Consider the following 56064-nt stretch of genomic DNA (forward strand, 5'->3'; position numbering starts at 1 on the left):
ACCGACGAGGGTAGGCGATCTCGGGTGTCCGGTCTCCGGGTGCTTGATGAGGTCGGAGGGTGTTGTAGATGACGCGGAACCGGTGGACCTTCATGTCCAAGGTGTCGCCATCGGCGATCACGCCGCGATGCAAAGGCTCGTATTTCAACGTCCCGGAGAACCGCTCGATCACACCGTTGGTCTGCGGGAACGCACACGAGTGCGGACATGCCGCAGCAACGGATCGGAGCCGAGAGAGGCGGTCTCGAAGACCTCGCCGCGGCAACATGAGCCGTTGGGGCCAGGACCTTGAACCTGGCAACCCTGCCAAGAATCTTGGCGCAGTAGACCGATCCTGTCTCGAACATATGTTCGATATACTGGGGTGGTGGTTTCGGTCGAGAGCGAGGGGTTATGCGCGATGTGTCGTCCGGGCTGATGAAGCTGCTGGTCAACGAGGTGGGGGTGCGGCATGGGTTGGTGCTCGAGGAAGCTGCGGGGGAGTTCGTGCTGTCGGGGGGTGCGGGGTATCGGGTGGTGCTGCCGCACACGCGGCTGGACCGGCTGGTCGCCCGGGTGCCGCAGCAGCTGTGGGCGACGCTGATCGGGGATCGGCTGGACGTGCAACTCGCGGATCTGGCGGCGGGGCATCTGGATTTGTCGCGGTTGGCGGCGGTGCGCCCGCGGCTGCGCACCCGGTTGTGTTCGGCGCGCACGAGCGGATTGATCAACGATGTGCGCAGGCTGGTCGCGCCCGGCCTGTTGCAGCGGGTGCTCATCGACTACGGCGAGCTCATGGTGCCGGTCACCTATGCGGCCGCGCAGCGTTGGGGCGCAAAGGAATCCGACCTGTTCGCGATCGCCGAGCGCAATACCCGCGCGGAAGGTGGATTGGATCTGATGGCCGCCGAGATCGACGGCATGGACGACGTGGATCTCCAGATGATCTACGGCGCTTCGGATTTCGTCACCGCACACGTGCGCTGGCTGGACGACTATCCGGTGGTGGGCCCCTGGGGTGCGCTGCTGGTACTGCCCGGCCACACCCATGTGCTGGTCCATCCGATCACCGGCCCGACGGTGTTCGCCGGCACCAGCCTGCTCGCCCAGCTGCTCGTCGCGGGCGAGGCCGACGCGCGGCCGATCAGCCGCGCGATCTACTGGTGGCGCAATCGGATCACCGTCGATATCGCCGCCACCATCCGCGGCAGCGGTGACTGGCTGGAGGTGGTCCCCGCCGACCACCTGGAATCCCTGCTCGAGGTCATGCGCCGGGACTGACCGCCCGTACACCCCTCGACGACGCGAGAGGTGTACGGACGCAGCGGATTACGAGACGACCGGCAGATACACCGCGTTGCCGTGATCGATGAACTCGGCGGACTTCTCCGCCATGCCCGCTTCGATCGCCTCCACGTCGGTCAGCTGGTTGCGCGCGGCGTACTCGCGCACATCCGCCGAGATGCGCATCGAGCAGAACTTCGGCCCGCACATCGAGCAGAAGTGCGCGGTCTTGGCCGGCTCGGCGGGCAGGGTCTCGTCGTGGTACTCCCGGGCGGTGTCCGGATCCAGCGACAGCGCGAACTGGTCGCGCCAGCGGAATTCGAAACGCGCCTTGGACAATTCGTCGTCGCGCTGCTGCGCGTGCGGATGACCCTTGGCCAGGTCGGCGGCGTGCGCGGCGATCTTGTAGGTGATCACGCCGACCTTGACGTCGTCCCGGTTCGGCAGTCCGAGATGCTCCTTCGGCGTGACGTAGCAGAGCATCGCGGTGCCCGCCTGCGCGATGATCGCGGCGCCGATGGCCGAGGTGATGTGGTCGTAGGCGGGCGCGATATCGGTGGCGAGCGGGCCGAGGGTGTAGAACGGCGCCTCCTCGCAGAGTTCCTCCTCGAGCCGTACGTTCTCCACGATCTTGTGCATCGGCACATGGCCCGGGCCCTCGATCATCACCTGCACGCCATGGGATTTCGCGATCTTCGTCAGCTCACCGAGGGTGCGCAGCTCGGCGAACTGCGCCTCGTCGTTGGCGTCGGCGATGGACCCGGGCCGCAGGCCGTCGCCGAGGGAGAAGGTCACGTCGTATTTCGCGAGGATCTCGCACAGTTCCGCGAAGTTGGTGTACAGGAACGATTCCTGATGATGCGCCAGACACCAGGCGGCCATGATGGATCCGCCGCGGGAGACGATGCCGGTGACCCGCTTGGCGGTCAGCGGCACGTAGCGCAGCAGCACGCCCGCGTGCACGGTCATGTAGTCCACGCCCTGCTCGCACTGCTCGATCACGGTGTCGCGGTAGATCTCCCAGGTGAGCTTGGTCGGATCGCCGTTCACCTTCTCCAGCGCCTGATAGATCGGCACGGTGCCGACCGGCACCGGGGAATTGCGCAGGATCCACTCGCGGGTCTCGTGGATGTTCTTGCCGGTGGACAGGTCCATGATGGTGTCGGCGCCCCAGCGGGTGGCCCACACCATCTTCTCGACCTCCTCGGCGATGGACGACGAGACGGCCGAGTTGCCGATGTTCGCGTTGATCTTCACCAGGAACTTCTTGCCGATGATCGTCGGTTCGAGTTCCGGATGCCGGTGGTTGGCCGGAATGACGGCACGCCCGGCGGCGACCTCGTCGCGCACCAGCTCGGGGGACACCCCCTCGCGGGCCGCGATGAAACGCATCTCCGGGGTGACGATGCCCTGCCTGGCCCAGGCCAGCTGGGTCGGCGGCCCGTCGACCTCGGGCTTGTCCCAGGTGTCGCGCAGCTTGGGCAGACCTGCTTCCAGATCGATCACCGCGGCGTCGTCGGTGTACGGCCCCGAGGTGTCGTAGAGGTCGAAGTGCTCGCCGTTGGTCAGGTTCACCCGGCGCACCGGAATCCGCAGCCCGTCGACCTCGGTGTAGTGCTTGACACTGCCTTCGATCGGTCCGGTGGTGACCGATTCCACGGTCTCGGACCCATCCTTGGACGCAACAGTTGCCATGATTTTCCTCCCTACGCCGGCATTACCCGGTCAGGTTCATACGGTCGACGGCCCCTAGCCGTCCTCTCAGCCCGCTGGTGCGAGCCCCCGTTGGCGTGTGAAATTTTCCAGCACGACAGTACCCGGCGTACCGGGACCCGCGCCCGATGATCGGAGGATTGTCCGAGTCGGCGGCGGTGGCGACGATCCCGCGCCGGTGTGTTCCGCCGAGTGGCCGGCCCGTGGCACAGACCTGCCCTCGACCGTGGCTCCGGTCGAGGGCAGGTGGTGCGCGAGCGCCGGGTCAGCGTTCGCGCGGGCCGATCGGGAATCCCAGCGCGCCGAAGGTGGCGTTCAGGTTGATCTCGATCTGGGTCAGCAGGGCGTTGAAGTCGGCGAGCATGGACACGACGTTCTCGGTGCGGCAGCCGAACTGATCGGGTGCGTTCGGCGCGAGCCGGCCCTTCAGCCAGTTGAGCGTGTCGGCCATGCCGAGCGACGGCAGGGTCAGATGCTCGCTGAGATGGTCTCGCTTGTAGATCACCGAAGCGCCTCCGGCGCACCACTGTCCGCTCAACCGGTCGTTGGTCCACACCGGCACGGCCTCGTCGAACACGCCCTGGTACAGGAAGATCGGCGCGGTCGGGATGTTGCGGCCGAGCACGGTCGCCTCGAACACCTCCTTGATCTCGGGGACCGCGAGGAACTCCGGGATCGAGACGGTCAGCATGCGGCCGTAGTCGACGAACATCTGGGTGAGCGCGTTGCGCGGAAGGCATTGCCGCTCAGTGCGATCCATCAGCGCCCGGCCCTCCGGCGTCAAGTACCGGTCCGCGGCCTCCTTGAACTTGGGGTACGCCTTGCGCAGCGACGAGATGCCGATGCCGATCAAGCTGGAGAACATCGACCCGTTGACGTGCAACAGCGACACCACGTCCGAGGTGGGTGCGCCCAGCGCGATGCCCTTGACGTTCAGTTCGGGCGCGTAGGTCGGCTGCATTTCCGCCGCCCACCCCGAGCCCATCCCGCCGCCGGAGTAACCCCACAGTGCGACAGGCGTATTCGCGCCGTCCAGACCGAGCGGTTCGAAACGCTGAGCGGCCCGGACACCGTCCAGGGTCATATAGCCGGGTTCCTTGGCGACGGCGAGATGCCCGTCGAGGCCCTCGTAATCGGGGATCGAGATCGCCCAGCCCTGGCTGATCAGTGCGGCGATGGCGATCAACTCGCTCTGCGAGTGCACGCCTTCGATACCGGCCAAGCCCGAACCCTGTTGCAGCACAAAGGAAGGCGAGCAGTCGAGACTCGCGCTGTCGTAGTAGAACTGGAGCGAGACCAGCGGCCGGTGCCGATTCGGGTCCGCGCCCGCGGGCAGGATCACGGTGGTGACCGCGACGGTGGGTTGTTCGTCGAGATCCGTGGTGCGATAGAGCAACTGCCAGGAACGCACGTTCAGCGGCAGCACGGTGAGCGCGGCCAAGCGCACCTCGCGCGACCGCAGGATGGTGCCCGGCTCCTCGGCTTGGAAACCTTCGGGTGGTTGGTAGAACGAATCTTCGTGCGGGAGTGGCATCGCCGCGGCCGGTCCGGGTCTTACGCCGCCGGCCAGCAGCACGGTGGTCACGGCGATCGCCATGGTCACCAGCACCGCCACCGCCCGTCTTCCGGTACGTACTCGGCCGGTCGGATCCCCTTTGATCACTGACACGTGCGTGTCCTTCCTCATCAGCGTGACAGCGATTACAGCATGAGAGCGTGTTATCAACAAGATCTCTTTCTAAACAGCGCCGAGCTATGGTCGAGGGATGACCCGCAGCAAATCCGCCGCGCGGCCTGCCCCGAGTCCGGCGCGCCGCCGGATCCGTGGACTCGACGCCGAACAGCGCAGCGCCCAGCGGCGCAGCCAACTGCTCGACGCGGCCACCGAACTGTTTGCCGAGCACAGCTATTCGGGAACATCGATCGAGCAGATCTGCCAGCGCGCCTATGTCGGAACCAAGGGGTTCTACGACCACTTCGAGAGCAAGGAAGCGTGCTACCTCGCGTTGCTCGAACAGCTCACCGCGCAGATCCAGCAACGCGCGGCCGCGGGTGCGGCCGCGGCGGCGGGACTGGGCTGGCCGGAGCGCGCGGCCGCGGTGGTCGACGCGTTCGTGCACGCGATCGCGGACGACCCGCGGCTGGCGAAGGTGACTTTCGGTGAGGCGGGCGGGATCTCACCGACGGTGGAGAAGATGCGGCGCAGCAACCGGCGCTGGGCGGCGGCCTTCCTGGATCGGGAGTGGGCGGGCGAGCCCGCGGCCGACCCGGCGGTCCAGCGCGCCCGGCTCGCGTTGGCGCTGGCCGCGATCGGCGGCATGTTCGAACTCGTCGCGGACTGGCTGCACCACCACGACGACGGCGAGGCCCCGGACGGCGCCGAGACCCTCAGCGCGGATCTCACCGCGTTCCTCACCGTGCTGCACGCCGGCCGCGGAGCCGTTGCGGCCGAATAGGTTCGGACAGACCGCGAGCCGGGCCGATGGGTATCGGCCCGGCTCGCGTCGCTTCCGGCTGTGGACCTACTTGCCGCCGGACGAGCCGGTGGCCAGCAGGTCGAGCAGCGGCAGAATCCACGCCGTCCCGGCTCTGCCTCCTCCGCTGTCGGACGTTACCGATCAGTGTGATGGCCGAGCAGCCCTCGGTTCGCGGGGCACCATTACCGTGGGCGGGCGGGCGAGATGCGGCCGATTACCTCGCCGAGGCCGATGCGGCGGTCGGCCGGTCCCGGGGCGGTCGCGGTGATGCGCACCTCGTCGCCGTCCTCCAGGAAGGTGCGTTGCTGACCGTTCACCAGCACGGGTTCCTTACCGCCCCAGGACAGTTCGATGAACGAACCGCGCTGATCCGGTTCGGGCCCCGAGATGGTGCCGGAGGCGTACAGGTCGCCGGTCCGAATGGTCGCGCCGTTCGCGGTGAGGTGTGCCAGCATCTGCGCGGGTGACCAATACATCCGCGAGAACGGCGGATGCGTGACGGCCTGCCCGTTCCACGACACCGTCAGGTCGATGTCGAGACCCCACGGCTCCTTGTCCTGGAGATAGGGCAGCGGTTGCGGGGACTGCTCCGGCGTCGGCACCCGGGCGGCCTCCAGCGCCGCGAGCGGCGTGACCCACGGCGAGATCGAGGTCGCGAACGATTTGCCGAGGAAGGGGCCGAGCGGCTGGTACTCCCAGGCCTGGATATCGCGCGCGGACCAATCGTTGACCAGCGCGACACCGAACACCCGCTCGGCGAACTCGCCGGTCTCGACCGGCGCGCCGAGTTCGGAGCCGACGCCGACCAGGAAGCCGAGCTCGGCTTCGATGTCCAGCCGCCGGGACGGGCCGAAATCCGTTGTGCCGGAATCGGTCCGGCGCTGCCCGCAGGGCCGGATCACCTCGGTGCCGGACACCACGACGGTGCCCGCCCGGCCGTGGTAGCCGACCGGCAGGTGCCGCCAGTTCGGCAGCAGCGGTTCACTGTCGGGGCGGAACAGCCTGCCGAGGTTGGTCGCGTGGTCGATGCTGGCGTAGAAGTCGACATAGTCACCGATCGGGACCGGCAGGCCGAGGCGCACATCGGCCAGCGCATGCACCGCGGCACTGTCGAGCTCGGTGTCGACGAGTTCGCGGACCCGCTCGCGCACCTCGCGCCAGCGCTGCGGTCCCTGCGCCATGAGCGCGGCCAGGCTCGGCCCGGCGAACTCCGGATCACCCAGCGTCGCAGCGAGATCGACGACGACATCGCCGATGCGGGTGCCCACCCGATAGTTCTGGCCCGCCGGGGCGAACACGCCGTAGGGCAGGTTGTCCACGCCGAACAGCGAATCGGCGGGTACTTCGAGTCGAGTCCTCACTGCGGCCCCCGTCCCGACCAGGTCCACGCGTACGCCGGGTCTTCGCAGGCGAGGGCGCCCTCACCGAGTTCGAGCGGGCGGAAGGTGTCGACCATGACGGCGAGTTCGTCGAAGTAGTCGAGTCCGATGCTGCGCTCGTAGGCGCCGGGCTGCGGGCCGTGCGCGTACCCGCCGGGGTGCACCGACACCGAGCCCTGCCCGATCCCGGATCCCTTGCGCGCCTCGTAGTTTCCGCCGCAGTAGAACATGATCTCGTCGGAGTCCACGTTGGAGTGGTAGTACGGCACCGGGATCGAGAGCGGGTGATAGTCGACCTTGCGCGGCACGAAGTTGCACACCACGAAGTTGATCCCCTCGAAGGCCTGATGCGCGGGCGGCGGTTGGTGCACACGGCCGGTGATCGGCTCGAAGTCGCTGATGTTGAAGGTGATCGGATACAGGCAGCCGTCCCAGCCGACCACGTCGAACGGGTGATCGGCGTACACCATGCGGGTGCCGACGACCTGCCCGCCGGCCCGGTGCTTGACCAGCACCTCCACGTCCTTGCCGGTGGCGGTGAGGGTTTCGGCCGGGCCGTGCAGGTCGCGCTCGCAGTAGGGTGCGTGCTCGAGCAGCTGGCCGAACTTCGACAGATAGCGCTTCGGCGGGGTGATGTGGCTGGCCGCCTCGATCACGTAGGCGCGCAACGGCTCCGGACCGGAGGGTAGCCAGCGATGGGTGGTCGCGCGCGGAATGAGTACCTGATCGCCCTGGCGGGCGAACACGGCCCCGAACACCGTCTCCACCACCGCGGAGCCGGATTCCACGTAGACCAGTTCGTCACCGATCGCGTTGCGGTACAGCGGAGAACCGCCCTTGGCGACGACATAGGAGATGCGCACGTCGGCGTTGCCGAGGATCAGCCTGCGGCCGGTGACCACATCGGTGCGCGCGTGGCTGTCGTCCGGGAACAACTCGTGCAGCTTCAGATGCCGATGGCGCAGTGGATGATTCGGCGTCGTCGACTGATCGGGCAGTTCCCACACCGTCGAGTCGACGATCGCGGGCGGCAGCCCGCGGTGGTACAGCAGGGACGAGTCGCCGGAGAAGCCCTCCTCGCCCATCAGCTCCTCGTAGTAGAGCTGTCCCTGCTCGTCTCGATGTTGGGTATGCCGCTTCGGCGGCACTGCTCCTACCTGTCGATAGAACGCCATGACCGCACCTCCTGCCTGGCTTGTGGCCTGGTTTTAGTTTGGTCACCATCGTAGTGACGGCGGCTCGGCCGCCGTGGCGGAATTCAGCCCCGGCAGCGCGAATTCTGTCGGAACATTCGAGGATCAGCGGGCATTTCGTCTAGCTGTTGCGTGCGTAGCTGGCTATTTGTCAGGCAGCGCCCTAGGCATGCCGCAGGGCGCGGTACACCGCCGCGCCGACGAAGGCGCCGAGATCCTGTGGCGTCCATCCGTCCTGGTCGGCGAGTAGCGTGCGGACCGCGCCCTCGCCCGCCGAGACCCACTGCTCGACCAGGACCGGCAGCTTGCGCTCGGCGTCCTCGGTGCCCCAGGCCCGCAGCGTCGGGCGCAGCAACGTGGTGCAGCGCTCGATCGCGAGCGCACGGCCGCGCCCGAACGAATCCGCAACGGCGGGATCGGGATTGCCGTAGAGCAGCCGCCAGGCATCGGGCCGGACGGCGGCTTTCTCCAGTAGTGCGCGGAAGCCCTCGATGAACACCGTCTCGCCCGCGTCCACGGCGCGGGGCGGCAGGACTTCGAGGACGCCGTCGATCAGGTAGCTCTCTTCGCGCTGGATGAGCGCCTCGATCAACTCGACGCGATCGGCGAAGCAGGCGTAGACCACCGGACGGGTCACGCCCATCCGGTCGGCGACGGCGGCCATCGTGACGGCCGCGATTCCGTCCTCTACCGCGATCGCCAACGCGGTGTCCAGGACCTGGGGCCTGCGGCGTTCCGGACCGAGGTGCGGCGCCCGCTGGCGTGGCTGCCGCACCGCCGAATCGCTACCCATGCGGACCAAGATAGCAGCGGCCGAACGTGAATTCCTGCTGGTACCGCGCCTGAAGATCAATTTCCTACATTGACGAACAAAAATGCTACAGTCGCGAATGAAGTCGGTGGGATCGCACCCAGCCGCTACCGCCACGCCCGAGGAGTCTCCGATGACCGCGACCTTGTTCAACCCCAAGACCTGCGAGTTCGCCGAGTTCGACGCGACCACCAGGCGACTGCTGCGCGCGACCGTCGACTGGTTCGAAGGCCGGGGCAAGGCTGTGCTCAAGCAGGAGGACCGGGACCGGGTCTGGTACGCCGAGTTCCTCGATTTCGTGAAGCGCGAGGGCGTCTTCGCGACCTTCCTCACACCGGCGGCCGAGGCCGACGGTGACCCGGACAAGCGCTGGGACACCGGGCGCATCGCGATGATGAGCAAGATCCTGGGCTTCTACTCCATGCAGTACTGGTACGTCTGGCAGGTCAGCATCCTCGGCCTCGGCCCGATCTGGCAGAGCGGCAACGCGGCGGCCAAGCGGCGGGCCGCGGCCCTGCTGGACTCCGGCGAGATCTTCGCATTCGGTCTCTCCGAGAAGGAGCACGGCGCCGACGTCTACTCCACCGACATGGTCGTGACGCCGCAGGACGGCGGCGGCTTTCTGGCCACCGGCGGCAAGCACTACATCGGCAACGGCAATCAGGCCGCGCTCGTCTCGGTGTTCGGGCGGCGCTCGGACAAGCCGATCATCGACAGTTCGAAAGCGCTGGACAGCAAGCCGACCGACGCCGACTACGAGGGGTATCTGTTCTTCCTCGCCGACAGCGCGCACGAGAACTATCACCTGCGCGGCAACGTGGTGGACGGCCAGATGTACGTGGCCGCTTTCGATCTCGAGAACTACCCGGTGGCCGAGGAAGACATCCTGCACCGCGGCGAAGCGGCCTTCCACGCGGCGATGAACACCGTGAACGTCGGCAAGTTCAACCTCGGATTCGGCGCCGTCGGTGCGTGCGAACACGCCTACTACGAGGCCATTACGCACGCCGAGAACCGAATCCTGTTCGGGCACAGGGTGACCGAATTCCCGCAGGTGCAGGCGCTGATGACCGACTCGTACGCGCGCCTGATCGCGATGAAGCTCTACAGCGAGCGGGCCATCGACTACATGCGCTCGGCCTCGCCGCAGGACCGGCGTTACCTGCTGTTCAACGCGATCGAGAAGATGACCGTGACCCGGCAGGGGCAGCGGATCATCGAAGACCTCGCGGACGTGATCGCGGCGCGCGGCTTCGAGAAGGACATGTACTTCCCGATGGCGATGCTCGGCCTGTTCGGCCTGCCGCGTCTGGAGGGCACCGTGCACGTGAACATGGCGCTGTCGCTGAAGTTCATGGCCAACTACATGTTCCACCCGGCCGACGCCGGCCTGGCCGCGCTGCGCCTGCTGCCCGGGGCCGGTGCCGCGCCACAGGGGGCGGTGCGCGCGGTCTCCGGCGCGCTGAGCTGGTCGAGCCGCAAGCTGGCCCCGCGCGCGGGCGGCGCGGTGCCGCAGTTGCGCGCCGAATTCGCCGGTGCCGCATACGCTCCCGTGCCGACCCGGCGGGACGCGGCCGACGACGAGTTCCTGTTCCGGCAGGGGCCCAGCAGTGGCCTGGGCCGGATCCGGTTCGCGGACTGGCGGCGGGTCTTCGAGAAGTTCACCCACATCCCGAATGTCGCGGTGTTCCTGGAGCAGGCGCGCGCCTTCCAGACCCTGCTCGCGGCCGCGGCGCCGACGGCGGCGCAGCAGCGCGACGTGGACTTCCTGTTCGCGATCGGTGAGCTGTTCACCGCGCTGCCCTACGCGCAGCTGATTCTCGAGCAGGCCGAGATCGAAGGCACCGATGCGGATGTGCTCGACCAGATCTTCGACAACTTCGTGCGCGAATTCGCCAAGCACGCGCTGACGCTGCACACCAAGCCCGCGGCTACCAAGGCGCAACAGACCCGCGCGCTGGATCTGATCCGGCGGCCGGTTGCCGATCGGGCTCGCTTCGAGCGGGTGTTCGCGCAGGCCAGGGCGTTGTCCGGGACCTATGAAATGAACCCATAAACTGTGCCGTACCTGCGGTAACAGTAAATGCTACACTGGTGAATGAAATGCTTCGGCTTTGCCCGAACCGTCGTGCAAAGGAGCAAGACGATGACGACGCACGCCACCCGCCCGCAATTCGACGCACCGGCGCGGACCATCCGTGAGGTCGACTACGGCTTCTTCGGGCCGGACTCGCCGACCTGGAAAGTGTGGACCAACGCCACCGCCGTGATCGGCTTCCAGCGCTCGGTCGTGCTCGAACATTTCGATCCCGCGCTCACCGCCGCGGTCGCCGACGTCAAGGGCATCTACACCGATCCGCGTGGCCGGCTCGACCACACCTTCGCCTACTTCCTCATCGCGGCCGTCGCCGACAGTCGCATGGCGATCGAAGCCTCCGAACATCTGATGAAGGTGCATGCGCAGGCCACCGGCATCGAGCCGATCACCGGAAAGCGGTATAGCGCGAACAACCCCGACTCCCAGCTGTGGATTCACGTGACGGGCTGGCATTCGGTGCTCAAGTGCTACGAGGTGTACGGTCCCGGTCCGCTGAGTCCTGCTGAGGAGCAGCGCTATTGGGCCGAATGCGTGATCGCGGCGGAATTGCAGACCTGCAAGCTGTCCGATGTGCCGCGCTCGCGGGCGCAGGTGCGCGAATACTTCGCGGCGATGCGGCCCAAACTCTGCACCTCCGAACGCGCCCACGAGGGCATGCACTATCTGCTGCACACCCCGCGTGATCGTGGTGTCAAACTCTGGGCGGGCAGCCGCCTCGTCGCCCCGGCCGCCATCGCCACCCTCCCGAAATGGATGCGCACCACCGGCGGTTTCGACCACCCCGCCGTCGTCGACCGCGGCTACCGCCTCCCCATGCGCGCCGCCATCAAAGCCCTCGGCAACGAGAAGGCCAAACAGGCCGTCCTCGGAAACTTCCTGGGCCCCATGACCGCCCGCCTCTACGCCGAACACCTCGCCGCAGGCACCCCCACCACCCCCACCACCGTCACCCCCGCAGCGGCCCGCACCCGCTACGGCCACACCAACCGCGCCCCCGCAGTCTGAGGTTCCGTCGAAATACGTCGTGACCTCGATCGATTGGCTGTAGCCGGTAAAGTCGTCGTAGTTGTCGGTGCCTACCGATATCGTTCAGCTATGACCGCAGTCGAGGAGTCTCGCATGGCCACTGAGTCTCTGATGACCACCGAGGAGTTCGAAGAACTCGATCGGTTGGCCGGTCGCGTTTCCGAGGGTTTGCGACTGGAGTTCATCGACGGAAGGTTGGGGGCCAAGCCAGTGCCGGACGGGGATCATGGCTGCATCATCGAGTGGTTGATTCGCGCGTTCCTGTTGCTACGTCCGGAGCTGTGGCTCTTCCAGGAACAGGGGTTGAAAGTCGAGGGTTACCGGGCCGGCCGCGCGCGGCCGGATGGGGCGCTGGCTCCGAGCGGGGTGTTCGCGGGCCAGCCCGAGTGGGCTGATCCGGCCCCTGTACTTCTTGTCGTCGAAGTGACTTCCAGCGACCAGGACACCGACCGCCGGGACCGGGAGGAAAAGCCACGCGCCTACGCGCAGACCCGCATTCCGATCTATCTGTTGGTCGACCGGGACCTGTGTCAGTTCGTCCTCCACAGTGAGCCGAAGGACGGGAAGTACGAGCGCATTCTTACTCAGCCGTTCGGTGCTCGCCTCGCTTTTCCGGAGCCGGTCGGCGGCGTGCTCGATACCGAGCCGATCAAGGACTGGGTGCGCTGATCGGCTGAGCTCAGTCGGTGAAGTCGGCTATTACGGGGGCGTGGTCGCTGGCGCCCTTGCCTTTTCGTTCTTCGCGGTCGACCAGTGCGTCGGTTGCGGTGGCGGCGAGGGCGGGGGAGGCGAGGATGAAATCGATGCGCATGCCCTCTTTGCGGGGGAAGCGGAGTTGGGTGTAGTCCCAGTAGGTGTAGACGCCGGGGCCGGGGGCGAAGGGGCGCATGACGTCGGCGAAGCCGGTGTCGAGGAAGGATTGGAAGGCGTCGCGTTCGGGCTGGGAGGTGTGCGTCTTGTGCGCGAAGAACTCCGGAGACCAGACGTCGTCGTCGGTGGGGGCGATGTTCCAGTCACCGACCAGCGCGATCTTGGCCTGCGGGTCCTGCGCGAGCCAGCGCTCACCGTTGGCCCGCAGCGCCGCAAGCCATTCCAGCTTGTAGGTGTAGTGCGGGTCCTGCAGCGAGCGCCCGTTGGGTACGTACAGGCTCCACACCCGCACGCCGCCGCAGGTCGCGCCGAGCGCCCTCGACTCGATGACCGGGGCGCTGATCAGCGACTCACCGGCCTCCTTGTCGAAACCTGGCTGCTCCGGGAACGCGGGCTCGACATCGGTGAGCCCGACCCGTGACACGATGGCCACACCGTTCCACTGGTTGATGCCCAAATGGGCGACCTCGTAGCCGAGTTCGTCGAACCGCTCGAACGGGAACTGATCGTCGCGGCACTTCGTCTCCTGAATGGCCAGGACATCGATGTCCTGGCGGTCCAGAAACTCCGCTACCCGGTCGAGCCGGGAGCGGATCGAGTTGACGTTCCACGTGGCGAGGCGCACGAATGCCTTTCCGCTGGCGAGCCCGGGTACGGGGCTCGGTGTGCTGGGGTCTGATTCCGTTCTACCGCAGCGCCGGCGAACCGGCGAGAGCGGTCGGCGCGGCGTAACGGTAGGTGTGGTGTTCGAGGAAGCCGAGCTCGCGGTACAGCGCGATCGCGGCGCTGTTGCCCGCCTCGACCTGAAGGTACGCGTGCGTCGCGCCGCGGCTGTGCCCCCAGCGGATCAGCTCGGCGCACACCAGGGAGCCGAGCCCCTTCCGGCGATGCTCGGCGGCCACCGCCACACAGGTGAGCCCGATCCAGCCGCGCCCGTCCGGCGCGGTGGTGAGCGCGCCGCGCCCGATCGCGATGGGGGTCGGCACACCGAGCGAAGCGAACCCGAGTTCGCCGTCGCGCACCGCGGTCAATACGCCGAGATCCGGCAGGGGCGCCGAAAGTCGTTGCGGTGTGGGTGCTTCCCCGTCGCGGTGGTTCAGCTCCTGCCAGGCCGCGTCCGGGGCCGCCGCGACCCGCACCATCGAAGGCCCCTGGGGCAGTACGAAATTCTCGATATCGATGGCCATCATGACGGTCTCGCGCCAGCTGTTCCAGCCCGGCGGAATGGGTGCGAGCCGGTCCGGCAGCGCCAGCAGCAGCGGCAGGCCGCGTTCGGCGTACCAGGCGGCGATGCGGTGCAGCGTGTCCGCGGTCAGCCCCGCGGATTCGGCGGAACTGCCGAGCGGCACAGCGGAATTGGCGCGATTGGTGAACCCGTTGCCCGCCCGCGCCAGCCACCCGTCGATCCACGCGTGTTCGATCCCGGGCCAGCCGTCGGCGGCCGCGGCCTCCAGCGCCCGGATCTCCTTGGTGCGAATCGGCCTCGGACCCAACGCCTTCAGCGCGACCACCCGGTCCGGCGTCACCGCGACGAGCTGCCCGTCGACGCCGCGCACGGTCGGCGGATCCAGCGAGACCAGTTCGCCGATCACATCGGTGAGCGGCTGGGGATAACCGGCGGGCAGCCGGTAGCGCAGGACGACGCGACGGCCGAGCGGGATATCGGGAAGTCCGCCGCCGTCAGTCGTCATGGCCGAACGGATCCGGCACCGAACCGGGGATCCAGCTGAGTCCCGGTGTGCCCCAACCGTTGCGCTTGATCGCCTTCTTCGCCGCGCGCGCGTTGCGCCCGATCAGCACGTCGACGTACAGGAAGCCGTCGAGGTGGCCCACCTCGTGCTGCAGCATGCGCGCGAAGAAGTTCTCACCCTCGATCTCGACCGGGTTGCCGTGCTCGTCGGTGCCGGTGACCTTGGCCCAGGTGGCACGGCCGGTCGGATACTGCTCGCCGGGTACGGACAGGCAGCCTTCCTCGTCGTCGTCCGGGTCGGGCATGGTCTCGGGGACGGCCGAGGTCTCCAGCACGGGGTTGATCACCGCGCCGCGGCGGCGGGTGGCGGTGCCGTCGGCGCGCACGTCGGGGCAGTCGTAGACGAACAGCCGCAGCGGCACGCCCACCTGGTTGGCCGCGAGCCCGACGCCGTGCGCGGCGTCGAGGGTCTCGTACATGTCCGCGATCAGCTCGGCCAGCTCCTCCGGTGACTGGGTGACCTTCTCGGTCGGGTTGTGCAGAACCGGGTCGCCGACGATCACGATCGGGAGGATAGCCATGGGACCAATTATTGCCGCGCCCGCTGGTCGGCGATGGTCGGGGGCGGTGATCGGCGCCGCGACGCGCCTACTCGCAGGTAGCGAACACGCCGCGCCGTAGACCCGGTGATCCTGGTGTCTCGTGGTTGAATGATCCGCGACGTACAAGCACCATTTTTCGTCTGGTGGTAACTCGGCGAGGGAGCAAGATGGACGGCGCAGCGGCACGGAATCTTTCCGCGATCCAGGGCGACCCTTCCGCGAGCGACGATGTCACGGCAGCGGAATCGACCGGCGACAGCGACGGTTTGAGCCGTCGCGAACACGACATCCTGGCTTTCGAGCGCCAGTGGTGGAAGTACGCGGGGGCGAAGGAAGAAGCGATCAAAGAGCTGTTCGGCATGTCGCCGACCAGGTACTACCAGGTGCTCAACGCGGTGGTCGACCGGCCCGAGTCGCTCGCCGTGGATCCGATGCTGGTCAAGCGGCTGCGCAGGCTGCGGGCGAGCAGGCAGAAAGCCAGGGCCGCGCGACGGCTCGGTTTCCAGGTATGACCGGACTAGGCTCGAGTAGGTGAGCTACCCGAATCCCACCTCCGGTGGGCCGCCATTGCGAGCGTTGGCGATGGTGTTGATCGCACTGGCCATCGTGTTCGGTGGACTCGGCGCGATGTCGCTGTCGAAATCGGATGCCGACAGCTCGAGCAGCGGTCCGTCGGAATCCACTACCGCGACCGCGGCCCCGCAGATGCCGGCGAGCACCACGGTCGACAAGACCACGCCCGCGCCGTCGTCCGCGGCCGCGAGCAGCACCCCGGCGACGACGACCGCCACCACCACCCCGCCGACGACCACGGTGCCGACCACGACCGGTTCCGCGGCGGCCAAGGCAGTACCGGTGCGGGTGCTGAACAACAGCATGATCGCCGGTCTGGCCGCCAAGACCGCGGGTCAGCTCACCGCCGAGGGCTGGTCGGTGGTCGAGACGGGCAACTACCCCGGCGCGAATGTCCCGAAAACGACCGTGTACTACGGCAATTCACCGGCCGACAAGGATGCCGCGCTGGCCATCGCCGACGAACTCGGCGTCACCGCGGAACCGAAGTCGAGCGGTTTGGGCGAGTCGTCCCCGGGTGTCACCGTCATCGTTACGGGTAACTGATACCTGCGACCTGCCGCTATCCGGGCCTGTCGCTGGACGACACGACCGGCGTGGCATCATCTTGTCCGGTAACGAACGTGTCCACCCAGCTTTACTCGTAAACTTTCGGTACTCGTAAAGGAGTTCCCCGATGGCCCCGTCCACAACTCGTCGCCCGTCTTGGCGGACTGTGACCCCGGTGCTCGCGGTCGCGGTCCTGGGCCTCGCAGGCTGCACGAACAGCCAGGAGTCGAGTGACGTCAAGGGAACGACCCCGCCGGTCTGGAGTGGCGCGGCGGCGCCGCCCGCGAGCGAGTTCGGCAAGGAAACCGGCACCGCCGAGGCGAACACGGGCGTGAAGGTCGACCTGAAAGACGCCGCGGGCGCCTCGGTCGGCACGGCGAACTTCGTCAAGGACGGCAACCACCTGCAGGTCACCGTCGAGGCGCACGGGCTGCGTCCCGGCTTCCACGGCCTGCACGTGCACCAGATCGGCAAGTGCGAGCCCAACTCGGTGGCCCCGACCGGTGGTCCGGCCGGCGACTTCCTCTCCGCCGGTGGGCATCTGCAGGTCGGCAGCGCGAACACGCACCCGGCCAGCGGCGACCTGACCTCGCTCGAGGTCCGTTCCGACGGCACGGCCAAGCTGGTCACCACCACCGATGCGGTGACCCTCGACGATCTGAAGAACAAGGCGTTGATGATCCACGCCGATGCCGACAACTTCGGCAACATCCCGAACCGTTATGTCCGACCCGACGGCGTTGCCGGGCCGGATGACACGACGCTAGCGACAGGTGACGCGGGCGGCCGCGTCGCCTGCGGTGTAATCCAGTAGCGCAGGAGCCGATATGGCCGGGGCAGGCAGAGAACACGTTCCCTTCCATGGTTCGCCCCGGCCCACGATAGGCATCGAGTGGGAGATCGCGCTCGTCGACAAGGTGAGCCGGGATCTGTCGAATACCGCTGCGGCGGTATTCGATTCGGTGGGTGACCTACGTGCGCACGACGGCACGCCACAGATCACCAAGGAGTTGCTGCGCAATACCGTCGAACTCGTCACCGGGGTGCACGACACCGTCGGTGCGGCGGTCGACGATCTGCGCGGCACGATGGACACGGTGCGGCGCGCGGCCGACGGACAAGGCGTCGACTTGTTCTGTGCCGGAACGCATCCGTTCGCGCAATGGTCGGCCCAGCAGCTGACCCGCTCGGAGCACTACGACGAGCTGATCGAGCGCACCCAGTGGTGGGGCCGCCAGATGATGATCTGGGGCGTGCACGTGCACGTCGGAGTCTCGCACCGGGAGAAGGTCTTTCCGATCCTGAACTCGCTGCTGCTGCACTACCCGCACCTGCTGGCGCTGTCCGCCTCCTCGCCGATGTGGGCAGGCTCGGACACCGGCTACGCCAGCAACCGGACGCTGATGTTCCAGCAGCTACCCACCGCGGGTCTGCCGTTCCAGTTCGAGAATTGGCGCCAGTTCGAGCATTTCGTGCACGACCAGTTCAAAACCGGTGTGTTCGAACAGCTCGGCGGTATGCACTGGGACATCAGGCCCGCGCCGAAATGGGGCACCATCGAGGTCCGGGTGTGCGACGGCGTCTCGACCCGCGCCGAACTGGCCGCGATGGCGGCCATGATCCACTGCCTGATCGTCGATCTGGATCGCCGGCTCGAAGAGGGCGAGACCCTGCCCACGCTGCCGCCGTGGCACGTGCAGGAGAACAAATGGCGTGCCGCCCGTTACGGGCTGGACGCGATCGTCATCGTGGACGACAAGAGCAATGAGCGATTGGTCACCGACGACGTGACCGCGCTACTGAACCGGTTGGAGCCGACAGCCAAACGGCTCGGCTGCGCCGACGAACTCGCGCTGGTGGCCGAGATCCCCGAGCGCGGTGCGTCCTATCAGCGCCAGCGCAAGGTCGCCGCGGCCGCGCAGGGCGACCTGATCGCGGTGGTGGACGCGCTGGTCAAGGAGCTGGACCAGTAATTTCCGGTCGGTACCGGTTGCCCAGTGTTCAAACGGCAAGTGGGATGGCGTTCATCCCGCGTTTACTATGGTCGACGTGCTTGTCGAAGACCCAGGGCCCAGAACAGGAAGTACGGCTACGCGATCGCGTGTGCCGTCGCCTCGGGTCTGGGTCGCGGTGGCCGTCGCCGCGGTGCCGGTGCTGCTCATCGCGCTGCAGGGCGTGGCGATGTGGCAGGGCTTCGAAGGTCCGCTGGGCAGCCTGTGGCACGACTACGTCGGCACGCCGAAATCCATGTCCGTGCCGTGGGCCGGCTTGATCCTCGCGCTGGTCGGGCTCTCCGGTCGGCGGCGGCTGATCGTGCTCGGCGCCGCCGTCGGCATCGACGTGGTGTGGGCGAGCATCCGGCTGCTGGCGGGCGAACCGTTCGCGATCGGTAACGGGCCGGTGCTCGCGCTCACCGCGCTGGCGGTGTTCGCGTGGCTGCGCTGGGACGGCGCCGACCGGCGCAACGCGCTGCACGCGGCGGCGCTCGGCGCGCTGCTGATCCTGGCCACCAAGGTCGGTGACGTGTGGCTGCACGTCACCGTGCTGAGCAGGCCGACGGTGCTCGACGAGTACGTGCTGCTGGCCGATCACGCGCTCGGCGACCCGTCCTGGGTGATGGGCCGGGTGCTGGACGTGCTGGGGCCTGCCGTGTACGCGGTGCTGCACTGGGTGTACATCGAGTTGCCGGTCGCGGCGATCGTGGTCGCGGTGTGGCAGCTGCGCCGGGTGGCCACGAGCGGGCGCTGGCCGAGTCACTATCTGGTGCGCACGTTTCTGGTGCTCGGGCTGGTCGGCCCGGTCATCTATGTGATCTTCCCGGTGGTGGGACCGATGTTCGCGTTCGGGCCGGACGGGCACGGGCTGCAACTCGGCAACTTCTGGCCGGGCGTGGTGCCGCCGCTGGACCGCAGTCCGATGCCGATGCCCTTCGACGCGGCGACCCCGCGCAACTGCATGCCGTCCATGCACACGGCCTGGGCGCTGTCGGTCTTCCTGCACACCCGCCGCGATACCGACGGCGGTCCCGCGCCGGCCTGGTTGCGCTGGGGTGGCACCTTCTGGCTGCTGGCCACGCTCACCGCGACCCTCGGCTTCGGCTACCACTACGGCGTCGACCTGGTGGCCGGCGCGGTGCTCTGCCTGACCGTGGAATCGGCGCTGCGCGATCCCGAACGCGGCTGGGGCTGGTTCCGCATCCGCCTCGTCGCGGGCGGCCTCGCCGTCCTGGCCATCCTGCTGCTGTCCTACCGTTTCCTGCCGGTCTCGATGGCCGAATACCCCGTCCTCGCAGGCACCGTCGTCCTCGCCCTGCTCGCCGGCCTCGCCGCCGCCTTCCACGCCACCTGGTTCGCCAACCGCCGCCGAACCACCCCCAAAGAACTCGAAACCGTCACCCGCTGAAACCGGCTGCGCCGCTCGGTTACTCGTAGTGGTGACGGCAGGCGACGATCTTCGCCGTGTCGTCTTCGATGACGTACACGATGCGATGTTCGCTGGTGATGCGTCGGGACCAGAATCCGGCGAGGTTCTGGCGCAATGCTTCTGGCTTACCGATTCCTTCGTAGCCGTTGCGTGTGATGTCGTCGATCAGCTTGTTGACGCGTTTGAGGGTCGCGCGGTCGTGCGCCTGCCACCACAGATAGTCGGCCCACGCGTCGGGCGTGAAGAGAATCTTCACGCGCTGTCCTCATCGTCGACCTCGATGAGATCGTGCGGCTCGACCTCTCCGGCCCGCAGTTGAGCGATCGACCTCTCCAGGTGGCGGGCGTTCGCCGGGTTACCCAAGAGATAGGCAGTCTCCTTCAACGACTCGTACTCGCGAAGCGAAATAACGACCGCGGGCTCGTGCCCAGCCCGGGTGATGACGACTTCCTCTAGATCCTCGGTGGCGGAATCCAGGACCGCCGCTAGGTTGGCGCGTGCTTCGGTGATGGATATCGGACGCATCGGAATTCCTCTCGCGGCGGTCACACTCTAACTGTACGTGATCCTGTACAAAGATCGGTCAGTTGTCTATTTCGTTGCCCAGTTCGTTGACGGTGAGGAGGCCGTCGCGGTGGCGTTGTTCGCGGTAGGCGGTGCGGCCGATGAGGTGGGCTACTACGGGGGCGGTGAGCAAGGTGAAGAGGCCGACGAGGACGAGGGCCCAGACGTTGCCGTGGCCGTAGAGTTCGATGGCCGCGCCCGCGAGGACCAGGATGAGGCCGACCACCTGGGGTTTGGTGGCGGCGTGCATGCGGGTGAGGGTGTCGGGGAAGCGCACGATCGCGATCGCCGCGGTGAGCGCGAGGGTCGCGCCGAACAGGATCAGCGCGGCGGACAGCCACTGCCACAGGGTCATCGGCCGGCTCCGGAGGTCGGGTGGGTGCGGGTCACTGGTCGTCCCGGACGCGGAAGCGGGATACGGCGGCGGAGCCGAGGAAACCGACCAGGGCCAGCGCGATGATCGCGGGCAGCAGGGTGGTGTCCTGGCTGTAGGCCGCCCAGACGGCGAGACCGGACGCGGCGATCGCCATCAGCGAGTCGATGCCGACCACCCGGTCCAGTGTGCTCGGTCCGGCGAGAATGCGATAGCTGGTGAGCGCGGCGGCAACGGTCAGCATCACCCCTGCCACGATGGCGACGACGGTCACGGAAGCACCTCCGGGGGCGTTGCGCTGGAACGCCATTCGGCATGGCGCTCGAACGACGAGATGAGCAGTTTCTCCAGGCGCCGGGTGGTCCGGTAGAACTTGTCCACCGCTTCGTCGCTGCTGACGTCGAGCACGTGGACGTAGACCACGCAACGCCGCCGGTCGATCTCGAGCACCATGGTGCCCGGGATCAGGTTCAGCAGGTCCACGCAGAGCACCAGCACCAGATCGGATTTGGTGCTCAGATAGACCCGCAGCACCCCGGAGACCGGCGGCGCGGCCGGGCGGATCGCGAACCAGGCCACCTGCACACTCGACTCGATCGCGTAATACGAAGCGACGAACACCAATTGGAGCAGCGACAGCGGATGCAACCGCCCGCCCACCGGCACCCGCGGCAGCGGCAGCGCCACCATGATCAGCGCGCCCACCGCGATCCCCGCGAGCAGATTGGCCACGCTGAGATCGCCCCACAGTGCGATCCAGACCAGCGTGAGCCAGCTCAGCACGCCGACGCGCACCGCGCCCTCGCGGCTGACCCCGCGTTGCCAACGCTGGGTGGTCATCGGCGTCCCTCCGGCTCCGCGGGCAGCGAATCACCCAGTACCGCGGTGACATACACGCCGGGATCGGCGAGATCCGCGGCGGCGCGGTCGGCGATGCGCAGCATCGGGCCCGCGAGCACCGTCAGGCTGAGGCCGACCGCGACCAGGGCCGCGGTGGAGGCGACCATCGACAGCGGCATCCGGCCGGGATCGGTGCGTTCGTCGTACAGCACGTCGGTCGATTCCTCGATCAGCGTCGGCGTGTTCGCCGCGGACAGGTGGCCTTCCGGCGCTTCCGCGCGCGGCCGCCAGAACGCTTTGCTCCACACCCGCGCGACGGTGTACAGCGTGAGCAGGCTGGTCAGCACCGAGCCGCCCACCAGCACCCAGGCCAGCACGCTGCCGTCCTGCGCGCCCGCCTGTAGCAGCGCCACCTTGCCGATGAATCCCGAGAACGGTGGAATACCACCGAGATTCAGCGCCGGTATCAGGAACAGCACGGCGAGCACCGGGCTGGCCGCGGCCAGCCCGCCGAGTCGGCGCAACGACGTCGAGCCTGCCTGCCGCTCGATCAGGCCGACCACCAGGAACAACGCCGTCTGCACCAGAATGTGGTGCGCCACATAGAACACCGCGCCGGCCAGGCCGGACACACTGGCCAGCCCCACCCCGAACACCATGTAGCCGATGTGACTGACCAGCGTGAACGACAGCAGCCTGCGAATATCGCTCTGCGCGATCGCGCCGAGGATGCCGATCAGCATGGTGAGCAGTCCGCACACCAGCAGGATGGACTCGAATTCGCCGCCGGGGAACAGCAGCGAATGCGTCCGGATGATCGCGTACACACCGACTTTGGTGAGCAACCCGGCGAACACCGCGGTCACCGGTGCGGGCGCGGTGGGGTAGGAGTCGGGCAGCCAGCTCGACAGCGGGAACACCGCCGCCTTGATCCCGAACGACACCAGCAGCACGGCGTAGATGGCCGCGCGGATGCCCTCCGGCACCGCCCCGATCCGCTCCGCCAGCTGGGCCAGGTTCAGCGTCCCGGTGGCCGCGTAGGTCATGCCGATGCCGGTCAGGAAGATCAGCGAGGCGAGCATCGAGACCATTACGTACGACACGCCGGCGCGGATGCGGGCCGCGGTGCCGCCGACGGTCAGCAGCACGAACGAGGCGGCGAGCAGGATCTCGAAGCCGACGAACAGGTTGAACAGGTCACCGGCGAGGAAGGCGGCCGAGACGCCGCCGGTGAGCACCAGATAGGTGGGGCGGTAGATCGAGGTCGGCTGGCGCTGGTCGCCGTCGCGGATGTTCTGGCCCGCACCGTAAACCGCGACGGCGAGCAGCACGATGGACGAGACGAGCAGCATCGCCGCGGACAGCCGATCCGCCACCAGGGTGATGCCGATCGGCGTCTCCCAATTGCCGACCTGCACCGCGGTGGTGCCGTGGCGGTCGGTCAGATACAGCAGGAAAGCGCAGATGACGACCACGGCGGTGAGCGCGCTCAACATGATCACGCGTTGCGTGCGCGGCCTGCGGCCGAAGACCAGCGTGCCCGCGGCCGCGAGCAGCGGCACCAGCACGGGCAGCGGCATCAGGGTGCGCAGCAGGTCGGGGGAGAGGCTCAATCTTCCGGATCCTCTCGCTCGCGCCGGCGGGCCACGTCCACATCGTCCGGGTCGTTCTCGACATCGTCGGTGGTGGTCAGCGTGAAGGAGCGGTAGGCGAGCGCGAGCACGAACGCCGCGATCCCCATGGTGATGACGATGGCGGTGAGCACCATCGCCTGGGCCAGCGGGTCGGCGGTGTCGCGGTGGGTGGTGTCGGTCTGGCCCTGGATCGGCGCGCGCCCGTCCCGCCCGGCCAGCGTGATGATCAGCAGGTTCACCGCATTGCCGAACAGGATCATGCCGAGCAGCATCTTCGACACCGCGCGCTCGAGGATGAGATAGACCCCGCACGCGACCAGCACGCCGATCACGATCAGCAGGGTGAGATTCGCCGTCATGACGTGGGACCTCCCTTCGCCGTGGCGGTTTCGCTGGTGGCCAGCTCGCTGTCGAGGCGGGCGCCGAGGCTGCGCAGCACGTCGAGCACCAGGCCGACGACGATCAGGTAGACGCCGAGATCGAAGAACAACGCGGTCACCAGTTTGATGTGGCCGAGCACCGGCAGCGTCACCTCGAAGATCGCGGACGACAGCGGCGGCGCACCGAAAAACAGTGAGGCGCCCGCGGTTCCGGCCGCCAGGGTGAGCCCGGCGCCGAGCAGATGGCCCGCGTCGACCGGCAGCGCCTCGCCGAGCTCGTAGCGCCCGCCCGCCAGATAGCGCAGCGTCAGTGCGAGCCCGGCGGTGAGACCGCCCGCGAACCCGCCGCCGGGTGCGTTGTGCCCGGAGAAGAAGAAATACACCGACAGCACCATGATGGTCGGGAACACCAGTCGGGTGGTGATCTGCATGACCATCGACCGGTCCGCGCGATCGACCAGCCGTCCGGCGGGCAGCCAGCTCACCAGATCCGGGTCGTAGTGCGGCGAATCGGCGGCGCGCGGCGCGCTGCCGAACCGGCGGCTGCGGAACACCAGCGAGGCCACGCCGGTGGCCGCCACCACGAGCACCGAGATCTCGCCGAGGGTGTCCCACGCGCGGATATCGACGAGCAGCACGTTGACGGCGTTCTTGCCGCCGCCGAATTGGTATGCGGCATCGGGGATCCGGTGCCAGATCGGTTCGGCGGTGCGGGCCGCGGTGGCGAACGCGCCGAAGACCGTGACCGCCGTGCCGACCAGCGCCGCCAGGATCGCGCGGCGGGCCTTGAACGCGGTCGCCTTGCCCTCCTCGATCTCGGCGGGGAAGGCGCGCAGCACCAGCACGAAGATCACCAGAGTCAGTGTCTCGACCAGGAATTGGGTGAGCGCCAGGTCGGGTGCGCCGTGCAGCGCGAAGATCACGCCACAGCCGTAACCGGTGACGCCGACCACCAGCACACCCGCCAGCCGGTTGCGCAGCACGGTCGCACCGAGCGCCATCGCGATCATGATGCCGCCGATCACCGCCTGCAACGGCGAATCCCACAGGCGCAGTTCGACTCCGGTGCGGGTGCCGACCGCGAGCAGGACCGCGGGCAGGATGATCAGCGTGCTCAGGATCGTCGCCTGGCTCAACGGCAGGGAGCCGCGCTGCACCGCGCCGGTCATCCGCAGCGACAGCCGATCCATCGCGCGCAGCGTGGCGTCGTAGGCGCGGTCGGCGTTGCCCAGGCGCGGGTGCGCCGGGTCGCGTAGCCGGTCGCGCAGCTGGAACAGCGCGATACCGCCCGCGATCACCAGCACGGTCAGCAGCAGTGCGAGATTCACGCCGTGCCAGAGCGCCAGGTGCGAAAGCAGTTCCTCCGGCAGCGTTTTCGCGTAGGGGCGCAACAGCCGGTCCAACCCGGGCGCGGCCAGACCCGCGACCAGGCTCGCCACCGCGAGGATCGCGGGCGCGGCCAGGAACAGCGCACCGGGTGCGTGCCAATTCCCTTGGTGATCCGGCTTGTCGGCGGTCGCGGTGCCGGGCGCGTCGAGGTATTCGGTGACGCGGCGGGCGCGGTGCGCGCCGTGCGGGGTCGGCTGTCCCGGCTTGTCCGCGAAGGCGCCCCAGACGAAACGGATGCTGTAGCCGACGGTCAGCATCGAGCCGAGTACCACGCCGACGGCGAGCGCCACCCTGGCCGGTTCGGCGAGGTTGTCCGCGTCCAGGATCGCGCCGAGCGCGCTCTCCTTCCCGACGAACCCGACCAGTGGCGGCAGCCCCGCCATGCTCAACGCGGCGAGCACGGCGATGCCGCACAGCACCGGCGCCTTGCGGCCGAGCCCGGAGAGCCGGCGCAGGTCCCTGGTGCCCGCGCTGTGATCGATGATGCCGACCACCATGAACAGACAGGCTTTGAACAGCGCGTGCGCGACGATCAGCGCGACTCCGGCCAGCGCCGCCGCCGGGGTGCCGACGCCGACCAGCACGATCAGGAAGCCGAGCTGGCTCACCGTGCCGAACGCGAGCACCAGTTTCAGGTCGGCCACCTCCATCGCGCGCAACCCGGCGAGCAGCATCGAGGCCACGCCGAGGCCGAGCACGAGCGGATGCCAGACCGGGTTGTCCGCGAACACCGGGGCCAGCCGCGCCACCAGGTACACACCGGCTTTCACCATGGCCGCGGCGTGCAGGTACGCGCTGACCGGAGTCGGCGCCGCCATCGCGCCGGGCAACCAGAAGTGCAGCGGCACCACCGCGGACTTGCTGAGCGCGCCGACCAGGATCAGCACCAGCGCCACGTTCACCGCGAGACCGCTGGGCGGGTCGGTCCGGGCCAGCAGCTCGGAGAGTAGATAGCTGCCGCTCACCTCGCCGAGCACGATCAGGCCGACGAGCATCGCCAGCCCGCCCGCGGCGGTCACCAGCAGGGCCTGGATCGCGGCACGCCTGCTGTTCGCCTGTTCGGCGTTGTGGCCGACGAGCAGGAACGAGAGCACGGTCGTCACTTCCCAGAAGACGAACAGCAGCAGCATGTTGTCGCTCGTCACGAGCCCGAACATGGCACCGGCGAAGCCCACCAGTTCGGCGGCGAACACTCCGAGCCGCGGCTCGTCGTCCTCGAAATATCGGGCGCAGTAGACCAGGATCAGGGCGCCGATACCCAGCACCAGCACGGCCATGATCGCGGCAAGCGAATCGAAGCGCAGGTCGATGTTCATCGCGATGCTCGGCGCCCAGGCGAGCCGAACCTGCTGTGTGCTACCCCAATTCGCGATCACCCAGCCCAGGCAGCCGAGCGGCACGAGTGCCAGCACGTAGAAAGCGTTGCGCCCCAGTGCCTTCACCCACAGCGGTGCGACGAGCGCGGCGGCGGCGATGGCTAGCAGGATTGCGAGCAAACTGCACTCCGTCCGGTAGGGGCGGCGGGGTCGTGCGGGACAATCCTACTTGGAGCCTGGGACTTTCCGCTTCCCGTCGGGTATGGCGTCGGCCATCCGGCGCTGGTCAGGCTATATATCCGCTAACGCCGCGTCGGTCGTCGATCCGCTCGCTCGCGGCCGCCCGCGGGGCCGCAACCGGTACAGCACGGCGAGTCCGACCGCGCTGCCGAGCGCGATCGCCAGGGCGGCGCGGCCCGGCGTGCTGTTGTAGCCGGATGCCTCGGGCGTGTGCCAGGCCTTGTCGGTATCGGGCAGGGCGGTCACCACCGAAGGCAGATAGAGGGCCGAGAGCGCCAGCACGCCGCTCGGCGCGTAGCGCGGTCGGGCGGTGGCGCAGCAGTAGCCCGCGGTGAGCGCGAGGACCGCGCTGCTCGCGGCGAACAGCAGCCAGTTCGCGTCCGGCGGGGTCAGTACGGCGAAGCCCGCGATCCCGGCGATCAGTGTGATGGCCAGCGTCATCGACGGCATCCGGACGCCCGCGAGGATGCCGATAGCGGTGAGCACGACCATGCCCCACACGCTCCAGCCCGGCCGGGGCACGTAGCCGAACGCGTCCGCGGCCGCGGTCAACGCGACGGCGAGATAGACGGCCGCGCCGTCGCGGCCGGGCAACAGCATGGCCGCCACGGTGGCCGCGGCGACCGTGGCCGCGGCGGCCAGCCCGAGGTCGACCGCGTGATCGATGGCGGGCGCGTTGCTGAACTGCTTGGTCAGCCATTCGGTGACGGCAAGGATCACCAGTGCGAGCACCAGCGCCGCGAGGATCGGCGCGATCGGCAGTTCGATCGCCATCCGCGGTGGCTGGTCGACGGTGGCCGACCAGTTGCGCATGGTGCTGAAGACCAGCAGCACCAGTAGCACGGCGATCAGCCAGCGCGGCGGGGTTTCCAGCACGGCGTAGGGGTCGAGGTCGATGTTCAGCAGGTCCGAGAGATCGCTGAACACGAAGAAGCCGGCGCCACCGAGCGCCAGACCTGCCGCGGGCAGCGCTCGGCGCAGTACCGCGGCGCCGAGCGCGCCGAGCACGACCCCGGCGCACACCGAGTCGATGTAGTTCTGCGTGGTCAGCATGTCGGCGGAGGAAACCTGTTCCCCCGCAATGTGGTTGATCAGCTGCGCGATCGCGCCGAGCAGGGCGGTGAGCCACGCGGTGGCCGGGCGGGCGGCGGTGCACACGATCACCGCGACGGCGACCGCGACGATCACGCCGATGGCGGCGCCGCGTGGCACGCTGCTGATCAGGTTGGTGATCCGGTAGGGCGTGCTGTCCCGGACCGTGCTGAAGGTGACCGGCAGGAACAGCGTCACACCCGCGACCGCGGCTCCGAAGAAGACCGTGACCGCGTCGAACGCCTCACCCATCCGCCGCACCTGCCGAACATACCTGCGCCTACTGGGCAGGCCTGTGATTGCCGTCACTTTGCCGGGGTATGTCGAGCGGAAAACAACGGCAGAAAGGGCCTGTTTACGGCGCGTTTGCCACCTGATCGCCGAGGGTTACAGGTAGCGCCCCTCGCTGCTGGTCGGCTGGCCTCTGCTCTCCGCGTACCGGCGCAGCGATTCGACCTGGAGCGGGTCCAGCGACGGCCGGACCACGGTTCGCGCCGCCGCCACGTCGGCGGCGGTGACGTCGGCGGCCTCGACATCGCGGCGCATCGCCGCCAGCGCCGCCTCGCGCAGCAGCGCGGCGCAGTCGGCCGCGGAGAACCCGTCGAGGGTGCGGGCCAGCGCGGGCAGATCGACATCACCGGCCAGCGGCACCGATCGACCCGCCGTCCGCAGGATCGCCAGCCGGGCCGCGCTGTCCGGCGGCGGCACGAAGACCAGCCGCTCCAGCCGTCCCGGTCGCAGCAGCGCCGGATCGATCAGCTCGGGCCGGTTCGTCGCGCCGAGCACCACGACATCGCGCAGCGGTTCCACCCCGTCCAGCTCGGTGAGCAGCGCGGCCACCACCCGATCGCCGACCCCGGAATCGCTGCTCTGCCCGCGGCGCGGGGCCAGCGCGTCGACCTCGTCGAGGAAGATCAGCGACGGCGCGGAATCGCGGGCGCGCTGGAACAATTCGCGCACCGCGCGCTCGGACGAACCGACCCACTTGTCCATCAGTTCGGCGCCCTTGACGGTGTGCACGCTGAGCTGACCGGTGCTCGCCAGCGCGCGCACCAGGAAGGTCTTGCCGCAGCCGGGCGGCCCGTAGAGCAGCACGCCGCGCGGTGGGTCGATGCCCAGGCGCGCGAACGAATCCGGATGTCGCAGTGGCCACAACACGGTTTCGGTCAGCGCCTGCTTGGTCTCGACCATATCGCCGACCTCGTCCAGGGTGAGGCTGCCGATGGCGGGTTCGTCCAGGCCGGAACGGGACAGCGGGCGGATCACGGTCAGCGCGTCGAGCAGATCCGGTTGGGTCAGCTGCGGATCGGTGTGTTCCTTGCTCGCCCGCGACGCCGCGCGCAACGCCGCCTCGCGGCACAGGGCGGCCAGATCGGAGACCACGAAACCCGGTGTGCGCGCGGCGATGTCGTCGAGGCGCAGCTCGGCGACGGGTACCTGGCGCAGCAACTGCTCCAGCAGCGATTTGCGCACTGCGGCGGTGGGCAGCGCCAACGCGAGTTCGCGGTCGCAGAGATCCGGCGCGCGCAGCCGGGCATCGACATCGGCGGGATGGGCGGTGGTGGCCAGGAAGGCGACGCACGGTTCGGCGACCGCGGCCCGCAGCTGATCCAGGATGAGGGTGGCGACCGGCTCGGCCTGCGCGGGCAGCAGCGCGTCGATATCGGTGATCAGCAGAATCCCGCCCTGTCCCGAACACGCGTCGGCGACCGCCTCGGCGACCTCGCGTAACCGGGTGCCGCTCTCGGCCGCGCCGATGGTCGGTCCGTCGAGTTCGACGATGCGCCGCGGCGCGGTGACCGCGCGCGCCAGCGTCGCCTTGCCGACGCCGGCCGGGCCGGTGATCAAGACGCCGAGATGCGGTGTGGCGCCGAGGGTTTTGAGCAGCTCCGGTTCGTCGAGGGCCAGGCTCAGCCACTCCGTGAGCTTGGTCGCCTGACTGTGCGCGCCCGCGAGATCCTTGACCGTGATCCGCGGCGCGGTATCGCGCACCGCCCCGTGCCGGCCCGCCGGCGCGCCGTGCACGGCGGCCGCGCCGTCGAAGGCGGCGGCCTCGGTCGCGGCCTGGGCGGCGGTGCCCGCGGGGACGGGCTCCCCGGCCGAAGCCCGATCGGCGGCGTCGCGTGCCGCGACCACCCCCGCGCCCCACACCACCGCGGTATTCGGCTGCACGCTGACCGGCCCACGCGGATCGGTGGCGGTGACGGTGAGCAACTCGGTGGTCCAGGCGATGCCGAAGGTGCGCGAAAGTGCTTGCGAGGCAGCGGCGGAACTGATGTCGGGGCCCAGATCGCGGGGTAGCAGCGAGACCGCGTCGCCGACGGTGACCACCTTGCCGAGCAGTGCCTGGCGCAAGGTGGCCGCCGGGATGGTCCGGGTCGCCTGCACCGAACCGCTCACCGAGATCTGTTTCGCCCCGTACACGGTGACCGGCGCGACGACCACGGTCGCGTTCTCCCGCAGCCCCGCATTGGACAGCGTCACGTCGTCGAGTAACGCGACGCCGGCGGGCGTGCCCGCGGGCGCGACGCCGACCACCGCGGCCGTGCGCCGCGAGCCGACCAGCGCGATACCGTCCCACTCCCGCAGGCCGAGCGCGGCCAGCGCCTCCGGATGCAGTCGCACCACGCCGCGCCGGGCGTCGGCCGCGGACGGATTCCATCGAGCGGTGAGCGCTAGTTCTGCCACCGTGCCATTCTGCCGCGCCGGAGCGCGGTCGTGGCCGGGACTAGTTCTTCGCGACGATCCCGGCGGCGACCGCGACCGGGGTCTCGGCGACACTGCCGGACAGGCAGACCAGCTTCGCGGTGCCGAGCGCGACATTCGGGCTGCCCGCGAACGTGCTGTCCGGATGCTGCGCGAGCAGCTGCTCGATCAGCGCCTTCTCCGCCTCGTTGTCCAGTTTCTTGAACTCGGCGCAGGTGGTCTTCGACGGGTCGGCGGGCGCGGCGGCCGGGGCACTGCCCGGCGTCGCGGTGCTGCTCGCCGCGGCCGGTGCGCTGCTGCTCGGCCGCGCGGCGGCGCTGGAATCGGTCGAGGACTGGCCGCAGCCGGCCAGCACCGAAGCCAGCGTCCCGGCGGCGAGGACGATGGCGGATGTTCGCTTCATACCGTGCTTTCCCCGATGGGTTGCTGTGGGATCGGCACGCCGCCTGCGGTCCTTGCTGAACCGAGCCCGTGGCGTGCTCGGTGCAGCGTACCGGTTTGCGCGGGATCAGTGGATGTGTGCCCGCCAGTCCGCGGGCACCCGACCGCGCGGGCCCGGGGCGCTCTGCTCGGCGGGGTGACTGGTCGGCGGCGCGAGTTCGGGTCCGTCGCCGTACATTTCCTCGGTCCGGAAGTTCCAGTACCAGTCCTCGCCCGGCTCGAAGCTCTGAATGAACGGGTGGCCGGTGTCTTTCGCGTGCTTGCTCGCGTGCTGCTCGGGGGAGGTGTCACAACAACCGATGTGCCCGCACTGTGCGCACCGGCGCAGGTGCACCCACCAGCCTTGCGCCTGTTCGCATTCCACGCACCCGGTGCCGCTCGGCGCCACTGCCGGGTCGATGCCTTCCAGTTCCTGTGTCATCGTTGCTCTCCTGCGGTCGGTGCGTTCGCTTCGTCGGTGGGATTGTCCGCGCTGCGGTTCAGCGGCAACCACACCGTGAACCGCGTGTCGCCGGGTTCGGAGTCGACCTGGATATCGCCGTCGTGCTTGTTCACCACGATCCGGAACGAGATGTCGAGCCCGAGCCCGGTGCCCTCGCCCATCGGCTTGGTGGTGAAGAACGGTTCGAAGATCCGGCTGCGCACCTCCTCCGGGATACCGGGCCCGGTATCGCCGATTTCGATGACGGCACAGTCGTTTTCGTGCCGGGTGCGGATGGTGAGCGTGCCCCGGCCCTGCATCGCGTACACCGCGTTGTCGATCAGGTTGGTCCACACCTGATTCAATTCCGCGGCGTAGCACGGCACTTCGGGCAGCGCGCGGTCGTACTCCTTGACCACCTCGACGCCGTCGCCGATCTTGCGGCTCAGCATCACCAGCGTGCTGTCGAGCAGATCGTGGATGTCCACCACCTGGAACGGCGCCCGGTCCATCTGCGAGTACTGCTTGGCCGCGTTCACCAGCGACGAGATCCGGGTGGTCGAGTCCGCGATCTCGTTCATCATCAGCTCGGTCTCGATGGTGTAGTTCAACCAGCGGATCGCGCCCTGGAACACCTGGTCGGTGCAGCCCTCCAGGGTGCCGGCCACCCGCTCGAGCCAGTCCACGTCGAAGCCGGCCTGCACGAAGTTCGGCGCCAGGTTCCAGCCGTCGATGATGCCGTGCTCGTCGAGCCATTCGCCGAGCACGTCCTCGCGGTCGGCGGCCTCCATCGGGGTCAGCTCGGGCGCCTTGGCCACCTGTGCCGCCGCCTCCTCCTGCAGCCGCACCAGGGCGCCGAGGGACGCGGTGTCGAACTTGCCGTCGGCCATCATGGCCAGCTTGTGCCGCATGCCCGCGACCCGTTCGCGCAGGCCGGAGGTGGCCCGCACCGCGGCCGCGGCCGGATTGTTCAGCTCGTGGGTCAGGCCCGCCGACAGCGAACCGAGCGCGAGCAGTCGCTCGCGCTGGCCGACCCGGGCGTTGGCGTTGCGGTTGCCGAAGAACACGCCCTCGAGCAGGTGCACCGCCATCGGGAACCAGGCCTGCATCATCTGCGCGAAGATCGCGGCGTCGAGCACATAGAACCGGGACGGCCGGGTCACCGACATCGAGCTGTTGTAGGTCTGGTCGACCTTGTCGCCGAGGTAGGCGCTCCAGGCGCCCGCGTAGGAGCCGTGGTGCTGGGTGCGCACCAGCTCGATCTCCGTACCGCCGGACAGCTTGGTCAGCACGACCTCGCCGTCCATCAGCACGTAGAAACAGGTGGCCGGGTCGCCCTCGCGGAAGACCAGTCCGGGCTCGATCGTCTCGACCCGCCCGTCCCGGCACAGCCAGTCCAGCTGCTCGTCGTTCAATTTCTCGAACAGGAACAGCGTGCGTAGTTCCGCGGGATCGCAGACCAGGCGGCTGCTGCGGTCCGCGGTGTTGTTCGAATTCATCTGCCAGCCTCCTGTTTACGCGAGGTACCGGTGCACGAGCATCACGGCCATCGCACCCTCGCCGACCGCGGACGCGACGCGCTTGGCCGAATCGGCGTGCACGTCGCCTGCCACGAACACGCCGGGCACGCTCGTCTCCAAATGATGTGGCGGCCTGGGGAGTTCCCAGCCCGCCGGGCGCGCGCCGTCGACCATCAGGTCCGGCCCGGCCAGCACGAATCCGGCCGTGTCCCGCTTGACCGTGCCGTCGAGCCACTCGGTTTGCGGTGCGGCGCCGATGAACAGGAACAGCCGCTCGGCCTCGGCCTTCTCCTCGTTGCCGGAGACGTTGTCGCGCAACACGATCTGTTGCAGATGGTCGTCGCCGTCGGCGGCGCTCACCTCGGTGTTGGTGTGCACCTTGATATTCGGGATCTGCGCGATCTGCTGGATCAGATAGTGCGACATGGACTTGTCCAGCGAGTCCGCGCGCACCACCAGGTGCACCGTCTTCGCGTTGCGGGACAGGAACACCGCGGCCTGGCCCGCGGAGTTCGCGCCGCCCACGATGTAGACGTCGCGATCGGCGCATTCGGCGGCCTCGGTCATCGCCGAGCCGTAATACACGCCGCGTCCGGTGAACTCGTCGACGCCGGGCGCCGGGTGCCTGCGGTAGTCCACGCCGGTCGCGATGATCACCGTGTGCGCGCACAGTCTGCCGCCGTCGGCGAAGCGCACCGTACGCGCCGAACCGTTCACCTCCAGCCCGACCACCTCGCGGGTGGTGATCACCTCGGCGCCGAACTTCGCCGCCTGGCGGCGGGCACGGTCGGCCAGCTGAGCACCCGAGACACCGTCCGGGAAGCCGAGGTAGTTCTCGATGCGCGAGCTCTGCCCGGCCTGCCCGCCGGTCGCCGTGCGCTCCACCAGGACCGTGCGCAGGCCCTCGGAGGCGCCGTACACCGCGGCGCCCAGCCCGGCCGGGCCGCCGCCGACCACGATCAGATCGTAGAAATCGCCGGTCGCGTTGACGGTGAGCCCGACATTCTCCGCGAGCACGCTGTCCGACGGCTGGACCAGCGCGTCGCCGCCCGCCGTGATCACCACGGGACAGCGTTCGGGATCGGCGCCCGCGGCCTCCAGCAGTCGCGCGCCCTCCGGCTCGTCGGCCAGATACCACCGATAGGGCAGTTGGTTGCGGGCCAGGAACTCGCGCACCTCGGAAGAACGTGGCGACCAGCGGTTGCCGACCACCTTGGTCTCGGTCACCGGCCGGTGCTCGCTGCTGCGCCAGGCGTCGAGCAGCCCGTCCAGCACCGGATACAGCTTCTCCTCCGGCGGATCCCACGGCTTGAGCAGATAGTGATCCAGATCGACCACGTTGATGGCGTTGATCGCGGCGCTGGTGTCGGCGTACGCGGTCAGCAGGACGCGGCGGGCATACGGGTGCAGGTCCATGGCCTGCTCGAGGAATTCGATGCCGTCCATGCCCGGCATCCGGTAATCGGCGATCAGGACCGCGACCGGCTGGCCGCGCAATTTCATCTCACGCAACGCCTCGAGCGCCTGCGCGCCCGATTCCGCGCGCAGAATCCGGTATTCGGCCCCATAGCGGCGGCGCAGGTCGCGGACAACCGCGCGGGAAACGCCGGGATCATCGTCGACGCTCAGGATGGCCGGTTTCGTGGCAGCGGGTGAAGTCACCTATCGAGTATGGACGGTCGTGCAAAACGGGGCGTCAACGTTCGCTCGAGGCGGACGTGCGGGTGGTCAGAGCAGGTGGTGCCGGATGAGGTCGAGTTCATCATTGGTCAGCAGGCGTTCGAGATTCTCCGGCGAAGGGCCGCGGGCGGTGCCGCCTTCGGTCTCGCCGCCGGGCAGCAGCGGAACGTGATCCGCATGTCGACGATGTAAGAGAGAGCGCAGTTTCACGGCCGATCACCTCACGTTGGACGGGAAAGCTCGAGGCTGTGTCGTTGCTTCGTCTATCCCGCATTGTGCGCTCGGCATTACCGAAGTCGGCGCGCAACATGCTGAATGTGATCCAACTGTCTTCTGATTAAAATACGCATAAACCATGAAACAGGTTCGGCCAGGTATCCACCGGCCCGTCCACTCGGAACCGGAGGCACCGTTGCCGCAGAATCTCGAAGCCGCCATTGACATTTCCGCCCCGCCGGAGCAGGTGTGGTCCGTCGTCGCGGACCTGAAGCGGATGCCCGAGTTCAGCCCGCAACTGGTGCGGATAGTGCAGCTCGGCCCGACCAAGAAGGGCACCTGGACGCTGCACCTGAATACCGACGGCAAGCAGTATTGGCCGACCACCGGGCGCATAGTGCGTTTCGAACCGAACCAGGTGTTCGCCTTTCGGATCAACGAGAATCGCTCGATCTGGAGTTATACGCTCGAGCCGACCGCGACGGGCACCCGGCTGGTGGAGCGCCGCGATATGTCGCACGGCACCACGTGGTTGTCGCGCAAGCTGATCGCCACCAAGCTCGGCGGCGAAGCGCCGTTCGAGTCGGCGCTGGTCCGTGGCATGACCGAAACCCTGGAGCAGATCAAGGCGGCGGTCGAAGCGCAACGCTGACGACTGCGCGCGGAGCCGCCGATGTCCGGCGGTTCACCCACGGCGGGACGCCCGGGTGCGTATGTTGCCGGAGTATGCGACGAATGACGCAGTGCGCGGCCGCCGTCGCCGCCGGCGCCGTGTTGATGACGGGCTGCGGTAAGGACGAGTCCGGGCCCGCACGCGACGTCACCGTCGTCGGCACCGGCCAGGTGCGCGGCGCCCCGGACATCCTGAACGCCGACCTCGGGGTGGAGGTGAGCGCGGACAAGGTCTCGGCCGCCATCACCAAGGCGAACGAGAAGGCGAAGGCGATGACCGACGCCATGGTCGCGGCCGGGGTGACCCGCGAGGACGTGCGCACCACCGACGTCTCCATCCAGCCGCAGTACGCGGGCGGATCCGACCGCACGGTGATCGGCTACCGCGCCGGGAATTCGGTCCGGGTGGTCGTGCGCGAGCTGACCAAGGCCTCGGGCGTGCTCGACGCGGCGATCGCCGCGGGCGGCAACGAAACCCGGTTACGCGGGGTGTCTTTCGCGATCGACGACAACTCGCAGCTGCTCGCCGATGCCCGCGCCCGCGCGTTCGCCGACGCGAAAGCCCGCGCCGAGCAGTACGCGGTGCTCGCCGGGGTGCAGCTGAGCGAGGTGATCACCATCAGCGAGGCGAGCAACCGCGACGAGAGCCCCAAGTACTCCGCCCGGGACGCGGCGCCGCAATCGGTCCCGCTGGAACCGGGCACGCAGACGGTGACGTTCACGGTGAAGGTCACCTGGGGACTGCGCTGATCGAAGCCTGGTGGCTGTGTTGATCAAGCCTGGTGGCTGTGTTGAACGGGCCTGGTGGCTGTGTTGAACGAGCTAGGCGGCGGCGTCAGGCGGTGGCGTCCGCGGTGACGGGTTCCGCCTCGGCGGGGATCGGTGCGGCGGGCGCGGCGAACCGGGGCAGCGTCACGACCTGTGCCGCGTAGGACAGCCCGGCGCCGAAGGCGATGAGCAGCGCGGTGTCGCCCGGCTGCGACTGTCCCTTGCGCAGCATCGATTCCATCGCGAGCGGGATGGACGCGGCCGAGGTGTTGCCGGTCTCCTCGATGTCGTTGGCCAGCGCGCAGTTCTCCGGCAGCTTCAGCACGCGGGCCATGATCTCGATGATCCGGCCGTTGGCCTGGTGCGGAATCATCGCGTTCAGGTCGTCGGTGGACAGCCCGGCGCGGTCGACGGCGTCGCGGCACACCTTCTCCAGCGAGTGTGCGGCCCAGCGGAACACCGCGGTGCCCTCCATCGCGAGGTACGGACGCACCGCGTCGGTGCCCTTCTCCTCGATCTCGCGGAAGAACTCGACCCAGTCCTTGTCCTGCCGGATCGCGTGACTCTGGGTGCCGTCCGAACCCCACACCGTGGGGCCGATGCCGGGCACGTCGGCGGGGCCGACGATGACGGCGCCCGCGCCGTCGGCGAAGAGGAAGGCGGTGGAGCGGTCGGTGGGGTTGATGGTGTCGGTCAGCTTCTCCACGCCGATCACCAGCACGTGGGCCGCGGTACCGCCGCGGACGAGGTCGGAGGCCAGCGCGAGGGCGTGGCAGAAGCCGGCGCAACCCGCGGAGACGTCGAAGGCGGCCGAGCCGTTCATGCCGAGTTCGGTGGCGATCCGGGGTGCGGCGGCGGGGGTGAGCAGCAGATGCGTCGAGGTCGCGACGATCACGCAGTCGACCTGGTCGACGTCGATACCCGAGGATTCGAGCGCGCCGCGGGCGGCCGCGACGCTCATGCTCTGCACGGTTTCGGATTCGTTCGCGAAGCGTCGGGTCTTGATCCCGGACCTGGTCTGAATCCACTCGTCGCTCGAGTTGATCGGGCCCGCCACCTCGTCGTTGGTCACGACTCGAACTGGGCGGTATACGCCGAGCCCGAGGATCGCCGTGTGCTCTGCCCCGGTGGTTTGGGCGATTCGAGCAGCCATGTGCGTCTCCTATGTACCTGCGGCACCGCCGCCGGGTTGTCCTCGAAGCCTCGAATTGGAACCCTCATCAGCCACGCCCTACGGAACCGTAGACATGAGGCGACCTCATATTAGCCCGAGAATCGCCGTTTTGTCGTGCGTATTCTCACAAGCCCCGGGTATACCCTCGAAGCACGCCAAAAAGCTCCAGCGGCGTGAAACCCAACTATGTGCGGGCCGCCCTGCACGATGGACGGTCGGCGCGGATTGCGAGGACACCATGCTCGGTCTCGGGATTATCGGGTGGATCATCATCGGCGGTCTTGCCGGGTGGATTGCCAGCAAGATCATGAAGACCGATGCCCAACAGGGCATCTTGCTGAACATCGTGGTGGGCATCGTGGGTGGCCTACTCGGTGGGTTCCTGCTGAAGGTGCTCGGCGTGGACGTCGAAGGCGGTGGCCTCTGGTTCAGCTTCTTCACCTGCCTCGGTGGCGCGGTGATTCTGCTGTTCCTCGTGGGTTTGGTCACCGGACGCAAAGTCCGTAGCTGACAGCCGTGCCACAGGCTCCTTTCCCGTAAGGTGTGAACGCTTGCGCCGGTCCTATCGTTGAAGGCGCAATCCGACTGCATCTAGCACGAAAGAGGAGCCTGTGGCCCGCCGTCCCACGCCGCCCGGCACGCCTGCACGCACCGGAGTCGGCCACGTCGCCGACCTGGTCCGCAATGCGATTCCCCCGTTGCATCCCGCCGGGCTGCCGTTTGTCGCCGCCCCGCTCGCCGTCGCCGTCGTCGGCGGTAAGCGCAAGTGGGTGCGCCGGACGGGACTGCTGGCCGCGGCCGCGTGCGCGACGTTCTTCCGGCACCCGAACCGGGTGCCGCCGAACCGTCCCGACGTGGTGGTCGCGCCCGCCGACGGTGAGATCGCGCTCGTCGATACCGCCGCTCCCCCCGCGGAACTGGGTCTGGGTGACCAGCCGCTGCCCCGGGTGAGCATCTTCCTGTCCGTGCTCGACGTACATGTGCAGCGCACTCCGGTGTCCGGTGTGGTGCGCACCGTCCTGCATCAGCAGGGGCAGTTCCGTTCCGCCGATCTGCCCGAGGCCAGCGCGGTGAACGAGCGCAACAGCATGGTGCTCGACACCGCGAACGGCGAGCAGGTGGTCGTGGTGCAGATCGCGGGCCTGCTCGCGCGCCGGATCGTCTGCGATGCCCAGGTGGGCGACGTGCTGACGATCGGTGACACCTACGGCCTGATCCGCTTCGGATCCCGGGTGGACACCTACTTCCCGGCGGGTACTGAACTGCTCGTCGAGCCGGGGCAGCGCACCATCGGCGGCGAGACCGTCCTCGCGGTGCTCGGGTCCGCGTCCACCAGCGGTTCATGATGGAGGCGGCTGCTCCGACCCAGCGACGGCGGCGCCGCTCCATCCGGTTGCTGCCGAGCGTGGTGACCATCCTCGCGTTGTGCTCCGGTCTGTCCGCGGTGAAGTTCGGCCTGGACAATCAGCTCGACATCGCGCTCGCGATGATTGGCGCCGCCGCCGTGCTGGACACCCTCGACGGGCGGCTGGCCCGCATGCTCGACGCCACCACCAAGATCGGCGCCGAGCTGGACTCGCTCTCCGACGCCATCTCGTTCGGCGTCGCGCCCGCGCTCGTGCTCTACGTCACGCTGCTGCACACCGAGACCGCAGGCTGGATCATCGCGCTGCTGTTCGCGGTGAGCATCGTGCTGCGCCTGGCCCGGTTCAACACGCTGCTCGACGACGACACCCGGCCGGAGTGGGAGCGGGAGTACTTCGTCGGGGTGCCCGCCCCGGCGGCGGCGCTCATCGCGATGGTGCCGGTCGCGCTGTCGGTGCAGTTCGGCGACGGGTGGTGGCTCGGCTTCTACGCCGTCGCCGTGTGGACCGTGCTCGCCGCGGCCCTGGCCGTGAGCACCGTGCCGACGCTGGCGATGAAGTCGGTGTCGGTGGCACCGCAGGCCGCGGCGGGGCTGCTGGTGCTGGTGGCGCTGGCCGCGGCGCTGCTGGTGACCTATCCGACCGTGCTGCTGCTGATCCTGGTCGCGCTGTACCTGGGCCACATTCCGTTCGCCTGGCACTCGCAGCGCTGGGTCGCCGCGCGCCCGGAGACCTGGCAGCACAAGCCCGCCGAGCGCCGCGCGCAGCGGCGGGCGCAGCGGCGTCCGGTGATCCGCCGCCCGGCGATCCGGGGTTCCACGGCGCGCCTGCGGCTGCGTCGGCCCGGTGCCAAAGAGCGCGATATCGACGACCTCACCCGCTGACCGAACCCCTGGAAGTCCGGCCTCTTAAGGGCCGGACTTCTCAACACTGGGATTTCTTAAGGACTTGGCAAGTCCGACCGAGAAGGCTCCCGGTATGGACACTCTTGCGACCGCCGGCGGTGTGGGCTCCGGAGGGTTCGGCATCAGCGGGTTCGGCATCGGCGGGTTCGGCATCGGCGGGTTCGGCGCGGCCCGCTTCGGCCTGAAGCGTCTACTCGGCATCGAACCCTCGTCGGGCGCGGTGCGGGGGCGCCTGTCCGCCCGGGGGAGCGGTACGGTCGTACCGAACGGCCGGACGCGGAGGAAGGTGGCGATGGAGCCGGACGGGTTGCGCGAATTCGTGGAGCACCGCCCGCGCCTGTTCGCGCTGGCCTACCGGATGCTCGGCTCGGCCGCGGAGGCCGAGGACGCCGTGCAGGAGACGTATCTGCGCTGGGACGCCGCCGAGCGGTCCGAGATCCGTTCCGCGGAAGCGTGGTTGACCACAGTGCTGGTGAATCAATGTCGCACCTGGCTGGTTTCGGCGCGGGCGCGCCGGGAGACCTACGTCGGGCCCTGGATTCCCGAACCCGTGCCCACCGCGCGCGGCGAACTCGGCCCGCTGGAAACCGTGGAAGAGCGGGAACTGGTGTCGCTGGCGCTGCTCACCGCGATGGAGCGGTTGACGCCGGTCGAGCGGGCGGTGTTCGTGCTGCGCGAGGCCTTCGGGTACGCGCACCGCGAGATCGCGGACATGCTCACCATCACAGAGGCCAACTCGCAGCAGATCTTTCGCCGCGCCGGGCTGCGGGTGCGCGAGGATCGGGCGCGGTTCGACGTGCCCTCCGCGTACGCGGGCGAGCTGATCAGCCGGTTCGTGCACGCGGCCCGCAACGGGGATGTGGCGTCGCTGGAACAGCTGCTCACCGCCGACGTGATCGCGACCGCCGACGGCGGCGGTGAGGTCACTGCGGCGCGCAGGCAGATCGTCGGCGCGAACAACGTGGCGCGCTACCTCTGCGGTTTGCTGCGCTGGGCGGTGCCCGGCATGGAGGTGCACATCGAGGAGATCAACGGCGCGCCCGCCGTGGTCGCCCGGGTCGACGGCGCGCCGCTGATGGTCGCGGGCGTGGAACTGATCGGCGGTGCGATCGCCACGCTGCGGCTGATCGTCAACCCGCACAAGCTGCGGTATATCGCGGCCCCCGCGTCCTGAGCGAGGCGTGACGCGCTTCACGGCCGTCTTTGTCATGGATCGTGGCGCTGTCCGGTCTGGTTGGTGTCGGCCGATCGAAAGGAAGTCACACCATGACCGGACAGCATCGGATCGTCGTCCTCGGTGCCGGATACGCGGGGCTGGCGGCAGCCCGGCGGCTCGCACGCAAGGCACGCGGAGCCGAGATCACCGTCGTCGACCCGCGCAAGCACTTCGTCGAGCGGGTCCGCCTGCACCAGCAGGCCGCAGGGCAACGCATTTCGGCCTGGGACATCAGAGAGCTGCTGGCGCGCAAGGAGATCGGGTTCGTCCGTGCCCGCGCCACCGCGATCGACCCCGCGGGTAAGCGGGTATCACTCGATACCGGAATTGAACTCGGCTACGACACGCTGGTGTACGCGCTGGGCAGCATCGCCGATCTGGACGGTGTGCCGGGGGTGGCCGAGCATGCCTACTCGGTGGCGACACCGGAGGATGCGGATCGGTTCGTCGCGCCGGACGGGACCGTCGTCGTGGTCGGTGGCGGTTCCACCGGCATCGAACTGGCCGCGGAACTGGGCGAATCCCGGCCCGGCCGGCGTGTGCTGCTGCTCGGCTCGGAGGCGCCGGGCGCGTGGCTCTCGCCGCGCGCGCAGGCGCATATCCGGCGGGTGCTCGAGCGTCTCGGTGTCGAGATCCGTTCGGACGCAAAGGTGATCGAGGTGACCGCGGCGGGGGTGCGGCTCGCCGACGGCACCTTGGTCGAGGCCGCCGCGACCGTGTGGACGGCCGGTTTCCGCGTGCCCGACCTCGCGCAACGGTCCGGCATCGCCGTCGACGGCATGGGCCGGGTGTGTACCGACGCCACGCTGCGCTCGGTCTCGCATCCGGACGTCTACGCGGCCGGCGACTGCGCCGTGATGGCCGGTCCCGGCGAGCGTGCGCTGCGGATGGCCTGCGCGACCGCGCTGCCCGCCGGTCGGCAGGTCGCCGACGCCATCGCCGCGCGCCTGCGTGGTGCGCAACCGCGTCCGCTGCGGTTCCGCTACGTCGGCCAGGCCATGAGCCTGGGCCGGCGCAACGGCATCATCCAATCGCTGCACGCCGACGATTCACCGGCCGGCTTCATCCTGACCGGCCGGACCGCGGCGTGGGTGAAGGAGCGCGTGGTGCGCGGGGCGGCGCGTCAGACCCGTCCTTGACCCGAAACGAGCCGCGGCAGCGGGGTTTCCGACGGCGGATCGGTGCTACTGCACCGGCGACCGAGAACTTCGTCAACTCAGGGTTGACGATCCAGCATCGTCAACTTATCGTTGACGCATGACCTCACCAACGCCTCGCCTCGACGATCTGATCGACGGCATCAAGAAAGCCCGTCCCGACAATGTGCTCGACCAGCTGTCCGACGCCGTGGTCGTCGGGGACCACCTCGGCGAGGTGGCCGATCACCTGATCGGCCACTTCGTGGACCAGGCCCGCCGCGCGGGCGCCTCGTGGACCGATATCGGCGGCAGCATGGGCGTCACCAAGCAGGCCGCGCAGAAACGGTTCGTGCCCAAGGGCCCTGCCGACGCCGCGCAGATGGACCCCAACGCCGGGTTCGCGCGCTTCACGCCGCGCGCCCGGGCGATCGTGGTGGCGGCGCAGGAGTCCGCCCGCGACGCGAGCAACGACCAGATCACCGTCGCACACCTGGTGCTCGGTCTGCTGTCCGAGCCGGAAGGCCTTGCGGTGAAAGAGATTCTCACCCAGGGTGTCGATCCCGCGGAGCTGAAGGTCGCGGCGACCGCCGCGCTGCCCGCGCGGGCGGACAAGCTGCCGGCGCTGATCCCGTTCGACGCCGAGGCCAAGAAGGCGCTCGAGCTGACCTTCCGCGAGGCACTTCGCCTCGGGCACAACTACATCGGCACCGAACACGTCCTGCTCGCGCTGCTCGAACAGGAGAACGGCACCGGGCTCCTGGCCGGGGCCGGGCTCGACAAGGCCAAGGTCGAGGCGCACCTGGTGGAGGTGCTGTCGGTGATAGCGGCCGGAAAACAATGAGCCGCGGACGGCCGGGTAGCGCTGCGGTGGTGGCGGCCGTCCTGTTTGCAGGCGCCGGCCTGGCCGGCCGCTCTGCGGTGCGTCGCCGGGTTCGGTTCGCGCAGTCGGGTTTTCGAGCGGTGCGGGCTGGCCGGTCACGGCGGCGCCGGGGTATCCGCACCGCCCGGGCGCGGGGCGGGCTGCACCGTGGCGCCTCGTCCGGTCTCGCGCGGGCGGCCTGAGCTACGCCCGCCCGCGTAACCCGCCGCCCCAACGCGGCCAGCGCGCTTGGGGTTTCGGCTCGGAGATGAGCGAGCCGCGGCCGGTGTCGGTGACGAACAGTGGTAGGTGCGGGGCGAGTTGGTCGAGCACCGCGCGCGTGTTGCCGCCCTGCGCGGCGCGGTACTCCGGCATCGTCAACCCGACTATCTGCAGGAATCGCATACTGCCGTGCGGGGTTTCGATGGTGCCCAGCTCGGGATCGGCGGTGAAGCAGACCGCGTGGATGCCGGAGTCCGGCTGGTCGGCGGCGATCGGTCCGTTCGCTTTGATGGTGTGCCCGGGCTCGAACCACTTGCCGGACTGGAAGACATAGCGCGCCAGGTTCTGCAGGAAGTTCGCGGGCCAGGCGGGCGGCTCGGTGTCGGTGGCCGCGCGCACCAGCCGGAAGGTCAGCTCGAAACCCCAGCCGGACTCCGCCGGGTTGTCCCATTCCTTCTCGTACAGCTCGGTCATGCCGTAACTGATGTAGTGCCAGTGCGGCACCGGCTCGGTGCGCGAATAGGCACTGATCCCATCGAGCGGATCCGGCCCGCCGAGTGACCAGCGGTGATCGGTGGCCCAATGGAAAGGTTCGGTAGCGCCGTACAGCGGCTGCAATGCGTCGTCGATGGCCTGCCAGCCGGGTGCTTCACTCACACCGCCACCCTAAGTCCGCCGAGCCGACCGGCGCCGGGCGGATTGTGTTGCCGGGCAGCCGGTGCCGCGCGACCGGGCCTAGGGCACGTTGCGAGCGAGTTCGTCGAGCCAGGCCGCAGCCGACGCGTCGCTCGGCGCGCGCCAGTCGCCGCGCGGTGAGAGCGAGCCGCCGGAACCGACTTTCGGCGCGTTGGGCAGGGTCGAGCGTTTGAACTGGCTGGTCTGCACGAATCGGCGCAGGAACTCGGCGAGCCAGTGTTTGACGGCGGGTAGGTCGTAGGCGTTGCGCTGCTCGACGGGAATCAGATCGGGCCAGCTGCCTCGGCTGGGATCCGACCATGCGTGCCTGGCGAGATAGGCGATGCGGCTGGGCCGATAACCGAAGCGCAGCAGGTAGTAGAGGTGGAAGTCCTGCAACTCGTACGGCCCGACGGTGGCCTCGGAGCTCTGGCTCGGCGCCGCGCTGTCGCCGGCGTGCGGGGCGCCGGTGCCGGGCACCAACTCCGGTGAGATCTCGGTCCGCAGAATGGATCCGAGCACCTCGCCCGCCGCCGGTCCGAATTCGCCGGTGTCCACCGACCACGCGATCAGGTATTTGATCAGCGTTTTCGGCACCGAGGCGTTCACGCTGTAGTGCGCCATGTGGTCGCCGACGCCGAAAGTGCACCAGCCGAGGGCGAGTTCGCTCAGATCGCCGGTGCCGAGCACCAGGGCGCCGTGCTGGTTCGCCAGCCGGAACAGGTGCGAGGTGCGCTCGCCCGCCTGCACGTTCTCATAGGTGACGTCGTACTGCGGTACCCCGTCGGCGGCCGGGTGCCCGAGGTCGCGCAGCATCTGTGTGGCCGAGGGCCGGATGTCGATTTCGCGTGCGGTGACCCCGAGCGCGTCCATCAGGCGATGCGCGTCGGTGCGGGTCCGGGTACTCGTGGCGAAGCCGGGCATGGTGTAGGCCAGCACATTCGCCCGGGGCAGGCCGAGTCGATCCATGGTCTTCGCCGCGACGATCAGCGCCAGCGTGGAGTCCAGCCCGCCGGACACACCGATCACCACGCGCTCTGTCCCGGTGGCGCGCAGCCGGGTACTCAGTCCCGCCACCTGGATCTGCTGGACCTCGGCACACCGTTCGTTGCGCACCGCCGGATCGGCGGGAACGTAAGGAAAGCGCTCGATTTCGCGGCGCAGCGGCACGGCCGCGCGCGGGATCGGCAAGGTCACGTCGATGCGCCGCAGCCGCGCCAGCCGCTCGCGGTGATCGTGCAGATTGTCGGCAAAGCTGGTGGTGCGCAAACGATCAGCGGCCAGCCGTCGCAGGTCGAGATCGGCGGTGACCAGCTGCGGCCGGTCGGCGAAGCGCTCGCCCTCGGCCAGCAGGTCGCCGTTCTCGCACACCAGAGCCTGGCCGTCCCAGGCCAGATCCGTCGTCGATTCGCCCTGCCCCGCAGCCGAATACAGGTAGGCGGCCAGGTAGCGCGCGGAATGCGAAGTGCAGAGCGCACGTCGGTAATCGGCCTTACCGATGACGATATTGCTCGCGGACAGATTGACCAGTACGGTCGCGCCCGCCAATGCGGCATAACCGCTGGGCGGCAACGGAACCCAGCCGTCCTCGCAGATCTCGAGATGAAAAACGAAACCCGCGAGATTGTTCGCCGTGAACAACAGATCGGCGCCGAACGGCACCCGCTGACCGGCGATGGTGATGTGCGTGTCGAGATTTTCCCGGGCTGCGGCGAATTGCCGCTTCTCATAGAACTCACGGTAATTCGGCAGATAGCTCTTCGGTACCGCGCCGAGCACCACGCCCGCGGAAATCGCGATCGCGCAATTGAACAGCCGCCCCTGGCTGCGCACCGGCGCGCCGACCACGAGCACGGTGGCCAGGTGCGCGCTCGCCGCGACGACCCGGGTCAGCGCCGCCTGCACGGCGTCGTCCAGCGCGTCCTGGTGGAACAGGTCGTCCGCGGTGTAGCAGGACAGCCCCAGCTCGGGGAACACGGTCAGCACCGCGCCGTCGGCCGCGGCCTGCTCGGCCAGGTGCAGGGTCTGCGTCACGTTGTCCGCCGGATCGGCGACCCGCACTCCCGGCACCGCCACCGCCACCCGCGCGAAGTCGTGCCGGTAGAGCGAATCGAAGGGCAGGTCGTGCACGGCCGTCCCCCTTAGCGGAGAATATCGAAAATGATCATGATTCCCTTCTGCAATCTACGCCGCCCCGCGGCCCGCTAAGCTATAGCAATGGCGGATGAAACGGATTCCGACCTAATCGCGGGGGAACGACGCGCGGATCTGCTGCGTGCGCTTTCTTATGTGTCCACGGAGTCGCAGCCGGACGGCAGTTATGTCGTCAACGGCGACCTTCCCCCCGACGTGGCGCCCCCTTTTATCAGGGCGATCATGCGGGTCGAAGCGGAGTTGTTGTTGCACGACGCGGAGCTGGTCACGGTGGAGGGCGGTGAGCCGCGCACGCCGGAGGAACGCCGGACCGACGCCTTCGTGGCGCTGGTGCTGCGCGTCGACGACCGCGCCTGAACCGAGCGAACCGACCTTGCACTCGGCACCCCCGAGTGCTAGAAATGGCTTTGGCACTCTCTACCGGTGAGTGCCAGGTCGGGACGGTGAGACCGGGTTCCATCGACACCCTCGGTCGTCCGTCGCGGGCACCGAACCTGGCCAGCGTAATGGGGCGATCCAACCTGCGGTCGTCCTGTGTGTCAGCCATATACATGGAGGATCTCAACAACGCCATGGCCAAGACAATTGCGTACGACGAAGAGGCCCGTCGCGGTCTCGAGCGGGGCCTCAATGCCCTCGCTGACGCGGTCAAGGTGACGCTGGGGCCGAAGGGTCGCAACGTTGTCCTGGAGAAGAAGTGGGGCGCCCCCACGATCACCAACGATGGTGTGTCCATCGCCAAGGAGATCGAGCTGGAGGACCCGTACGAGAAGATCGGCGCCGAGCTGGTCAAGGAAGTCGCCAAGAAGACCGACGACGTCGCGGGCGACGGCACCACCACCGCCACCGTGCTCGCCCAGGCGCTCGTGCGTGAGGGCCTGCGCAACGTCGCGGCCGGCGCCAACCCCCTCGGCCTGAAGCGCGGCATCGAGAAGGCCGTCGAGGCCGTCACCGCCAAGCTGCTCGACACCGCCAAGGAGATCGATACCAAGGAGCAGATCGCTGCTACCGCCGGTATCTCCGCGGGCGACTCGTCCATCGGTGAGCTCATCGCCGAAGCCATGGACAAGGTCGGCAAGGAAGGCGTCATCACCGTCGAGGAGAGCAACACCTTCGGGCTCCAGCTGGAGCTCACCGAGGGCATGCGCTTCGACAAGGGCTACATCTCGGGTTACTTCGTCACCGACCCGGAGCGTCAGGAAGCGGTCCTCGAGGATCCGTACATCCTGCTGGTCGGCTCGAAGGTCTCGACCGTCAAGGACCTGCTGCCGCTGCTGGAGAAGGTCATCCAGGCCGGCAAGCCGCTGCTGATCATCGCCGAGGACGTCGAGGGCGAGGCCCTGTCCACCCTGGTGGTCAACAAGATCCGTGGCACCTTCAAGTCCGTCGCCGTCAAGGCGCCGGGCTTCGGTGACCGCCGCAAGGCGCAGCTCGCCGACATCGGCATCCTGACCGGTGGCGAGGTCATCACCGAAGAGGTCGGCCTCTCGCTGGAGACCGCCGGCATCGAGCTGCTGGGCCAGGCGCGCAAGGTCGTCATCACCAAGGACGAGACCACCATCGTCGAGGGTGCGGGCGACGCGGAGGCCATCAAGGGCCGCGTGGCGCAGATCCGGGCCGAGATCGAGAACTCGGATTCGGACTACGACCGGGAGAAGCTGCAGGAGCGTCTGGCCAAGCTGGCCGGCGGTGTTGCGGTGATCAAGGCCGGTGCCGCGACCGAGGTCGAGCTCAAGGAGCGCAAGCACCGCATCGAAGATGCCGTGCGTAACGCGAAGGCCGCCGTCGAAGAGGGCATCGTCGCCGGTGGTGGCGTTGCGCTGCTGCAGTCGGCGCCCGCGCTCGACGATCTGACCCTGACCGGTGACGAGGCGACGGGCGCGAACATCGTGCGGGTCGCGCTGTCGGCGCCGCTGAAGCAGATCGCCTTCAACGCCGGCCTCGAGCCGGGCGTTGTCGCCGAGAAGGTCTCGAACCTTCCGGCGGGCCACGGCCTGAACGCCGACTCGGGCGCCTACGAGGACCTGCTGGCCGCCGGCGTTGCCGACCCGGTCAAGGTCACCCGCTCGGCGCTGCAGAACGCGGCGTCCATCGCGGCGCTGTTCCTCACCACCGAGGCCGTCGTCGCCGACAAGCCGGAGAAGGCCGCCGCTCCCGCGGGCGACCCGACCGGTGGCATGGGCGGCATGGACTTCTGAGTCCTGCCTTCCGGCAACACCTTTCAGAAAACCGAAAGCCGGTCCACCCTCGGGTGGGCCGGCTTTCGGCTTGTCGCGGCGTCCCTTCCGCTTACTCCGCGACCTACTATACAGGTAAGCCTAACCTTAATTCCAGCGGGGTGTAACTACAGGGTCAGATCCCGGCTACCGCGAGCACGGCGAACGGCTCCGGCGTGCCCGGGCCCATCGGGCCGCCTTTGTCGAATTGCGAGGCGACCACCAGGATTCGGTCGTCCACCCGCACCAATGTGGTTGGCAGGGCCAGGGATTCGTCGGTGAAGCGCGCGTCCAGGGTGGCGCTGGTCCCGTCGTCGGCCAGCGTCCAGCGCGAGATCGTCGCGGCCGTGTTCTGCACCGCCCACAGGGTGTGGTCGTGCAGGTCCAGCCCGTCGCCGAAGGTCAGATCGCCGCCGCGCAGCGCGACTTTGCGGATCGGGCCGATTGCGTTGGGGGCGAGGTCGATTCGGAACAGCTCGCCCGCGTGCATGTCGACCGCCAGCAGATAACGACCGGCGGGATCGGCCACGATGCCGTTCAGAGTGAAGTCGCTCGGAGCGTGCGGCGCCAGCGCCGGGTTCAGGTCGAAGTGCGCGGTCAACTCGGCCCGTCCGCCGTGCGCGGCGGTCGCGCTGACCTGATCGGCGGTGACGCGATAGACCACGCCGCGGCTGGAATCGGTCAGATAGGCCGTGCCGTCCGGGGTGACGGCCAGGTCGTTGACGAATCTCGGGGCGGTTCCGGCGACGTCGAAGCGGGCGATCGGCGCGCGAGTCGCGGTGTCGTACACGGTGACTCCGGCGGTCGAGTCCGTCACCCACAGGCGTCCCGCCTGATCGACTTTCAGGCCGTTGGCGGTCTTGCGGCCGTCGGCTCCCTCGGGGAGGAAGACCTCGGCCGTCGCGGCGCCGGGGGCGGCCCGATAGATCGCGCCGGTGGTGTACGAGCCGACGTAGGTGTCGCCGGTGCGGGGGTCGGCGGCGATGCCCTCCGGGTAGGCGTGATCACTCGGTAGCGCGTAGGCGGTGCTGATCCGGGTGGCCTGCGTGGCCGGGGTGGGTGGTGTGGCTTCCTCGGTGCCGCAGGCCGCGAGCAGACCGCAGGCCACGGTGATGGCCAGGGTCGACAGGCCGAGTCGAGTCGGGTGCTGCATGGTTAAGCCTCTCATTGAAGAATGAGTACGAAGCTAGATTAGAGTTCTAATATTCGTCAAGAGTCTAATGATCGAATGGGCGGATACGATCGGGTGATGACGTCCCTGCCCTCCACCGAGCGGATCGGCTCGTACGTGAAGCGCGCCGAACAGGCGCTGCAAACGGCGAAGCACGCCGCCTTGAAGCCGGCGGGCGTCACGGTGCCTCAGTACGCCGCCCTGCTGCACCTCGACGAGAACCCCGGCATCTCGGCCGCGGCACTGGCCCGGCTCTGCGGTGTCACCGCGCCCACGATGAACACCGTGCTGTCCAATCTGCAGGATCGCGGTCTCATCGAGCGGACCCCGCACGCGTGGCACAAGAACATCCTGGAAACCAGGTTGACCGAGGCGGGCGCCGCGGTGATGCGCGACGCCGACGCCCGTGCGGTCCGGGTCGAGCGGGCTGTCGCCGCCGGTTTCACCGACGCCGAGCGCGCCACGCTGCAAGACCTGCTGACCCGCTGTGCCGACCTGTTCGACTCGGTTCGGCCCGAAACCCCATCCGCCACAAAGGGTTGACCGGTCGGCGCTTTGTCCGGGCCGCCGGAGAACCGAACGTCGGAGTAGTGGGGATCGCTTGTGGCTCTTGGCGTTCGGTCAATTCGGCGCGTATTCGCAGATGGGATGAATCCGACATAACCAGCGGACCAGTTCGCTTTATGAATAATTCTATGAATTCCCGTCAAAATCGCCCACGCGTGCTGTGACCGAACTGTTAGAACTGTTTTGGCAAACATTCAGTGACAAGGCAGCTGTCCGCAATCCGCAGAAGTGTCGGACGGTCTGAAAAACTGTTGTCCGTGCTCGGAAGGATTCCGTTAAGAGTCGCCCGGCCCAGTTTTCGTAGGACGACATTGTGTGCGCAACGAACCTGCCAACTCTGGGCAAACGCCCGGTCAGGCCATGGTTGAAACGAACAGCCCGATCCATGTCGAGCGCTTCTGGCGCTTCTGTATTGTCTGCCCCAATGTCACAGGATGCGAATACGGGTCGAATGTATGCCGGGCAACCCGTCGAGGACCGGCAACGTCAGCGGCGTGCGCGTTTTCTGGAATCAGGCCTGACGGTCTTCGCGCGCGACGGCTACGCCAATAGTTCGGTCGGCGCCATCTGTAAGGACGCCGGACTCTCCTCACGACAGTTCTACGAGGAGTTCACCGGCCGCGAGTCCCTACTACTAGAGCTCTATGAGCAGATCGACCGTGAATCGCGCGACGCGGTCGCCAAGGCGCTGGAGGCGAAGACCGACGCGAGCGTGCTCGAGATCATCGACGCGTCCGTGCGCGCCTACGTCGAATCCATCGGCGCCGATCCGCGCAAGGCCCGCGTCGCCTTGGTCGAGGTGGTCGGGGCGGGCCCCAAGGTGGAGAAGTTCCGGTTGGAGCTGCGCCGGGTGTGGGGATCGCTGCTGGCCGGCGCCGCGGAGGACGCGGCCCTGCAGGGGGAGATCCCGACCGGCGACTACGAGATGCGCGTGCTGGCGGTGATCGGCGCGGTCAACTATGTGGTGGATTCGTGGAGCGGTTCGGACCCGCGCCCGCCGCTCGACGACGTGATCAGGGTGCTGAGCAGGGTGATCATGGGAGCCGTCCGGGCTTGAGCAGGTCGCGGCGCGGACCGGCGCGGTAGCGTGCCGGGCATGGAAACGGTCCCGATCCAGATGCCGGACGGCAGTACGGTGCCGGTCCGGCTGATTCCGGCCTCGGGTGCGCACCGGCACCCGGTCACGCCGGACGCCCCGCGTCCGGTGCTGGTGGTCGTGCCCGGCCTCGGGGTGCCCGGCGAGTACTACGACGGTTTCGCCCTCGGTCTGTCCCGGCGCGGCTTCGACGTGGCCATCGGCGAGTTGCGCGGCAACGGCGCGAGCACGCCGAAGCCGAGCGCCGCGAGCACCTACGGCTACCACGAGCTGGTCTCGGTCGACTTCCCGGCGATCTTCCAGGTGGTGCGCGACCGGTTCCCGGCGAGCACGCCGTACCTGCTCGGGCACAGCATGGGTGGTCAGCTCGCCGTGCTGTACGCCTCGCGAATTCGCGGGCGGCTCGGCGGGCTGATCCTGATCGCCTCCGGCACGCCGTATCACCGTGGCTACCGGGGACTTTCGGGTCCGGGCATGCTCGTCGGCACCGCGGCGGTCTCGTTGACGGCGAACCTGGCGGGCTTCTGGCCGGGCGATCGGATCTCGATGGGCTTCGGCAGGCAGTCCAAGGTGCTGATCTCGGACTGGGCCCGGCTCGCCCGCACCGGCCGGTTCGTGCCGGTCGGGGCCGATATCGACTACGAGGAGCGGATCGCCCGGCTGAAGCTGCCGGTGCTCTCGATCACCATGACCGGCGACGAACTGACCCCGCCGGGCTCGGCCGAACACCTGCTGGCGAAGCTGCCCAAGGCCGACGTGACCACCTGGCGCGCACCGGAACCGTTGGGGCACAACGGCTGGATCCGCGATTACACCGGCACGGTCGATCAGATCGAGAAGTGGTTGCGCGATCGTCAGTGAGGCCTGCGCGGTGTCTCGACATACCGGGCGAACCCGTCGAGCATCGCGTCGACCCCGATATCGAAGTGGTCGGCCGGTGAAAGGTCCTCGGCCGCATCGGGTTCCGCGCGTACCGCGGCGATGGTGTAGCTGAGCAGGTGGCCGAGCACGTATTCGCGCAGGCAGGTGGTCAGTTGCGCCGCGACATGCGCCGGAAACCCCGCACCCTGCAGATGTTCCACCAGCCAGCTGCCGGTCTCCAGCGCGGACTCGCTGCGCACCGGCCGAGTCGCGAAGACCGGCACCGCATTCGGATGCCGGCGCAATGTGGAGCACAACCGGTGGGTGTAGGCGCGCATGAGCTCGCGCCAAGGTTCCTGCCAGGGCAGCGAGGTCATGTCCAGCTCGTTGAACATGGTCGCGGCGACGGCGTCGAACAGGTCCTGCTGGTCGGCGAAGTGCCGGTAGGCCGCCATCGGGTCGGCGCCGAGCGCGGCGCCGAGTTTGCGCATGGAAAACCCGTCGATGCCGGTCTGGTCGATGAGGCGCAGCGCGACGACGGCGATGTGGTCGCGGTTCAGCGCGACCCGCCGCGACGGCGCGGCGCGGCGCGCGCTGTCGCGTATCGGCTTTCCGGCGGCGTTCTCGCCCTGCACGACTGCTCCTCCCGAGCCGGGTCTACGGCGTAGACGACTCCACTACACCGTAGGCCCGGGCGGTCGAATCGGCCGCTATTTGCCGCGTTCGATCAGCATCTGCGTGAAGAACTCGTAGATCAGGCCCGCCTGGAAGGCGGACTGCTTGTTGTCCGCCGCGCCGCCGTGGCCGCCTTCGATGTTCTCGTGGTACCAGAATTCGTGCCCTTGCTCCTCGAGCAGCGCGGCCATCTTGCGGGCGTGGCCGGGGTGCACGCGATCGTCGCGGGTGGAGGTGGTGAGCAGGATCGGCGGATAGGCCACGTCGGCGCGGGCGTTCTGATACGGCGAGTACTTGCTGATGTACTCCCATTCCTCGGGCTTGTCCGGGTCGCCGTACTCGGCGATCCACGAGGCGCCCGCGAGCAGCAGGTGATAGCGCTTCATGTCCAGCAGCGGCACCTGGCAGACGATCGCGCCGAACAGCTCCGGATAGCGGGTGAGCATCACGCCCATCAGCAGGCCGCCGTTGCTGCCGCCCACCGCGCCGAGCTGGTCGGCGGTCGTGATGCCTCGGGCGACAAGGTCTTTCGCGATCGCCGCGAAATCCTCGTACACCTTGTGCCGGTTCGCCTTCTGCACCGAGGTGTGCCACTGCGGGCCGTATTCGCCGCCGCCGCGGATGTTCGTCATCACCCAGGTGCCGCCGCGTTCCAGCCAGCCCATACCGGACGCGCCGCTGTAGGCCGGCGTGCGGGAGACCTCGAAGCCGCCGTAGCCGGACATCACCGTCGGGCCGGGCACGCCCTTGCGATCCCGATGCCGGATCACGAAGTACGGCACCGCGGTGCCGTCCGCCGAGGTCGCGAAGAACTGCTCGGTCTCGATGCCGTCGGCGTCGAAGAAGCCGGGCTCCTGCTTGAGCCGAATGCTCTGCCCGCCGACCGAACTGGCCAGCAGTGTGGCGGGCGTGGTGAAACCACTGGTGGTGAGCATGAATTCGTCGCCGCCCTCGAGCGGGTCGAGATTCAGCACGCTGGTCGTCGCCATCGGCGGGGTGTCGGCCAGTGACTCCCGGCGCCAGCCGTCGGCGCCCGGCGTCACCACGTACAGCTTGGTCTGCACGTCCTCCAGGGTGATCAGCAGCAGGTGGTGCTCGGTCCAGCCGTAGCCGTGCAGCGAGGTGTGCGCGTCCGGTGTGAAGATCACCTCGAAATCCCTTGCCCCGGCGAGGAATCGCTCGAAGTCGGTGGCCAGCAGCGCACCCGCGGGATAGGTCCGGCCGCCGACCTCCCACGGCGACTTCAACCGGACGAGCAGCCAGTCCTTGTACCAGGATTCGCTGGCGTCGGTCGGGGTGTCCAGGTGGGTCAGCGTGCCGTCGGCGCCGACCAGGTACACCTCTTCGTTGAAGAAGTCGGTGGCCCGGCCGACGAAATGCCGTTCGTAGCCCGGGGTTCGGTCATAACCCGCCGAGACCGCGACGTCCTCGGCCGCGCCCTCGAAGACGGTCTCCGCCGCCGTCAGTTCGGTACCGCGCCGCCAGCGCTTGGCGATGCGCGGATAGCCGGAATCGGTGAGCGAGCCGGGGCCGAAATCGGTGCCGATGTACACCGAATCCAGGTCGATCCAGCGCATCTCGGATTTCGCCTCGGGCAGGAAGTACCCGCCGTCTTCGGGGGCGATGAACGCCCTTGTCGCAAGGTCGAATTCGCGCACCACCTTGGCGTCCGCGCCGCCGCGGGACAGGCTGATCAGCGCCCGGGACTGTTCGGGCCGCAGTACCGCCGCGCCGCCCCAGACCCAGTTCTCCTCCTCGGCGGCAGCGAGCGCGTCCAGGTCGATCAGCACGTCCCAGTCCGGCGACTCCTTGGCGTATTCGTCGAAGGTCGTGCGCCGCCACAGGCCGCGCGGATGCTCGGCGTCGCGCCAGAAGTTGTAGAGCCAGCGGCCGCGCCGTCCCGGGTAGGCGATCTTGGTGTCCGTATCGAGCATGTCCAGGATGCGGTGCTCGAGTTCGCTGAACCGGTCGGAGGAGGCGAATCGCTCGACGACGAGGTCGTTGTGCGCCCGCGCCCAATCGAGGGCTCGCTCGTCGGTCACTTCTTCGAGCCAGAGGTAAGGATCGGTCACGTTCTGCTCAACGCCGCTCATCCCCACATTGTTGCCGAGCGCCGCGCATCGGCACGTGGGGGTTACCACAAGTGTGCTACGTCCACCACGACGCGCGAGCCGCTACCGGGACCGTCGAGGGTGAACACCCGCATCGGCAAGCGGGCGCGCACCCCGAGGCCGACGGTGGTCTGACCTTCGAACGAGCCGGCCCACGCGACCTGACGGAAGGTGCGATAGCCGGCGACGTCGGCCAGCTCGGTACGGTGCGCCGGCTGGTAGGTGGCGTGGCCTGCGTCGTTGTAGGCGGGCGCGAGCACGACGACATTCAGGAACGCGCCGCCGCGCAGCGCGACCGGCGTACCCGATCCGTCCGCGCGGACCCGGTCGACGTAGCCGACCCGATACCCCGACACCGGGCCGGCCAGGTCGATGACCAGCCGGTCGAAGCATTCGTGGCGGCCGGTGCGCAGGCCGGTGACCGGCGCGGTGGACATCGCGGGATTCGTTTTGTCGAGCGAACCCCACACCAGTCCGCAGTAGGCGGGAGTCGCGGTAGCCGCGCCGGGCACGATCCAGAGGCCGGCGCACAGCGCGACGGAGGCGATCAGGAGAAACAAGCGACGCATGTCGCACCGCCTTCAGGCAGTAAGAATGGAGCACTCGGTGAATCGGGCGAATTGGACACGCTGTTACCGTGCGCGGCGCTGACCTCGGTCAAGGCGGATTGCACCGAATCGATGCACAGCGCCACCGCGGGTTTGCCGGTGACCGCGTCCGCCGCGGCACCGGCAGTAGGATCGCAGCTCCGAGGCCGGTCCGATCAGGAGGTTCGCGGTTGCCGCACTTTCTCTGGGAGCAGCACTGCTGTCTGCCGCTGCTGCCGTCGGCGCGGATCGCGGATCTGGCGCGCTATCCGTCCGGCTCGTATCTGTCGGTGAACGTCGGCTATTCGGCGCAGTCGACCGCCGATTCGCTGGCACTGATCCGGCAGTTCCGCGCGGACGCCCACGCCGATGGCCGATTCCGGTTGGTGCACAAGCACTCCGACATCGGCGACCCGGAAACCATCGCGCTCGCCTTCGATCTGGAGGACTCGGGCCCCCTCGGCGGTGACCTGGACAACGTCGCGCGGTTCTACGAGTTGGGTGTGCGTTCGCTGCTACCCACCTACAACCATGCCAACGCGGCCGGGTGCGGGTGTCTCGACACCGCGGACACCGGGCTCACCGCCTACGGCCGAGAGCTGGTGCGCGCGCTCAACGAGGTCGGCATGTTCGTCGACGGGTCGCACTGTTCCCGCCGCACCGCGCTGGATCTCGCCGCGCATTCGCAGGCGCCGGTGATCTACAGCCACTCGAATTTCGCCGCACTCTGGGAGCATCCGCGCAACATCACCGACGAGCAGGCGAAGGTCTGCGCCGCCACCGGCGGGGTGATCGGACTGAACGGCGTCGGAATCTTTCTGGGACACAACGGGATCGATGCGGCCGGCGCGCGGATCGAGGCGCTGGCCGACCACGTCGAACACGGTGCCGCACTCGTCGGCATCGAGCACATCGGGATCGGCTCGGACTATTCGTTCGACGCCGCGGATTTCAACGACATGCTCGCCCAGCACCCCGAGGCGTTCTCCGAGTCCTACACGAAATGGGGCCCGCTGCAATGGGTTCCGCCGGAAGACCTGCTCGGCCTGGGTGCGGTGCCCGGCCTCGACGCGGTACTCACCCGGCGCGGTTTCAGCGCCGCCGATCGAGCGGCGGTGTTCGGCGGCAACTTCTCCCGCGTCGCGGCACAGGT

General features: G+C 68.4%; 55 protein-coding genes and 1 riboswitch (1 of these 56 only partly in view). Of the genes, 24 read left to right on the plus strand and 31 right to left on the minus strand.

What is annotated here, in order from left to right:
- On the minus strand, positions 1 to 268 hold a 268-nt coding region (locus NVU01S_RS45480; protein ID WP_156161520.1), incomplete at its 3' end, for an integrase core domain-containing protein.
- 125 nt (positions 269 to 393) lie between these two features.
- On the opposite strand from NVU01S_RS45480, the gene NVU01S_RS31870 reads away from it, so the two are divergent.
- The gene (locus tag NVU01S_RS31870; protein ID WP_043668192.1) at positions 394 to 1260 is read left to right on the plus strand and encodes a hypothetical protein; all 867 of its coding nucleotides are present in this window, start codon (positions 394 to 396) and stop codon (positions 1258 to 1260) included.
- A 48-nt stretch (positions 1261 to 1308) separates the two neighbouring features.
- Here the strand turns inward: NVU01S_RS31870 and thiC are convergent, their stop codons facing one another.
- Together thiC and NVU01S_RS31880 are read right to left on the minus strand one after the other, a co-directional pair.
- Positions 1309 to 2958, minus strand: coding sequence for a phosphomethylpyrimidine synthase ThiC (thiC, locus tag NVU01S_RS31875; protein WP_043668195.1), 1650 nt, complete (start codon positions 2956 to 2958; stop codon positions 1309 to 1311).
- Positions 2950 to 3059: riboswitch (TPP riboswitch) on the minus strand. It overlaps the preceding gene by 9 nt.
- A 182-nt stretch (positions 3060 to 3241) precedes the next feature.
- Positions 3242 to 4645, minus strand: a complete 1404-nt coding sequence (locus NVU01S_RS31880; protein ID WP_167829365.1) for a lipase family protein — start codon at positions 4643 to 4645, stop codon at positions 3242 to 3244.
- 97 nt (positions 4646 to 4742) lie between these two features.
- Here NVU01S_RS31880 and NVU01S_RS31885 point away from each other — a divergent pair, with 97 nt between their 5' ends.
- Positions 4743 to 5432 carry a TetR/AcrR family transcriptional regulator gene (locus NVU01S_RS31885; protein ID WP_043668198.1) on the plus strand — a complete coding sequence of 230 codons (690 nt, stop codon included), beginning with the start codon at positions 4743 to 4745 and terminating at the stop codon, positions 5430 to 5432.
- A 203-nt stretch (positions 5433 to 5635) separates the two neighbouring features.
- On the opposite strand, the gene fahA is transcribed toward NVU01S_RS31885, so the two are convergent.
- From fahA to NVU01S_RS31900, 3 genes are all read right to left on the minus strand, one after another.
- Positions 5636 to 6814: a fumarylacetoacetase gene (fahA, locus tag NVU01S_RS31890; protein WP_043668201.1), complete on the minus strand. Its 1179-nt coding sequence runs from the start codon at positions 6812 to 6814 to the stop codon at positions 5636 to 5638.
- Complete coding sequence (locus NVU01S_RS31895; RefSeq protein WP_043668204.1) at positions 6811 to 8007, minus strand: homogentisate 1,2-dioxygenase; 1197 nt, start codon at positions 8005 to 8007, stop codon at positions 6811 to 6813. Before NVU01S_RS31895 ends, fahA begins: the two co-directional genes overlap by 4 nt.
- 181 nt (positions 8008 to 8188) lie before the next feature.
- On the minus strand, positions 8189 to 8818 hold the full coding sequence (locus NVU01S_RS31900; RefSeq protein ID WP_043668207.1) for a TetR/AcrR family transcriptional regulator: 630 nt from the start codon (positions 8816 to 8818) through the stop codon (positions 8189 to 8191).
- Between the two features lie 151 nt (positions 8819 to 8969).
- On the opposite strand from NVU01S_RS31900, the gene NVU01S_RS31905 reads away from it, so the two are divergent.
- From NVU01S_RS31905 to NVU01S_RS31915, 3 genes are all read left to right on the plus strand, one after another.
- Positions 8970 to 10892, plus strand: a complete 1923-nt coding sequence (locus tag NVU01S_RS31905; protein ID WP_043668209.1) for an acyl-CoA dehydrogenase family protein — start codon at positions 8970 to 8972, stop codon at positions 10890 to 10892.
- Positions 10893 to 10982: 90 nt separating this feature from the next.
- Positions 10983 to 11939: an oxygenase MpaB family protein gene (locus NVU01S_RS31910; RefSeq protein WP_052280440.1), complete on the plus strand. Its 957-nt coding sequence runs from the start codon at positions 10983 to 10985 to the stop codon at positions 11937 to 11939.
- 90 nt (positions 11940 to 12029) lie between these two features.
- Entirely contained in the window at positions 12030 to 12629 is a 600-nt protein-coding gene (locus NVU01S_RS31915) for a Uma2 family endonuclease (protein WP_043668212.1), read from the plus strand.
- A 10-nt stretch (positions 12630 to 12639) separates the two neighbouring features.
- On the opposite strand, the gene NVU01S_RS31920 is transcribed toward NVU01S_RS31915, so the two are convergent.
- From NVU01S_RS31920 to NVU01S_RS31930, 3 genes are all read right to left on the minus strand, one after another.
- Positions 12640 to 13455, minus strand: a complete 816-nt coding sequence (locus NVU01S_RS31920; protein ID WP_043668215.1) for an exodeoxyribonuclease III — start codon at positions 13453 to 13455, stop codon at positions 12640 to 12642.
- A 61-nt stretch (positions 13456 to 13516) separates the two neighbouring features.
- On the minus strand, positions 13517 to 14521 hold the full coding sequence (locus tag NVU01S_RS31925; protein WP_043668218.1) for an N-acetylglutamate synthase, CG3035 family: 1005 nt from the start codon (positions 14519 to 14521) through the stop codon (positions 13517 to 13519).
- The gene (locus NVU01S_RS31930; RefSeq protein WP_043668221.1) at positions 14511 to 15101 is read right to left on the minus strand and encodes a peptide deformylase; all 591 of its coding nucleotides are present in this window, start codon (positions 15099 to 15101) and stop codon (positions 14511 to 14513) included. Before NVU01S_RS31930 ends, NVU01S_RS31925 begins: the two co-directional genes overlap by 11 nt.
- A gap of 188 nt (positions 15102 to 15289) precedes the next feature.
- Between NVU01S_RS31930 and napA the strand changes: the two genes are divergently transcribed.
- The 5 genes from napA (at position 15290) to NVU01S_RS31955 (ending at position 19646) form a co-directional block, all read left to right on the plus strand.
- Positions 15290 to 15634, plus strand: a complete 345-nt coding sequence (napA, locus tag NVU01S_RS31935; RefSeq protein ID WP_043668224.1) for a nucleoid-associated protein NapA — start codon at positions 15290 to 15292, stop codon at positions 15632 to 15634.
- 19 nt (positions 15635 to 15653) lie between these two features.
- On the plus strand, positions 15654 to 16241 hold the full coding sequence (locus NVU01S_RS31940; RefSeq protein WP_043668227.1) for a LytR C-terminal domain-containing protein: 588 nt from the start codon (positions 15654 to 15656) through the stop codon (positions 16239 to 16241).
- Between the two features lie 130 nt (positions 16242 to 16371).
- Positions 16372 to 17058 (plus strand): superoxide dismutase[Cu-Zn], encoded by a 687-nt coding sequence (gene sodC / locus NVU01S_RS31945; protein ID WP_029893174.1) that lies wholly within the window; start codon positions 16372 to 16374, stop codon positions 17056 to 17058.
- A 13-nt stretch (positions 17059 to 17071) separates the two neighbouring features.
- The gene (locus NVU01S_RS31950) at positions 17072 to 18217 is read left to right on the plus strand and encodes a glutamate--cysteine ligase (protein ID WP_043668230.1); all 1146 of its coding nucleotides are present in this window, start codon (positions 17072 to 17074) and stop codon (positions 18215 to 18217) included.
- 67 nt (positions 18218 to 18284) lie between these two features.
- Positions 18285 to 19646 carry a phosphatase PAP2 family protein gene (locus tag NVU01S_RS31955; RefSeq protein WP_082031974.1) on the plus strand — a complete coding sequence of 454 codons (1362 nt, stop codon included), beginning with the start codon at positions 18285 to 18287 and terminating at the stop codon, positions 19644 to 19646.
- Between the two features lie 19 nt (positions 19647 to 19665).
- Here the strand turns inward: NVU01S_RS31955 and NVU01S_RS31960 are convergent, their stop codons facing one another.
- The 15 genes from NVU01S_RS31960 to NVU01S_RS43690 form a co-directional block, all read right to left on the minus strand.
- Positions 19666 to 19923 carry a Txe/YoeB family addiction module toxin gene (locus NVU01S_RS31960; RefSeq protein WP_042260220.1) on the minus strand — a complete coding sequence of 86 codons (258 nt, stop codon included), beginning with the start codon at positions 19921 to 19923 and terminating at the stop codon, positions 19666 to 19668.
- Entirely contained in the window at positions 19920 to 20216 is a 297-nt protein-coding gene (locus NVU01S_RS31965; RefSeq protein ID WP_373864228.1) for a type II toxin-antitoxin system Phd/YefM family antitoxin, read from the minus strand. The genes NVU01S_RS31960 and NVU01S_RS31965 overlap by 4 nt, the downstream gene beginning before the upstream one ends.
- 34 nt (positions 20217 to 20250) lie before the next feature.
- A complete protein-coding gene (gene mnhG, locus NVU01S_RS31970) occupies positions 20251 to 20586 on the minus strand; it encodes a monovalent cation/H(+) antiporter subunit G (protein ID WP_042260222.1) in 336 nt (111 codons plus the stop codon).
- A gap of 31 nt (positions 20587 to 20617) precedes the next feature.
- Positions 20618 to 20878, minus strand: coding sequence for a monovalent cation/H+ antiporter complex subunit F (locus tag NVU01S_RS31975; RefSeq protein WP_043668530.1), 261 nt, complete (start codon positions 20876 to 20878; stop codon positions 20618 to 20620).
- Positions 20875 to 21444, minus strand: coding sequence for a Na+/H+ antiporter subunit E (locus NVU01S_RS31980; RefSeq protein WP_043668241.1), 570 nt, complete (start codon positions 21442 to 21444; stop codon positions 20875 to 20877). The genes NVU01S_RS31975 and NVU01S_RS31980 overlap by 4 nt, the downstream gene beginning before the upstream one ends.
- Positions 21441 to 23057 (minus strand): Na+/H+ antiporter subunit D, encoded by a 1617-nt coding sequence (locus NVU01S_RS31985; RefSeq protein ID WP_043668244.1) that lies wholly within the window; start codon positions 23055 to 23057, stop codon positions 21441 to 21443. The genes NVU01S_RS31980 and NVU01S_RS31985 overlap by 4 nt, the downstream gene beginning before the upstream one ends.
- On the minus strand, positions 23054 to 23437 hold the full coding sequence (locus NVU01S_RS31990; protein WP_014988725.1) for a Na(+)/H(+) antiporter subunit C: 384 nt from the start codon (positions 23435 to 23437) through the stop codon (positions 23054 to 23056). The genes NVU01S_RS31985 and NVU01S_RS31990 overlap by 4 nt, the downstream gene beginning before the upstream one ends.
- Positions 23434 to 26343 (minus strand): Na+/H+ antiporter subunit A, encoded by a 2910-nt coding sequence (locus NVU01S_RS31995; protein WP_043668247.1) that lies wholly within the window; start codon positions 26341 to 26343, stop codon positions 23434 to 23436. The genes NVU01S_RS31990 and NVU01S_RS31995 overlap by 4 nt, the downstream gene beginning before the upstream one ends.
- 111 nt (positions 26344 to 26454) lie before the next feature.
- Positions 26455 to 27747, minus strand: a complete 1293-nt coding sequence (locus tag NVU01S_RS32000; RefSeq protein ID WP_043668250.1) for a hypothetical protein — start codon at positions 27745 to 27747, stop codon at positions 26455 to 26457.
- A gap of 135 nt (positions 27748 to 27882) precedes the next feature.
- Complete coding sequence (locus NVU01S_RS32005; protein WP_043668253.1) at positions 27883 to 30183, minus strand: AAA family ATPase; 2301 nt, start codon at positions 30181 to 30183, stop codon at positions 27883 to 27885.
- Between the two features lie 40 nt (positions 30184 to 30223).
- On the minus strand, positions 30224 to 30604 hold the full coding sequence (locus NVU01S_RS32010) for a hypothetical protein (RefSeq protein WP_043668256.1): 381 nt from the start codon (positions 30602 to 30604) through the stop codon (positions 30224 to 30226).
- A gap of 105 nt (positions 30605 to 30709) precedes the next feature.
- Positions 30710 to 31063: a UBP-type zinc finger domain-containing protein gene (locus NVU01S_RS32015; RefSeq protein WP_029894004.1), complete on the minus strand. Its 354-nt coding sequence runs from the start codon at positions 31061 to 31063 to the stop codon at positions 30710 to 30712.
- A complete protein-coding gene (locus NVU01S_RS32020; protein WP_052280442.1) occupies positions 31060 to 32562 on the minus strand; it encodes an ATP-binding protein in 1503 nt (500 codons plus the stop codon). Before NVU01S_RS32020 ends, NVU01S_RS32015 begins: the two co-directional genes overlap by 4 nt.
- A 15-nt stretch (positions 32563 to 32577) precedes the next feature.
- Positions 32578 to 34245: an NAD(P)/FAD-dependent oxidoreductase gene (locus tag NVU01S_RS32025; RefSeq protein ID WP_042256865.1), complete on the minus strand. Its 1668-nt coding sequence runs from the start codon at positions 34243 to 34245 to the stop codon at positions 32578 to 32580.
- 66 nt (positions 34246 to 34311) lie between these two features.
- Positions 34312 to 34473: a hypothetical protein gene (locus NVU01S_RS43690; RefSeq protein ID WP_156055098.1), complete on the minus strand. Its 162-nt coding sequence runs from the start codon at positions 34471 to 34473 to the stop codon at positions 34312 to 34314.
- A 202-nt stretch (positions 34474 to 34675) separates the two neighbouring features.
- On the opposite strand from NVU01S_RS43690, the gene NVU01S_RS32030 reads away from it, so the two are divergent.
- Positions 34676 to 35131, plus strand: a complete 456-nt coding sequence (locus tag NVU01S_RS32030; protein WP_043668264.1) for an SRPBCC family protein — start codon at positions 34676 to 34678, stop codon at positions 35129 to 35131.
- Between the two features lie 83 nt (positions 35132 to 35214).
- Complete coding sequence (locus NVU01S_RS32035; protein ID WP_052280443.1) at positions 35215 to 35901, plus strand: SIMPL domain-containing protein; 687 nt, start codon at positions 35215 to 35217, stop codon at positions 35899 to 35901.
- An 85-nt stretch (positions 35902 to 35986) separates the two neighbouring features.
- Here NVU01S_RS32035 and NVU01S_RS32040 read toward each other — a convergent pair whose 3' ends face one another.
- A complete protein-coding gene (locus NVU01S_RS32040) occupies positions 35987 to 37072 on the minus strand; it encodes a beta-ketoacyl-ACP synthase III (protein WP_052280444.1) in 1086 nt (361 codons plus the stop codon).
- 259 nt (positions 37073 to 37331) lie between these two features.
- Here NVU01S_RS32040 and NVU01S_RS32045 point away from each other — a divergent pair, with 259 nt between their 5' ends.
- The 6 genes from NVU01S_RS32045 (at position 37332) to NVU01S_RS32070 (ending at position 42558) form a co-directional block, all read left to right on the plus strand.
- Positions 37332 to 37604 carry a GlsB/YeaQ/YmgE family stress response membrane protein gene (locus NVU01S_RS32045; protein WP_014988714.1) on the plus strand — a complete coding sequence of 91 codons (273 nt, stop codon included), beginning with the start codon at positions 37332 to 37334 and terminating at the stop codon, positions 37602 to 37604.
- A gap of 100 nt (positions 37605 to 37704) precedes the next feature.
- Complete coding sequence (locus NVU01S_RS32050) at positions 37705 to 38439, plus strand: phosphatidylserine decarboxylase (RefSeq protein ID WP_043668270.1); 735 nt, start codon at positions 37705 to 37707, stop codon at positions 38437 to 38439.
- A complete protein-coding gene (locus tag NVU01S_RS32055; RefSeq protein ID WP_043668273.1) occupies positions 38439 to 39341 on the plus strand; it encodes a CDP-alcohol phosphatidyltransferase family protein in 903 nt (300 codons plus the stop codon). Before NVU01S_RS32050 ends, NVU01S_RS32055 begins: the two co-directional genes overlap by 1 nt.
- Positions 39342 to 39654: 313 nt before the next feature.
- The gene (locus NVU01S_RS32060; RefSeq protein WP_043668539.1) at positions 39655 to 40536 is read left to right on the plus strand and encodes an RNA polymerase sigma-70 factor; all 882 of its coding nucleotides are present in this window, start codon (positions 39655 to 39657) and stop codon (positions 40534 to 40536) included.
- A gap of 92 nt (positions 40537 to 40628) precedes the next feature.
- Positions 40629 to 41717 (plus strand): NAD(P)/FAD-dependent oxidoreductase, encoded by a 1089-nt coding sequence (locus NVU01S_RS32065; RefSeq protein WP_043668275.1) that lies wholly within the window; start codon positions 40629 to 40631, stop codon positions 41715 to 41717.
- A gap of 118 nt (positions 41718 to 41835) precedes the next feature.
- On the plus strand, positions 41836 to 42558 hold the full coding sequence (locus NVU01S_RS32070; RefSeq protein ID WP_042256854.1) for a Clp protease N-terminal domain-containing protein: 723 nt from the start codon (positions 41836 to 41838) through the stop codon (positions 42556 to 42558).
- Positions 42559 to 42780: 222 nt separating this feature from the next.
- On the opposite strand, the gene NVU01S_RS32075 is transcribed toward NVU01S_RS32070, so the two are convergent.
- Positions 42781 to 43455 carry a suppressor of fused domain protein gene (locus tag NVU01S_RS32075; protein ID WP_043668278.1) on the minus strand — a complete coding sequence of 225 codons (675 nt, stop codon included), beginning with the start codon at positions 43453 to 43455 and terminating at the stop codon, positions 42781 to 42783.
- 78 nt (positions 43456 to 43533) lie between these two features.
- Positions 43534 to 45603, minus strand: a complete 2070-nt coding sequence (locus tag NVU01S_RS32080; protein ID WP_043668281.1) for an NAD(+) synthase — start codon at positions 45601 to 45603, stop codon at positions 43534 to 43536.
- An 87-nt stretch (positions 45604 to 45690) separates the two neighbouring features.
- Between NVU01S_RS32080 and NVU01S_RS32085 the strand changes: the two genes are divergently transcribed.
- The gene (locus tag NVU01S_RS32085) at positions 45691 to 45984 is read left to right on the plus strand and encodes a hypothetical protein (RefSeq protein WP_014988705.1); all 294 of its coding nucleotides are present in this window, start codon (positions 45691 to 45693) and stop codon (positions 45982 to 45984) included.
- A 215-nt stretch (positions 45985 to 46199) separates the two neighbouring features.
- On the plus strand, positions 46200 to 47825 hold the full coding sequence (gene groL, locus NVU01S_RS32090) for a chaperonin GroEL (RefSeq protein WP_014988704.1): 1626 nt from the start codon (positions 46200 to 46202) through the stop codon (positions 47823 to 47825).
- Between the two features lie 154 nt (positions 47826 to 47979).
- On the opposite strand, the gene NVU01S_RS32095 is transcribed toward groL, so the two are convergent.
- The gene (locus NVU01S_RS32095) at positions 47980 to 48996 is read right to left on the minus strand and encodes an SMP-30/gluconolactonase/LRE family protein (protein WP_043668285.1); all 1017 of its coding nucleotides are present in this window, start codon (positions 48994 to 48996) and stop codon (positions 47980 to 47982) included.
- A gap of 96 nt (positions 48997 to 49092) precedes the next feature.
- Between NVU01S_RS32095 and NVU01S_RS32100 the strand changes: the two genes are divergently transcribed.
- The 3 genes from NVU01S_RS32100 (at position 49093) to NVU01S_RS32110 (ending at position 51538) form a co-directional block, all read left to right on the plus strand.
- Positions 49093 to 49557: a MarR family winged helix-turn-helix transcriptional regulator gene (locus tag NVU01S_RS32100; protein ID WP_244467200.1), complete on the plus strand. Its 465-nt coding sequence runs from the start codon at positions 49093 to 49095 to the stop codon at positions 49555 to 49557.
- A gap of 448 nt (positions 49558 to 50005) precedes the next feature.
- On the plus strand, positions 50006 to 50638 hold the full coding sequence (locus NVU01S_RS32105; protein WP_226887144.1) for a TetR/AcrR family transcriptional regulator: 633 nt from the start codon (positions 50006 to 50008) through the stop codon (positions 50636 to 50638).
- A gap of 39 nt (positions 50639 to 50677) precedes the next feature.
- Positions 50678 to 51538: an alpha/beta hydrolase family protein gene (locus NVU01S_RS32110; RefSeq protein ID WP_014988700.1), complete on the plus strand. Its 861-nt coding sequence runs from the start codon at positions 50678 to 50680 to the stop codon at positions 51536 to 51538.
- On the opposite strand, the gene NVU01S_RS32115 is transcribed toward NVU01S_RS32110, so the two are convergent.
- From NVU01S_RS32115 to NVU01S_RS32125, 3 genes are all read right to left on the minus strand, one after another.
- Positions 51532 to 52173: a TetR/AcrR family transcriptional regulator gene (locus NVU01S_RS32115; protein ID WP_043668288.1), complete on the minus strand. Its 642-nt coding sequence runs from the start codon at positions 52171 to 52173 to the stop codon at positions 51532 to 51534. The genes NVU01S_RS32110 and NVU01S_RS32115 overlap by 7 nt on opposite strands.
- A 75-nt stretch (positions 52174 to 52248) precedes the next feature.
- On the minus strand, positions 52249 to 54306 hold the full coding sequence (locus NVU01S_RS32120) for a prolyl oligopeptidase family serine peptidase (protein WP_043668291.1): 2058 nt from the start codon (positions 54304 to 54306) through the stop codon (positions 52249 to 52251).
- Between the two features lie 41 nt (positions 54307 to 54347).
- Positions 54348 to 54893 (minus strand): AMIN-like domain-containing (lipo)protein, encoded by a 546-nt coding sequence (locus tag NVU01S_RS32125; RefSeq protein ID WP_043668294.1) that lies wholly within the window; start codon positions 54891 to 54893, stop codon positions 54348 to 54350.
- 209 nt (positions 54894 to 55102) lie between these two features.
- Here NVU01S_RS32125 and NVU01S_RS32130 point away from each other — a divergent pair, with 209 nt between their 5' ends.
- Positions 55103 to 56064 carry the 5' portion of a dipeptidase gene (locus NVU01S_RS32130; protein ID WP_043668297.1) on the plus strand. Its footprint extends 13 nt past the window's final position, so only the first 962 of its 975 coding nucleotides appear in the window; it begins with the start codon at positions 55103 to 55105; its stop codon lies off the right edge, out of view.

Source organism: Nocardia vulneris (genome assembly GCF_001613425.1).
Lineage (GTDB): Bacteria > Actinomycetota > Actinomycetes > Mycobacteriales > Mycobacteriaceae > Nocardia > Nocardia vulneris.

Coding starts and splice junctions, on each gene's coding strand:
- NVU01S_RS31870 (WP_043668192.1), top strand. CDS start 394: ATGCGCGATGTGTCGTCCGGGCTGATGAAGCTGCTGGTCAACGAGGTG.
- thiC (WP_043668195.1), bottom strand. CDS start 2,958: ATGGCAACTGTTGCGTCCAAGGATGGGTCCGAGACCGTGGAATCGGTC.
- NVU01S_RS31885 (WP_043668198.1), top strand. CDS start 4,743: ATGACCCGCAGCAAATCCGCCGCGCGGCCTGCCCCGAGTCCGGCGCGC.
- NVU01S_RS31895 (WP_043668204.1), bottom strand. CDS start 8,007: ATGGCGTTCTATCGACAGGTAGGAGCAGTGCCGCCGAAGCGGCATACC.
- NVU01S_RS31900 (WP_043668207.1), bottom strand. CDS start 8,818: ATGGGTAGCGATTCGGCGGTGCGGCAGCCACGCCAGCGGGCGCCGCAC.
- NVU01S_RS31905 (WP_043668209.1), top strand. CDS start 8,970: ATGACCGCGACCTTGTTCAACCCCAAGACCTGCGAGTTCGCCGAGTTC.
- NVU01S_RS31910 (WP_052280440.1), top strand. CDS start 10,983: ATGACGACGCACGCCACCCGCCCGCAATTCGACGCACCGGCGCGGACC.
- NVU01S_RS31915 (WP_043668212.1), top strand. CDS start 12,030: ATGACCGCAGTCGAGGAGTCTCGCATGGCCACTGAGTCTCTGATGACC.
- NVU01S_RS31925 (WP_043668218.1), bottom strand. CDS start 14,521: ATGACGACTGACGGCGGCGGACTTCCCGATATCCCGCTCGGCCGTCGC.
- NVU01S_RS31930 (WP_043668221.1), bottom strand. CDS start 15,101: ATGGCTATCCTCCCGATCGTGATCGTCGGCGACCCGGTTCTGCACAAC.
- napA (WP_043668224.1), top strand. CDS start 15,290: ATGGACGGCGCAGCGGCACGGAATCTTTCCGCGATCCAGGGCGACCCT.
- sodC (WP_029893174.1), top strand. CDS start 16,372: ATGGCCCCGTCCACAACTCGTCGCCCGTCTTGGCGGACTGTGACCCCG.
- NVU01S_RS31950 (WP_043668230.1), top strand. CDS start 17,072: ATGGCCGGGGCAGGCAGAGAACACGTTCCCTTCCATGGTTCGCCCCGG.
- NVU01S_RS31955 (WP_082031974.1), top strand. CDS start 18,285: ATGGTCGACGTGCTTGTCGAAGACCCAGGGCCCAGAACAGGAAGTACG.
- mnhG (WP_042260222.1), bottom strand. CDS start 20,586: ATGACCCTGTGGCAGTGGCTGTCCGCCGCGCTGATCCTGTTCGGCGCG.
- NVU01S_RS31980 (WP_043668241.1), bottom strand. CDS start 21,444: ATGACCACCCAGCGTTGGCAACGCGGGGTCAGCCGCGAGGGCGCGGTG.
- NVU01S_RS31990 (WP_014988725.1), bottom strand. CDS start 23,437: ATGACGGCGAATCTCACCCTGCTGATCGTGATCGGCGTGCTGGTCGCG.
- NVU01S_RS32000 (WP_043668250.1), bottom strand. CDS start 27,747: ATGGGTGAGGCGTTCGACGCGGTCACGGTCTTCTTCGGAGCCGCGGTC.
- NVU01S_RS32010 (WP_043668256.1), bottom strand. CDS start 30,604: ATGAAGCGAACATCCGCCATCGTCCTCGCCGCCGGGACGCTGGCTTCG.
- NVU01S_RS32015 (WP_029894004.1), bottom strand. CDS start 31,063: ATGACACAGGAACTGGAAGGCATCGACCCGGCAGTGGCGCCGAGCGGC.
- NVU01S_RS32020 (WP_052280442.1), bottom strand. CDS start 32,562: ATGAATTCGAACAACACCGCGGACCGCAGCAGCCGCCTGGTCTGCGAT.
- NVU01S_RS32035 (WP_052280443.1), top strand. CDS start 35,215: ATGACGCAGTGCGCGGCCGCCGTCGCCGCCGGCGCCGTGTTGATGACG.
- NVU01S_RS32040 (WP_052280444.1), bottom strand. CDS start 37,072: ATGGCTGCTCGAATCGCCCAAACCACCGGGGCAGAGCACACGGCGATC.
- NVU01S_RS32045 (WP_014988714.1), top strand. CDS start 37,332: ATGCTCGGTCTCGGGATTATCGGGTGGATCATCATCGGCGGTCTTGCC.
- NVU01S_RS32055 (WP_043668273.1), top strand. CDS start 38,439: ATGGAGGCGGCTGCTCCGACCCAGCGACGGCGGCGCCGCTCCATCCGG.
- NVU01S_RS32060 (WP_043668539.1), top strand. CDS start 39,655: ATGGAGCCGGACGGGTTGCGCGAATTCGTGGAGCACCGCCCGCGCCTG.
- NVU01S_RS32065 (WP_043668275.1), top strand. CDS start 40,629: ATGACCGGACAGCATCGGATCGTCGTCCTCGGTGCCGGATACGCGGGG.
- NVU01S_RS32070 (WP_042256854.1), top strand. CDS start 41,836: ATGACCTCACCAACGCCTCGCCTCGACGATCTGATCGACGGCATCAAG.
- NVU01S_RS32085 (WP_014988705.1), top strand. CDS start 45,691: ATGGCGGATGAAACGGATTCCGACCTAATCGCGGGGGAACGACGCGCG.
- groL (WP_014988704.1), top strand. CDS start 46,200: ATGGCCAAGACAATTGCGTACGACGAAGAGGCCCGTCGCGGTCTCGAG.
- NVU01S_RS32095 (WP_043668285.1), bottom strand. CDS start 48,996: ATGCAGCACCCGACTCGACTCGGCCTGTCGACCCTGGCCATCACCGTG.
- NVU01S_RS32100 (WP_244467200.1), top strand. CDS start 49,093: ATGACGTCCCTGCCCTCCACCGAGCGGATCGGCTCGTACGTGAAGCGC.
- NVU01S_RS32105 (WP_226887144.1), top strand. CDS start 50,006: ATGTCACAGGATGCGAATACGGGTCGAATGTATGCCGGGCAACCCGTC.
- NVU01S_RS32110 (WP_014988700.1), top strand. CDS start 50,678: ATGGAAACGGTCCCGATCCAGATGCCGGACGGCAGTACGGTGCCGGTC.
- NVU01S_RS32120 (WP_043668291.1), bottom strand. CDS start 54,306: ATGAGCGGCGTTGAGCAGAACGTGACCGATCCTTACCTCTGGCTCGAA.
- NVU01S_RS32125 (WP_043668294.1), bottom strand. CDS start 54,893: ATGCGTCGCTTGTTTCTCCTGATCGCCTCCGTCGCGCTGTGCGCCGGC.